48 protein-coding genes, 1 tRNA gene, 5 pseudogenes and 1 CRISPR repeat array (1 of these 55 only partly in view) are annotated in these 45125 nt (G+C 66.0%); of the genes and pseudogenes, 29 read left to right on the top strand and 25 right to left on the bottom strand.

Annotated features, from left to right (window positions below):
- Positions 1-516 (bottom strand): annotated as a pseudogene (locus BQ7388_RS12355) (IS30 family transposase); the annotation flags it as partial.
- A 471-nt stretch (positions 517-987) separates the two neighbouring features.
- On the opposite strand from BQ7388_RS12355, the gene BQ7388_RS13515 reads away from it, so the two are divergent.
- From BQ7388_RS13515 to BQ7388_RS07225, 4 genes and pseudogenes are all read left to right on the top strand, one after another.
- On the top strand, positions 988-2394 hold the full coding sequence (locus BQ7388_RS13515) for a hypothetical protein (protein ID WP_407668494.1): 1407 nt from the start codon (positions 988-990) through the stop codon (positions 2392-2394).
- Between the two features lie 354 nt (positions 2395-2748).
- Positions 2749-2964, top strand: a pseudogene (locus BQ7388_RS13240) (phage minor capsid protein); the annotation flags it as partial.
- 78 nt (positions 2965-3042) lie between these two features.
- The gene (locus BQ7388_RS13235; protein ID WP_072500486.1) at positions 3043-3330 is read left to right on the top strand and encodes a DUF4258 domain-containing protein; all 288 of its coding nucleotides are present in this window, start codon (positions 3043-3045) and stop codon (positions 3328-3330) included.
- Entirely contained in the window at positions 3296-3496 is a 201-nt protein-coding gene (locus tag BQ7388_RS07225) for a hypothetical protein (protein WP_062530542.1), read from the top strand. Before BQ7388_RS13235 ends, BQ7388_RS07225 begins: the two co-directional genes overlap by 35 nt.
- A 24-nt stretch (positions 3497-3520) precedes the next feature.
- Positions 3521-3887: a CRISPR direct-repeat array (repeat unit 36 nt; unit sequence GTTTTGGAGCAGTGTCGTTCTGACTGGTAATCCAAC).
- 64 nt (positions 3888-3951) lie between these two features.
- On the opposite strand, the gene BQ7388_RS12040 is transcribed toward BQ7388_RS07225, so the two are convergent.
- From BQ7388_RS12040 to BQ7388_RS07215, 3 genes are all read right to left on the bottom strand, one after another.
- On the bottom strand, positions 3952-4134 hold the full coding sequence (locus tag BQ7388_RS12040) for a hypothetical protein (RefSeq protein ID WP_129583187.1): 183 nt from the start codon (positions 4132-4134) through the stop codon (positions 3952-3954).
- 263 nt (positions 4135-4397) lie between these two features.
- Complete coding sequence (locus BQ7388_RS07220; protein ID WP_072500136.1) at positions 4398-4733, bottom strand: hypothetical protein; 336 nt, start codon at positions 4731-4733, stop codon at positions 4398-4400.
- 125 nt (positions 4734-4858) lie between these two features.
- Positions 4859-5095: a hypothetical protein gene (locus tag BQ7388_RS07215; RefSeq protein WP_072500135.1), complete on the bottom strand. Its 237-nt coding sequence runs from the start codon at positions 5093-5095 to the stop codon at positions 4859-4861.
- Positions 5096-5322: 227 nt separating this feature from the next.
- Between BQ7388_RS07215 and BQ7388_RS12350 the strand changes: the two genes are divergently transcribed.
- Positions 5323-5499 carry a hypothetical protein gene (locus BQ7388_RS12350; RefSeq protein WP_159430810.1) on the top strand — a complete coding sequence of 59 codons (177 nt, stop codon included), beginning with the start codon at positions 5323-5325 and terminating at the stop codon, positions 5497-5499.
- A gap of 211 nt (positions 5500-5710) precedes the next feature.
- On the opposite strand, the gene BQ7388_RS07205 is transcribed toward BQ7388_RS12350, so the two are convergent.
- Together BQ7388_RS07205 and BQ7388_RS07200 are read right to left on the bottom strand one after the other, a co-directional pair.
- Entirely contained in the window at positions 5711-6586 is an 876-nt protein-coding gene (locus BQ7388_RS07205) for a hypothetical protein (RefSeq protein WP_072500133.1), read from the bottom strand.
- A gap of 74 nt (positions 6587-6660) precedes the next feature.
- On the bottom strand, positions 6661-6909 hold the full coding sequence (locus BQ7388_RS07200; protein ID WP_072500132.1) for a helix-turn-helix domain-containing protein: 249 nt from the start codon (positions 6907-6909) through the stop codon (positions 6661-6663).
- A 137-nt stretch (positions 6910-7046) separates the two neighbouring features.
- Here BQ7388_RS07200 and BQ7388_RS12035 point away from each other — a divergent pair, with 137 nt between their 5' ends.
- From BQ7388_RS12035 to BQ7388_RS07185, 4 genes are all read left to right on the top strand, one after another.
- Positions 7047-7271, top strand: coding sequence for a hypothetical protein (locus BQ7388_RS12035; protein ID WP_129583186.1), 225 nt, complete (start codon positions 7047-7049; stop codon positions 7269-7271).
- Positions 7246-7446: a hypothetical protein gene (locus tag BQ7388_RS07195; RefSeq protein WP_072500131.1), complete on the top strand. Its 201-nt coding sequence runs from the start codon at positions 7246-7248 to the stop codon at positions 7444-7446. The genes BQ7388_RS12035 and BQ7388_RS07195 overlap by 26 nt, the downstream gene beginning before the upstream one ends.
- A gap of 658 nt (positions 7447-8104) precedes the next feature.
- Positions 8105-8190: transfer RNA gene (locus BQ7388_RS07190), tRNA-Leu, on the top strand.
- A 321-nt stretch (positions 8191-8511) separates the two neighbouring features.
- Positions 8512-8904 carry a Lin1244/Lin1753 domain-containing protein gene (locus tag BQ7388_RS07185; RefSeq protein ID WP_062530553.1) on the top strand — a complete coding sequence of 131 codons (393 nt, stop codon included), beginning with the start codon at positions 8512-8514 and terminating at the stop codon, positions 8902-8904.
- A 488-nt stretch (positions 8905-9392) separates the two neighbouring features.
- Here BQ7388_RS07185 and BQ7388_RS07180 read toward each other — a convergent pair whose 3' ends face one another.
- The 4 genes and pseudogenes from BQ7388_RS07180 to BQ7388_RS07165 form a co-directional block, all read right to left on the bottom strand.
- Positions 9393-9575, bottom strand: a complete 183-nt coding sequence (locus tag BQ7388_RS07180) for a hypothetical protein (protein WP_072500130.1) — start codon at positions 9573-9575, stop codon at positions 9393-9395.
- A pseudogene (locus BQ7388_RS07175) lies at positions 9575-10003 on the bottom strand (hypothetical protein); the annotation flags it as partial. The pseudogene BQ7388_RS07175 and the gene BQ7388_RS07180, both read right to left, overlap by 1 nt.
- A gap of 49 nt (positions 10004-10052) precedes the next feature.
- Entirely contained in the window at positions 10053-10550 is a 498-nt protein-coding gene (locus BQ7388_RS07170) for an OPT/YSL family transporter (protein ID WP_072500128.1), read from the bottom strand.
- A gap of 536 nt (positions 10551-11086) precedes the next feature.
- The gene (locus BQ7388_RS07165; RefSeq protein WP_072500127.1) at positions 11087-12790 is read right to left on the bottom strand and encodes an OPT/YSL family transporter; all 1704 of its coding nucleotides are present in this window, start codon (positions 12788-12790) and stop codon (positions 11087-11089) included.
- Positions 12791-12941: 151 nt separating this feature from the next.
- On the opposite strand from BQ7388_RS07165, the gene BQ7388_RS07160 reads away from it, so the two are divergent.
- Positions 12942-13892 carry a type III pantothenate kinase gene (locus BQ7388_RS07160; protein ID WP_072500126.1) on the top strand — a complete coding sequence of 317 codons (951 nt, stop codon included), beginning with the start codon at positions 12942-12944 and terminating at the stop codon, positions 13890-13892.
- 321 nt (positions 13893-14213) lie between these two features.
- On the opposite strand, the gene BQ7388_RS07155 is transcribed toward BQ7388_RS07160, so the two are convergent.
- Both BQ7388_RS07155 and nrdG read right to left on the bottom strand, forming a co-directional pair.
- Entirely contained in the window at positions 14214-14450 is a 237-nt protein-coding gene (locus BQ7388_RS07155; RefSeq protein WP_072500125.1) for a hypothetical protein, read from the bottom strand.
- 3 nt (positions 14451-14453) lie between these two features.
- A complete protein-coding gene (gene nrdG / locus BQ7388_RS07150; protein ID WP_062530561.1) occupies positions 14454-15002 on the bottom strand; it encodes an anaerobic ribonucleoside-triphosphate reductase activating protein in 549 nt (182 codons plus the stop codon).
- A gap of 583 nt (positions 15003-15585) precedes the next feature.
- Here nrdG and BQ7388_RS12030 point away from each other — a divergent pair.
- The 4 genes from BQ7388_RS12030 to BQ7388_RS07130 all read left to right on the top strand — a co-directional run bounded on the left by BQ7388_RS12030 (position 15586) and on the right by BQ7388_RS07130 (position 18874).
- The gene (locus BQ7388_RS12030; protein WP_129583185.1) at positions 15586-15804 is read left to right on the top strand and encodes a hypothetical protein; all 219 of its coding nucleotides are present in this window, start codon (positions 15586-15588) and stop codon (positions 15802-15804) included.
- Positions 15805-16022: 218 nt separating this feature from the next.
- A complete protein-coding gene (locus BQ7388_RS07140) occupies positions 16023-16349 on the top strand; it encodes a C39 family peptidase (RefSeq protein ID WP_072500123.1) in 327 nt (108 codons plus the stop codon).
- A gap of 426 nt (positions 16350-16775) precedes the next feature.
- On the top strand, positions 16776-17501 hold the full coding sequence (locus BQ7388_RS07135) for a response regulator transcription factor (RefSeq protein ID WP_072500122.1): 726 nt from the start codon (positions 16776-16778) through the stop codon (positions 17499-17501).
- Positions 17498-18874 (top strand): sensor histidine kinase, encoded by a 1377-nt coding sequence (locus BQ7388_RS07130; RefSeq protein WP_072500121.1) that lies wholly within the window; start codon positions 17498-17500, stop codon positions 18872-18874. The genes BQ7388_RS07135 and BQ7388_RS07130 overlap by 4 nt, the downstream gene beginning before the upstream one ends.
- Before the next feature lie 178 nt (positions 18875-19052).
- Here BQ7388_RS07130 and BQ7388_RS07125 read toward each other — a convergent pair whose 3' ends face one another.
- The 3 genes from BQ7388_RS07125 to nrdD all read right to left on the bottom strand — a co-directional run bounded on the left by BQ7388_RS07125 (position 19053) and on the right by nrdD (position 22032).
- Positions 19053-19322 (bottom strand): type II toxin-antitoxin system RelE/ParE family toxin, encoded by a 270-nt coding sequence (locus BQ7388_RS07125; protein WP_072500120.1) that lies wholly within the window; start codon positions 19320-19322, stop codon positions 19053-19055.
- The gene (locus tag BQ7388_RS07120) at positions 19315-19605 is read right to left on the bottom strand and encodes a hypothetical protein (protein ID WP_009278703.1); all 291 of its coding nucleotides are present in this window, start codon (positions 19603-19605) and stop codon (positions 19315-19317) included. The genes BQ7388_RS07125 and BQ7388_RS07120 overlap by 8 nt, the downstream gene beginning before the upstream one ends.
- 204 nt (positions 19606-19809) lie before the next feature.
- Positions 19810-22032, bottom strand: a complete 2223-nt coding sequence (nrdD, locus tag BQ7388_RS07115) for an anaerobic ribonucleoside-triphosphate reductase (RefSeq protein ID WP_062530573.1) — start codon at positions 22030-22032, stop codon at positions 19810-19812.
- A 485-nt stretch (positions 22033-22517) separates the two neighbouring features.
- On the opposite strand from nrdD, the gene BQ7388_RS07110 reads away from it, so the two are divergent.
- Together BQ7388_RS07110 and BQ7388_RS07105 are read left to right on the top strand one after the other, a co-directional pair.
- On the top strand, positions 22518-23678 hold the full coding sequence (locus BQ7388_RS07110) for a pyridoxal phosphate-dependent aminotransferase (RefSeq protein WP_072500119.1): 1161 nt from the start codon (positions 22518-22520) through the stop codon (positions 23676-23678).
- Between the two features lie 186 nt (positions 23679-23864).
- Complete coding sequence (locus BQ7388_RS07105; RefSeq protein ID WP_009278706.1) at positions 23865-24665, top strand: Cof-type HAD-IIB family hydrolase; 801 nt, start codon at positions 23865-23867, stop codon at positions 24663-24665.
- A 329-nt stretch (positions 24666-24994) separates the two neighbouring features.
- On the opposite strand, the gene BQ7388_RS07100 is transcribed toward BQ7388_RS07105, so the two are convergent.
- Together BQ7388_RS07100 and deoC are read right to left on the bottom strand one after the other, a co-directional pair.
- Positions 24995-25933 (bottom strand): Abi family protein, encoded by a 939-nt coding sequence (locus BQ7388_RS07100; protein ID WP_072500118.1) that lies wholly within the window; start codon positions 25931-25933, stop codon positions 24995-24997.
- Between the two features lie 277 nt (positions 25934-26210).
- Positions 26211-26921 carry a deoxyribose-phosphate aldolase gene (gene deoC, locus BQ7388_RS07095; protein ID WP_062530578.1) on the bottom strand — a complete coding sequence of 237 codons (711 nt, stop codon included), beginning with the start codon at positions 26919-26921 and terminating at the stop codon, positions 26211-26213.
- 92 nt (positions 26922-27013) lie between these two features.
- Between deoC and BQ7388_RS07090 the strand changes: the two genes are divergently transcribed.
- Positions 27014-27598 (top strand): nitroreductase family protein, encoded by a 585-nt coding sequence (locus tag BQ7388_RS07090; protein WP_009278710.1) that lies wholly within the window; start codon positions 27014-27016, stop codon positions 27596-27598.
- A 91-nt stretch (positions 27599-27689) separates the two neighbouring features.
- Here BQ7388_RS07090 and BQ7388_RS13035 read toward each other — a convergent pair whose 3' ends face one another.
- Positions 27690-29096, bottom strand: a complete 1407-nt coding sequence (locus BQ7388_RS13035) for an insulinase family protein (RefSeq protein WP_234946891.1) — start codon at positions 29094-29096, stop codon at positions 27690-27692.
- Positions 29097-29236: 140 nt separating this feature from the next.
- A pseudogene (locus tag BQ7388_RS13030) lies at positions 29237-29827 on the bottom strand (insulinase family protein); the annotation flags it as partial.
- Between the two features lie 696 nt (positions 29828-30523).
- On the opposite strand from BQ7388_RS13030, the gene BQ7388_RS07080 reads away from it, so the two are divergent.
- The gene (locus BQ7388_RS07080) at positions 30524-31558 is read left to right on the top strand and encodes a DMT family transporter (protein ID WP_083558312.1); all 1035 of its coding nucleotides are present in this window, start codon (positions 30524-30526) and stop codon (positions 31556-31558) included.
- Between the two features lie 160 nt (positions 31559-31718).
- On the opposite strand, the gene BQ7388_RS07075 is transcribed toward BQ7388_RS07080, so the two are convergent.
- Both BQ7388_RS07075 and BQ7388_RS07070 read right to left on the bottom strand, forming a co-directional pair.
- A complete protein-coding gene (locus BQ7388_RS07075) occupies positions 31719-32168 on the bottom strand; it encodes a universal stress protein (protein ID WP_062530582.1) in 450 nt (149 codons plus the stop codon).
- Between the two features lie 139 nt (positions 32169-32307).
- Positions 32308-33108: a MurR/RpiR family transcriptional regulator gene (locus tag BQ7388_RS07070; protein WP_072500117.1), complete on the bottom strand. Its 801-nt coding sequence runs from the start codon at positions 33106-33108 to the stop codon at positions 32308-32310.
- Positions 33109-33330: 222 nt separating this feature from the next.
- Here BQ7388_RS07070 and BQ7388_RS07065 point away from each other — a divergent pair, with 222 nt between their 5' ends.
- From BQ7388_RS07065 to BQ7388_RS07025, 9 genes and pseudogenes are all read left to right on the top strand, one after another.
- Positions 33331-34656 carry a family 4 glycosyl hydrolase gene (locus BQ7388_RS07065; RefSeq protein WP_072500484.1) on the top strand — a complete coding sequence of 442 codons (1326 nt, stop codon included), beginning with the start codon at positions 33331-33333 and terminating at the stop codon, positions 34654-34656.
- Positions 34657-34787: 131 nt separating this feature from the next.
- Positions 34788-36353: a PTS transporter subunit EIIC gene (locus BQ7388_RS07060; protein ID WP_072500116.1), complete on the top strand. Its 1566-nt coding sequence runs from the start codon at positions 34788-34790 to the stop codon at positions 36351-36353.
- Positions 36354-36355: 2 nt separating this feature from the next.
- The gene (locus BQ7388_RS07055) at positions 36356-36835 is read left to right on the top strand and encodes a PTS sugar transporter subunit IIA (protein WP_062530587.1); all 480 of its coding nucleotides are present in this window, start codon (positions 36356-36358) and stop codon (positions 36833-36835) included.
- 168 nt (positions 36836-37003) lie between these two features.
- Positions 37004-37812 (top strand): annotated as a pseudogene (locus tag BQ7388_RS13510) (undecaprenyl-diphosphate phosphatase).
- Between the two features lie 339 nt (positions 37813-38151).
- A complete protein-coding gene (locus BQ7388_RS07045; RefSeq protein ID WP_072500115.1) occupies positions 38152-39144 on the top strand; it encodes a glutamate ABC transporter substrate-binding protein in 993 nt (330 codons plus the stop codon).
- Positions 39145-39254: 110 nt separating this feature from the next.
- Positions 39255-39914: an amino acid ABC transporter permease gene (locus tag BQ7388_RS07040; protein ID WP_062530593.1), complete on the top strand. Its 660-nt coding sequence runs from the start codon at positions 39255-39257 to the stop codon at positions 39912-39914.
- Positions 39911-40762, top strand: coding sequence for an amino acid ABC transporter permease (locus BQ7388_RS07035; RefSeq protein WP_009278750.1), 852 nt, complete (start codon positions 39911-39913; stop codon positions 40760-40762). Before BQ7388_RS07040 ends, BQ7388_RS07035 begins: the two co-directional genes overlap by 4 nt.
- 155 nt (positions 40763-40917) lie before the next feature.
- A complete protein-coding gene (locus BQ7388_RS07030) occupies positions 40918-41679 on the top strand; it encodes an amino acid ABC transporter ATP-binding protein (protein WP_072500114.1) in 762 nt (253 codons plus the stop codon).
- Positions 41680-41893: 214 nt separating this feature from the next.
- Entirely contained in the window at positions 41894-42361 is a 468-nt protein-coding gene (locus BQ7388_RS07025) for a low molecular weight protein-tyrosine-phosphatase (protein ID WP_072500113.1), read from the top strand.
- 219 nt (positions 42362-42580) lie between these two features.
- Here BQ7388_RS07025 and BQ7388_RS12345 read toward each other — a convergent pair whose 3' ends face one another.
- Positions 42581-42766, bottom strand: coding sequence for a hypothetical protein (locus tag BQ7388_RS12345; protein ID WP_234946945.1), 186 nt, complete (start codon positions 42764-42766; stop codon positions 42581-42583).
- On the opposite strand from BQ7388_RS12345, the gene BQ7388_RS13375 reads away from it, so the two are divergent.
- Positions 42713-43081, top strand: coding sequence for a CatB-related O-acetyltransferase (locus BQ7388_RS13375; RefSeq protein ID WP_327196102.1), 369 nt, complete (start codon positions 42713-42715; stop codon positions 43079-43081). The two genes, BQ7388_RS12345 and BQ7388_RS13375, sit on opposite strands and share 54 nt — an antisense overlap.
- A 35-nt stretch (positions 43082-43116) precedes the next feature.
- Here BQ7388_RS13375 and BQ7388_RS07015 read toward each other — a convergent pair whose 3' ends face one another.
- From BQ7388_RS07015 to BQ7388_RS12335, 3 genes are all read right to left on the bottom strand, one after another.
- Positions 43117-43473, bottom strand: coding sequence for a nitrous oxide-stimulated promoter family protein (locus tag BQ7388_RS07015; RefSeq protein WP_009278754.1), 357 nt, complete (start codon positions 43471-43473; stop codon positions 43117-43119).
- A 95-nt stretch (positions 43474-43568) separates the two neighbouring features.
- Positions 43569-44750 (bottom strand): cation diffusion facilitator family transporter, encoded by a 1182-nt coding sequence (locus BQ7388_RS07010; RefSeq protein ID WP_009278755.1) that lies wholly within the window; start codon positions 44748-44750, stop codon positions 43569-43571.
- On the bottom strand, positions 44743-44892 hold the full coding sequence (locus BQ7388_RS12335) for a hypothetical protein (protein ID WP_009278756.1): 150 nt from the start codon (positions 44890-44892) through the stop codon (positions 44743-44745). Before BQ7388_RS12335 ends, BQ7388_RS07010 begins: the two co-directional genes overlap by 8 nt.
- A gap of 173 nt (positions 44893-45065) precedes the next feature.
- On the opposite strand from BQ7388_RS12335, the gene BQ7388_RS07005 reads away from it, so the two are divergent.
- Positions 45066-45125, top strand: partial view of a hypothetical protein gene (locus tag BQ7388_RS07005; protein ID WP_062530603.1) — the 5' end (the start) only. It continues 270 nt past the right edge of the window; 60 of the gene's 330 nt are visible here — the first part of the coding sequence; its start codon is at positions 45066-45068; the stop codon falls past the right edge of the window.

The following is a 45125-nucleotide window of genomic DNA, read 5'->3' as shown; positions in this document are numbered from 1 at the left end:
CCCGCCGTGCCCCCGCTCTATCCGGCGGCACACCGTCGACTGGGGCACCCTGAGCTCGGCGGGGCGGGCGTCGGCTATCTGCGCGGGGGACAGGCCGCGGGCGATGTCCGACCCGATGGCCCCCATCATGCATTCGAGCTGGCCCTCGTCGCGGTCGACGCCCGTCCGGGACTGCGAGAGCAGGGTGTCGGCGGGCGCCCGGGCCCTCGCGGCCGAGTGCTCGCGCCTCCACCTCCTCGAGCAGTGGTAGCGCCGGTACCCGCGCCCGTTGCACGCGTAGGGCCAGGTGAGGAGCTTGGGGCACGCGTCCTCGGGCACGACGCCCACGCGCTCGCCCCTGCCGGGCCCCTTGGCCACCACCCCGTTGCGCCTCGCCTCGTCGCACGGGGACGAGGCCGGCCTCCCGAGGTCGCCGGCGAGGCCCCGGGCCGACTTCCTCGCGTCGAGCCCCCTCTCGGTCGCCGCCCTCTCGGCCCTGTCCAGCCGGCGCCATCCGCTCGGCTTGCCCTTGGTCATGGCAGGCCCCTTTCCCCGGAGGGCCGGACGTGCCCGCCGGCCCCTATGGGAGGGGATTCCCGGGCTCATCCGCACGCGTGCGGATGAGCCCGGGAAAGGCGGGAGGGTGTACGGATGAGCTTAAAAACCAACTCCCTGCACGGGGCGCACCACTTGGCGTGCCATATGGTCACGGTCGGCATTACGCACCTCTGTTTCTGGTATACTCACATTGGAGCGAGGCACGCCCATCCAGTTGCTTGGAAGGAAACGGCCTCGCATCGTTCACCTCTTGAGGAAGATTGACCCGCTTCCGTCCCTTAGCACATAGATGGCTTCAGTCGCAGTTTTGGAGCAGTGTCGTTCTGACTGGTAATCCAACCCCTGCCAGACCGCCGACGCCTTGCCCCTGTTTTGGAGCAGTGTCGTTCTGACTGGTAATCCAACGGGGGCGTCAACTGCCGCCACGGCTTCGCGCCCTGGGTGCCCGGCATGGGCCACGCCTTCAGCGAGGACCCCGACGGGGACGCCGGATGGGACCGCGATGAGGTCTACCGGGACACCCAGCGGCAGAGGGCGCTCGAGGCGGACGTGCGCGCCGCCAAGAGGCAGGCCGCCAACGAGCACGCGAGCGACNTCGATCCCGGGCGCGTCGAGCAGGGCCCGCCCGTCGTCCCCGTAGGCGGAGGGCGGCATCGACGCGGGGGTCAGGTACGCAAGGGAGGGCCTCGGCTCGGAGTTGAGCTGCGACATCACGGCGGAGGGGTCCCGCGCGGTCAGGTCGTCGAAGCCGATCCCCCTGCGCCTTGGCAGGAGCCTGCGCAGCTCCGCGTGGCTCCTCTCGCGCCCGCCCTTCTGCTGGGACTGCCGGGCGTCGCAGTAGCAGGCCCTTGTCCGGGCGGCCTTCCCCGGCAGGGCCGACCGCTCGATCGCCTCGGCGCCCGCGAACTCCGCGCCGTTGTCGGTCAGAATCGTCCCGAACGCCCGCCCGAACGCCCGCTTCCCGACCGCCCCCTCGAGCGAGTCGGGCGCGGCCGCCACCGCGCCCGACGACTTCTCGGGCGGGAGGGTCGCCAGCTGAGGCTTGCGGGGTCGCGGGTAGAGGGTGAGGATGCGCTGCTCGTCCCTCGCCCTGCCTATCACGGTGTCCATCTCGCAGGCGCCGCCCCGCCGCTCGTCGCCGAGCTCCACGAAGGCGGCGAAGCTCCGCTCCGGCCCGTGCGCCGTCCGCCTGGGGCCTGCGGTGTGCTTGCGCTTCTTGTAGCCGCGCTTGCGCCTGAGGTCCAGGTCGCTCATCCCGCCGTGCCCCCGCTCTATCCGGCGGCACACCGTCGACTGGGGCACCCTGAGCTCGGCGGGGCGGGCGTCGGCTATCTGCGCGGGGGACAGGCCGCGGGCGATGTCCGACCCGATGGCCCCCATCATGCATTCGAGCTGGCCCTCGTCGCGGTCGACGCCCGTCCGGGACTGCGAGAGCAGGGTGTCGGCGGGCGCCCGGGCCCTCGCGGCCGAGTGCTCGCGCCTCCACCTCCTCGAGCAGTGGTAGCGCCGGTACCCGCGCCCGTTGCACGCGTAGGGCCAGGTGAGGAGCTTGGGGCACGCGTCCTCGGGCACGACGCCCACGCGCTCGCCCCTGCCGGGCCCCTTGGCCACCACCCCGTTGCGCCTCGCCTCGTCGCACGGGGACGAGGCCGGCCTCCCGAGGTCGCCGGCGAGGCCCCGGGCCGACTTCCTCGCGTCGAGCCCCCTCTCGGTCGCCGCCCTCTCGGCCCTGTCCAGCCGGCGCCATCCGCTCGGCTTGCCCTTGGTCATGGCAGGCCCCTTTCCCCGGAGGGCCGGACGTGCCCGCCGGCCCCTATGGGAGGGGATTCCCGGGCTCATCCGCACGCGTGCGGATGAGCCCGGGAAAGGCGGGAGGGTGTACGGATGAGCTTAAAAACCAACTCCCTGCACGGGGCGCACCACTTGGCGTGCCATATGGTCACGGTCGGCATTACGCACCTCTGTTTCTGGTATACTCACATTGGAGCGAGGCACGCCCATCCAGTTGCTTGGAAGGAAACGGCCTCGCATCGTTCACCTCTTGAGGAAGATTGACCCGCTTCCGTCCCTTAGCACATAGATGGCTTCAGTCGCAGTTTTGGAGCAGTGTCGTTCTGACTGGTAATCCAACCCCTGCCAGACCGCCGACGCCTTGCCCCTGTTTTGGAGCAGTGTCGTTCTGACTGGTAATCCAACGGGGGCGTCAACTGCCGCCACGGCTTCGCGCCCTGGGTGCCCGGCATGGGCCACGCCTTCAGCGAGGACCCCGACGGGGACGCCGGATGGGACCGCGATGAGGTCTACCGGGACACCCAGCGGCAGAGGGCGCTCGAGGCGGACGTGCGCGCCGCCAAGAGGCAGGCCGCCAACGAGCACGCGAGCGACCTCGAGCGCGCGGCCGCGAAGGCGCGCATCTGGAAGGGCCAGCAGGAGATCCGCAAGCTCACCTCAGAGAGGCCGTGGCTCAGGCGCGACGCGAGCCGCGAGAGGGCCCCGGAGCTCTCCGTGCAGCCGAGGGGCGCGAAGAACGCGCCGAGGGCCACCAGGCACGCCGCCGAGCGGATGGCCGAAAGGGGAATCACAGACGGACAGGTTAAAAGGGCAATCGCAAGTCCAATGCATACCTTTCCCGTTACGGTCGACTCGCAAGGCCGTAAGGCCCAGAAAATTGTTGGGAGCGATGTCACAGTAGTTATCAATCCAACGACCAGGGATATAATCACGGCATACCCGACGAACAAGAAGATGAGGAGGCGGTATGGCACTGACGAAGAGGCAGGAGCAGATTCTTGACACTCTCCGTATCCCCCACGACATATCGTCCCTCACAGATTCGCAGTGGCTGGATGCGGATGACAAGGTAACTGAGGAGTTGCAGCTCCGGGGCCTATCGGACGATGGCCTGAACGAGTATGGTCAAGACTGCGACGCAATTCTCTATGCCCTTTCGCAGGTTTAAAGCGAACGCTAGAGCTTTACTACCAGTTTTGGAGCAGTGTCGTTCTGACTGGTAATCCAACCACGAGGGACGCCGTCAGGCGCGCCACGCGGTTTTGGAGCAGTGTCGTTCTGACTGGTAATCCAACGCGGCGCTGGGCGTGCAGCCGCGCACGCTCGTTTTGGAGCAGTGTCGTTCTGACTGGTAATCCAGCGGCCTTGGTTCTCATAAGCCTAACTCTTTAGTTTTGGAGCAGTGTCGTTCTGACTGGTAATCCAACGCAGCCCGAGGTCGTAGCGTTGTCCAGCTGGTTTTGGAGCAGTGTCGTTCTGACTGGTAATCCAACCCCACCGTCGCGCCGTGCGAGAGCCACTCCGTTTTGGAGCAGTGTCGTTCTGACTGGTAATCCAACTGTGAGATTGGGTACAATTCCGTCAGACGGGTCTATGCACCAGCTGTGGAGCAGGGACCCGTCATTATTTTTCTAGATGAAGTCTGCTTATCACTCCCGCGTGGTCGATCACGGCCACTTCGCTGATGCGACGGTTCTTCATCGCCTTCCGCGTGAATGACACGGCTTGCTCGTCATCAAGTGCCTTGTTTTGGCTGAAGTCGAGAACGACGAGGGAAACACCCCTCTTTCCTCTTGCATTTCTCATGTGCCCGTCGACGGTCGAGTAGGAACTTGCCCCATCTAGCGTCTTTATCTCGACGCCTGACGCAAGGTCGGAACGTCCAATGGTAACGGTCCCTTTCCCGTCTGGGTTCGGCTCATGCAGCTCGTCGTCCCAGAACGTGACGGAGTAGCCATGGGCCGCGAGCTTCGTGGCGGTCCTGAACTCCTTGGCATGTGCCTTGTCCTTGGACTTCTTCGCCCTGGTCGCGTCCGAGTCGTACCCGACGGGCGGTACCTTGCCCGTCCTCAGCCACTCGCGGTCGCGAAGCTTGGCCTCCGCGTTTTGGAGCAGTGTCGTTCTGACTGGTAATCCAACGCAGCCTCGTCCCCTGCGGCGGCCTTGCCGTCGTTCAGGGCCTTGAGCTGCTCCCTGAGGCTCGCGATCTCCTTGTCCCGGCGGCGCACGTCGGCGTCGTACTTGCTGCGGTTGACCGTCGCGCCCTCGGGGTCCTTGGGCGTCGCGCCCTCTCCCTCGCCGCCTGCGGTCCCACCTGCGGACTTCGGGTCGTTGGGCTGCGCGCCCTCGCCGCCCTCGGGGTCCTTGGGGACGAGCCCCTCGCCCTCGGTCGCGTCCTTGGCCATAGAGAAACCTCCCTCTCGAGCGCCGGGCCTTTCCCGGCGTACGAGTGGAGTGTCAGCGGTCGCTCACGCGCACGTCACGAACGGTCTATTCAGCCATTGAGTGAGAGAGCAGGACCTAGACGGCCCTAATACCAGAACATCTCTCCAACGTCTCTGTACTCGCCCGACTTCTCGAAGTCGCGCATGAGCAGTACGAGATGCTGGGCATAGTAGGCATGTTCGTCGTTGGATGCCTCGGATATCTCGAAGACGCCGGTTCGCTTGTCGAGCGTGACGGTCCCAACGGGGGACGAGGTGTTCTCGACCGTGTAGTCGTAGGACACCGCTTCGTCGCTCTCTGTCTTCTTCCTGTAGCGGAGCATCACCAAAGGCCGTTTCTCGTCTTGTAGTCGGACAGTGCCTTGGCGTAATTGTACGTCTCCTGTGCATGGTCATGCGCATCCGCCTGCGACATTCCCATCTCCATGTACCGGGACTCGAGTAGCTCGTGGGGGAACAGGAGGCGGTCGTGCTCCTTGATTCCTTTTCCGGAGAGTATCCGCTGCGGTTTTGGAGCAGTGTCGTTCTGACTGGTAATCCAACCGAGCGCGTGAGTGACAGGAGCCACGCCTGGACCTGTGCGGGCCTCACCGAGTCGAGCTGCGCGTCCGCCCACCTCGGGGCCACGTGGTTACGCCACGCTGACTCGAACTGCACGAGCGAGCTTCTCGCCATGCGCCCGTCGGTGACGCGCCTCTCGGCCCACGGCACCCACCACGTCTCGTAGGCCTGCCCGACCGTCGGCGTCGCGTGCTCCGAGTCGTGCTCGACCCTCCTGCGGGCGAGCACTCCCTCCGCGTCGCGCCTGGTGCCGTCCACGGTCTCGCTCATGCGCCGGTACGTGCCCGTGGCGTCGGTGCCCCAGTACCTCAGGCGGTAGCGGCCCTTCGCCACGCGCGTGACGCTGCCCCAGCTGTTGCGGCGACGAGGCATGAAGGCTATATCTTCCAGCGCCTGCCGCAGTCGCGGCAGATGAACTCGACCTTGCTGTTGTGGCCTGACGTCGCGCCAACGACGGCCCCGACGGCCCCGAAGGCGGCCCCGCCGACCACGGCGCGACCTGCCGAAAGCTTCTTTGTTGACGCTATCGGCATGGTGTTGCGCGAGCCGCACTTCGGACATACCGTTCCGTTCTTGCGGTTGGCCTTCTTCGGGCTTACTGACGGAGACCCGTGCCCGGTGCGCAGGGATGCTGGCACGCATGCGTCAAGCCTCTGGCGCAGCGCCTCGGCGTCTTCTGGCTTGGCGTGCTTGTATCTCTCGGCGCGCCCCGCCTCTGCCCTCCTTGCTGCCTCAGCCTCCTCAGCCTTGCGCCTCGCGGCCTCTATCTCGTCACGGTGCTCGATTTGGTATATGTCGTTCCTGATGTGGTCAACGGCGTTCCTCGCTTCGGTGTACGAAGCCCACAAGTCGCGCTCTGCCTCAGACAGGACGTAGCCAGCCTTCGCGTCAACGTCTGCGTCCGGCACGCTTGCGACGTACTCAGGCCTTTCATCCTGCCTCACAACAATGACCGTTGCAGCCACGAACGCGATGACCGACAGTATGCCGACGCCGAGAGAGTCCCTGCCGAACGCGTTGAACACGCTTGCGGCGAACGCCGCGAAGCTTACGAGTCCGACCAGGAAGGACAGCAGTATGGCCGCCGTCCCGTCATGGCGTCTAACGTCTGCCGCGACAAGCGATATCCTGGCCTCGTTCCACCGGCTCGCGCGCCCGAACCACTCGGACGCCCTGGCTTCCTGGACGGCCCTGCTTGCCTCGTTCAGCTTCTCGTTGAGTTCCGCGAGCCTCTCCTCGTCGCCCATCTCCATCTCCCGTCCTTGTGTCCCACCTACGAACTAGTGTTCTGTACCGGCGCCAGCCAGCGTCCGGAGCGCGTCGGTCATTACTTAGGTGGTGATTGCTGTGGCTTGTCCTTTGGGTGTTGATACCGCTCGGCCAAAGACATGACCGTGTTGGCATCGACGCCAAGGGCGACCGAGATTCTGAATAGGGCGCTTGCCGACGGGTTGTACTTCTTGCTGTTCCAAATCTGGCTCATGTGCGCGTCGCTCATGCCAGTCAGGCGGCAAATGTCTGCCTGCTTCATGCCCCTCTCGGTCGCTATCTCACGAATGGCCCTTCCTATATCCATTTGGACCTCCGTTCTTTATTACGTGAATCCTAACAAAAATTAGGAAAAGAGTAAATTCTTACTTGAAACCTAACGTACGTAAGGCTACTATCGGAATCGTCCTAACGAACGTTATGTTTTTGAGAGGAGGAAAGCCCATGAAGTTTTGGAGCAGTGTCGTTCTGACTGGTAATCCAACCGATGCCCTGGCGAGCCTTCTGAAAGTCTTCCCGGTGGCCCCTGGCAAGGATGGCAGGCCCGCACAGAAGATCATCGGCAGCGAAGTGACGGTCGTACGGAACCCGGACACCGGGAATATAATCACGACATACCCGACGGACAGCAGGAGGAGGAAGTATGGCCCTCGAAAAGACGCAGATTGACGTCCTTGGCGAACTCGGGTTCCCCGCTGACCTGTCGGCGTACACGGAGGCGCAGCTCTCGGATGCGGAGGATGCGGTCGAACGAGAGCTTTTCGCGAACATCGAGTGTGATGCGCTCAACGAGCGTGGTGAGGTGTGCCGCTCGATTCTCTTCGAACTGGCCTCGATTGAGTAGGAGGAGCCCATGGCGCATGACGACCTCGACGTGGTCTGCTACAAGGTGATGCGCTACATCGATGCCGCAAGCGTTTTGGAGCAGTGTCGTTCTGACTGGTAATCCAACAGGGGCTGATGGCAGCGGTCGCATACGACCTGCTAAAGGCACTGATAGCGCGGATAAGGGAAAACCTCAGACGCCAGCCGACCAAGCCCAAGCATCCGAGGTAATCCGAAAGCGGGGCGCCCGCACAGGCCCCGCACCCTTGCAAGCATCCTAGCACAAGGAGGGGACATGAACACATTGATAACCTGCGTCGTTGCCGTCCTGGTAACGGCACTCATAGAGCACCTCCGCAGCAAGCGATAGCAACAAAAACGACCCCGCTGCCACGGGGCCGAACTGACGGAACCACCAAGAGAGAGAAGCCATCATGGAGAAGAATACCACGCAGCGCGAGTACCGCCGACCCATCGCCATGGGCATCGCGAGGGACGCCAACAAGATGAACCAGGTTTTGGAGCAGTGTCGTTCTGACTGGTAATCCAACCCGACGACGGGACGTTCGACACGGTAGAGGTCTTAGACCCATAAAAAATGACATCCGTCACCCCGACTCCTAGCCTGGGTTGCAATGTCATCAACGAACTTATACCACACATCGAGCACATTCATACGGAGCGTGGCGGAACCGGCAGGCGCGCGTGCCCCAGGAGCACGTGGCCCATGGCCGTGCGGGTTCGAGTCCCGCAGCTCCGACCATGAGGCAAGCGCGCGCTGCCCGACCCGGGTGAGTCGCTAAACCGCCCTCGCCAGGAGATCGGCCCCCGCCGCACGGCGTGGGCTTCCCATGCCCCCGGCCCGCACGGGGAGGGGGATTGTTGGCCCGCACGAGCCAGATTGGAGCCGAACGTGGCAGACGAGCAGGAAGAGATCGAGCGGGCGGACGAGGGGGAGACCCCGAAGCCCCGCACCGACTGGAAGGCGTAGTCGCGCAAGTGGGAGGGTCCTCCCCGTACGCGTGGGGATGGCCCCGACTTCATGGAGAGTACGAACGCAGCAAAGAATAGGAGGCGGTGCCGCATGTGCTCAGAGGACCCATCCAGCGCCCCGATGGCCTACTTCTCACACGACGCAAACAGCGCCGGCGACATAAAGTGCCGCCGTCTCATAAGGGTTCTCGGCTACGAGGGCTACGAGCGCTGGTGGCGGGTCTGCGAGCTCATGGCGTCTGCGACGGGACACTGCCTTCCGGTGTCCGAGAGGATAGACGCCGAGATACTGTCCGACGAGCTCCGCTTCGATGGCACCAAGGCGCTCATGTCCTACCTGGAAAGCCTGGCGGACTTCGAGCTCATATCCTCCGACGAGCTTTCGCAGGGTCGTGTCGCGTCCGAGAAGATGATGCGCAACGCCGAGAGGTTCGGGCAGAACCGCAGGAACGGACGCCTCGGCGGAAGGCCCAAGAAGGAATGACCTCCGCCATCGCAAAAAACGTGCCCCCGAGCTACGGAAATCCGTGGCCGGGGGCTTTTTTGTGCGCGTAGTGTGTGGAACCGCCGCCGAGAACTTTTCCCAAATCCGTGGCAGGATTGTGGCAGCTTTCGTGGCAGCAAACGAAAAAGGTCAGGGGACAAGCCCCTGACCTGCGAAAACATGGAGCCAGCTATCGGACTCAAACCGATGGCCCCCGCTTTACGAGGACTATCATCTGGGTTTTGCAAATGCGGATATTGCGGCTGCTCCCCGCGCGTGCGGAGATGCTCCTGTAGCACTGCATCTGCTTGTCGTTGGCGAGCGTGTAGGGCGTGTGGGAGAGCGTCGTGCTGCGCTCGGCGGCGAAGCGGCCGCACCGTCAACGTCGCGGTGACCTCCTTCGGAGTTCTGGCTGCGCTCCTCGAAGAGGGCAGGGGGTTCTATGTTTTCATGGCATTAGTCCGCAGAAGTCAGAGTCGGTTGCGGGGCTAGCCTCTCTTACGTTCCATGTCCTCGCGTATGAGCTGCTTTATGTATCCCGCCTTGTTGGGCTGCTCGTTGAGCCACTCCCAGAGGTTGGTCTCGGCAGGGTAGAAGCGGACAGCTGTCTGCTTTACCTTCTCTTTGTGATACTTCTCGCTTGCCCTCTTTTGGGCTTCCGAGACTGCCATCAGTCCCTGTCCTTCCTGAAGAATACAATGACAAGGTTTGAGAGAAGCGATGCGATGAACATCGTAATAAACAACTTTGTAAGAGCCGGGCATAAATAGCCACCAGAGAGCCGAGCGCAAACCGCCAATCCTGGCCAGATTAAAATCGCCGATGCGCCAGCGTGCGATTGGCCGATTTGCGTCGGCACCCGTCCCTGGACCCTTGCCTTTGCCACCGACGGCACGGCCTCGGCCGAGAGCGTGTCGCAGCCGGCGCCGCGGAAGCTCGGCCCGCGCATGACGAAGACGGACGCCTTGTCGAACATGCGGCCCAGCGCGCAGGGCAGCGTGTCGTCACCGGCGAAGAGCTCGTCCCAGTTGTTGGCGGGCGCGTTGCTGGTGGGGACGGGCGTGTCGGGCGCGTCCTTCTCGTAGCGCTTGTCGACTACGTCGAAGAACGGGTCCNACGCCCCGAGCCATGTCCCGTGTCCTTCTCACCTACGCCATGCTGGCGAAGATCGAGGCGAAGGCGATGATCACGCCCATGACGGACTCTCCGCCCAGCAGGCCGGAGGCCACAACGAGGCCGCTCTCCTGTGCCTTCTCGGCCGCCTCCTGGCGTTCCGCCTCGCTGAGGCCCGCGTTCCTGCGTGCGCTGACCTGCTCGTAGACGATGCGCGCCACGGCACCCAGCGCGGCGGTGACGCTCATATAGAAGGGCAGGTAGACGCCCAGTCCAAGCATCATCGCGGGAAGTCGGGCGAAATAGAGCGCAAGCCCTCCCGCAAGTCCCAGCACGAAGGCCGGTACGCTGGGGATGCCCGACACCATCGTGGCTACGACGGAGGCCTGGGCGCTCACGAACTCCTTGTCCGGCCCGAAGGCGTCCGGACCGTAGGCGCTCACCAGGGCGACCATGACGCCCGCCGCGACGAGCGCCCCCAGGACGCCGCCGATGGCCTGGCCCAGCCACTGGGCGCGGGGGTNTGTCGGCAAAAACCAGCGCAGGTCGCTCAACGGCGCAGTGGCCGCTTGCGCTTGGCCGTGGGTGGCTACATTATTTCGGCTCTACGTGGCGATTATCGCCCGGCTCCAACAACTTGATGTAGTGCATGAGTGACCTCGCAGCTTCGTAGTGGCAACGCTTGTGTGAAAGTTGCCTCCATTATGGAGCGTTGCTGCCGGTTGTTGGTCGGAGGTACCTCACTTCGCGACGCGAGCGGGCGGTTGGGTCGGAGCCTCGGCTTCGTTCGACGCGTGCGCGATACGTAATGGGCGAAGTGGGTGGTTTCTCTCCCGAAAAAGAGATCGAAATCACTCACTTCTCGCTTGCGGCGACGGGCGGACCACTCACTTCGCGACTCTCGTGGCTGTGACATGCCGTGGCGGCAGATGAACCGCCCACATCGCGCCTCCCGCGGCGACGCCGCCGCTCTCCACGGCGACGCCCCACTCCCCAGGCGACACCGCCACAAGAAAGGGGCGCCGCCCGCACGAGCGACGCCCCGAGCCATGTCCCGTGTCCTTCTCACCTACGCCATGCTGGCGAAGATCGAGGCGAAGGCGATGATCACGCCCATGACGGACTCTCCGCCCAGCAGGCCGGAGGCCACAACGAGGCCGCTCTCCTGTGCCTTCTCGGCCGCCTCCTGGCGTTCCGCCTCGCTGAGGCCCGCGTTCCTGCGTGCGCTGACCTGCTCGTAGACGATGCGCGCCACGGCACCCAGCGCGGCGGTGACGCTCATATAGAAGGGCAGGTAGACGCCCAGTCCAAGCATCATCGCGGGAAGTCGGGCGAAATAGAGCGCAAGCCCTCCCGCAAGTCCCAGCACGAAGGCCGGTACGCTGGGGATGCCCGACACCATCGTGGCTACGACGGAGGCCTGGGCGCTCACGAACTCCTTGTCCGGCCCGAAGGCGTCCGGACCGTAGGCGCTCACCAGGGCGACCATGACGCCCGCCGCGACGAGCGCCCCCAGGACGCCGCCGATGGCCTGGCCCAGCCACTGGGCGCGGGGGTCGGTGCCCAGGACGTGTCCTGCCTTGAAGTCGTTCATCACGTCGCCCGCCAGGCCGCAGGCCACGGCCACGACGCCGGCGATGAAGAAGAGCTGCACCTCATGCAGGTGGGCGAAGGCAGAGACCAGCAGCAGCACGATGAGTCCGAAGATCTCCATGGGGTCGATGCCCGTCTGCCCGCAGGACTGGGCGCTCATGATGGTGGTGACGAAGGTCAGCAGCACCACCGCGACGGCCGGGATGGGGCCGAGCTGCAGCCCGAAGCAGACGAGCACGGCGATTGCCGCGGTGGCGAGCCCCAGGATGCCCGCGTCGAGGCGGAGGTTGCCGCTCACGAGCGAGGCCGTCGTGGCCACGTCCTCGCCCTGCGCGTCGCTGGAACCCAGGCCGCGGACGACATTGGCCATCTGGGGCAGGATGTCCTTGACCACTACGGCCACGCCCGATCCCATCATGAGGCCCATGCCCAGGCTCTTCACGATGCCCTGGGCGCTGGCGACGTCCCAGAGGCCGGCGGTGCTTCCGGCCACGACGATGCCGAAGTTGGCGACGACTCCGCCCAGGAGCCACCAGCCCACCGCCACGCCGCCGATCAGGAAGCCGACGGAGAGCATCATGGGCGAGTTGTAGATGCCAAAGGCCACGCCGGGAATGGGCAGCTGCAGCAGCATCGCGGGCACGAGGTGCAGCCCGTCGCGCAGCAGGGCGTAGGCCCCGGCAATGCCCATCGAGCCGAAAAGCTGCCTGCCGGTGCGCCCGCCCGCCTCGGTGGCCCTGAGAGTCTGCGCCGCGGCGTTGCCGGTGGGGAACTCGAGGTTCGCGTCCACGATGAAGTGCCGGTGGATGAGGGCCGTGCAGACGAGGCCCAGGCCCGTGCCGGCAAGCGCCACCAGGAAGATCTGGACCCAGCCGATCTGGCTCGCGAGGCCCAGCATCCAGGCGCCGGGTATGGTGAAGGCGAGGCCGCCGGCCACCATCGCGCCCGCGGACATGATGGTGTGGGTGACGTTGGCCTCGTTGAGGCTGGCGTTTCCAAGCAGCTTGAGGAAGAAGAGCGAGATGACGGCCGCGAAGATGATGGGCCAGGGGAGCGCCCCCAGGCGCAGCGCCGTGTAGACGGAGGAGGCGGTGATGATCGCGCAGCCCACGCAGCCGATGATCGCTCCGCGCAGGGTGAGCTGGCCACGCCACGAGGCGCGGCTGGTGCCGTTGTCCATATGCAGTCCCTTCAGGATATCCGCTCCCCCTGTGCCGACACGCCGGTGCGCGGGCGAGGAGTCGGGTTGCTACGGGCGCCTGCGGGGCCGGACGAGCGCCACAGACTTGCTAGAGTGTAGCGCATGGGTCACGAGCTAAGGAGATGGTCTGATGGGTCAGCGCGGGGGAGGCGGGACGGGGGTCGTCTCGCTTGCCGTGGACGTGGGCAACACGACGAGCTCCTTCGGGCTCTTTGCCGCGTCGGCAGGGGAGACGGACGAGCCCTTGGGAACCTGCGAGCTCACCACCCCGCAAAGTCTCACGGTGGACGAAGCCTGCCTGCAGCTCGGCTCCGTGCTGGAGCTTCTGGGCGGGGGAGAGGGGCTTTGCGGGGGCGTTGCCGCCGGAGCGCTCGTGGGGGGTGCGACCGACGGCGGTGGCGTGGGCGGGGCTGTCGCTGTGTCGTGTGCCGGTGAGGCTGCCGCCCGGACGCGCGTCGCGTCGGTCCTCTCCTGCGTGGTTCCCTCTCTGAGCGACGTCTGGGCCCAGGCCTTGGAACGCAGCCTGGGCGTGCGCCCCCTGGTGGTGGGGCCGGGCCTTCGCACGGGGATGCGCATGGCCTATCGTGACCCCGCCGAGGTGGGGCCCGACCGCATCGCCGATGCCCTCGCGGCGCGTCAGAGCCACGGCTCGCCCGTCGTGGTGGTTGACTTTGGCACGACGATGAACGTCGAGGTCGTGGACGCGTCCGGCGCCTTTGCGGGCGGCGTGATCGCCCCTGGTCTGGCCTTGGGCGCGCGTGCCCTGAAGCAGGCGGCGGCGCGTCTTCCCCAGGTGGAGCTGGAGGTTCCGAGCTCCGTCATAGGCCGCTCCACGCGCGAGGCCATGCAGGCGGGAATCGTGCTGGGGGAGGTCGCTCGTGTCGAGGGCCTGGTCGGCCGCGTGATGGGCGAGCTGGGCTGCGAGCCTACGGTGGTGCTCACGGGCACCCGCGCGGAGGACATGGCGCGCCTTTTGGGAGAGGGGCCGCTGTCCGGGCTTCTGAGCTGCGACCAGACGCTCACGCTGCGGGGGCTGCACCAGCTGCTTCTGGGCCAGGCGCAGAGGCGCGCGCGTAGGTAGGGGCTGCCGCGTGGCATGCGGCTCCTCTCGCCCCAGGGCGGCTCGCCCGACCGGATCGTACAAAGAGTTGTATGTGGTTTTTCTCGCCCGACGGGGTGTATTACAAGGTTAGAAAACATATAAGAGCAGGTAGAAGGCTTGCCGAGAAAGACGATTGTAAGCGAAGGCCACACACAAATTTTGAAATCACCCAAAGTGCGACGCCGACCTGGAAACCGACGACAGCGGGCGGGCGTCACGTCATGCGACCTGCGCAATCGCCGCCGTCTGCGTAGCGGATACCCTCGCCCTCGCACTGGGCACGGCGAGGCACCGGCGCGTCTAGCTGCGGCGCTGGTAGCGCTGCATGAGGTAGGTCTCGGCCCAGATGATGGCAAAGAGCGCGACCGCGAGCACCAGGCGCTGCTGGTCCTCGAGCTGCGGCAGGGCCAAGAAGGCGATGACCGCGGCGACGGCCGCCAGGGCCAGGAGGACGATGAGCCAGGTCAGCGGCTCGCGCGGGTCCAGGCTAGTCAGGGTGTTGAGGAAGGTGGGCCTGCCGAGGTCAGAGATTCTCATGCGCTACTCCATGGTGTGCGTTGCGAAGACGGGGTCGTCCTGCCACGGTACGACCTCGCCTGCGGCGAGCGAGGCGGGGACGTCGATGATTCGCTGGTTGGACGACCCGCGGAAGCGCAGGGTGATGTCGTATAGGTCCTGGACGAAGGGACCATCCACCAGCACGTCGAGGCAGGCGAGGATGCGGTCGGTGTGCTCCGTGTGCTGGGATCCGCCGGGGCGCAGCTGCTCCCAGCTGTGGCCGCTGTACATCCAGATGCCCTTGTCAGGGCGCTCGCGGCGCACGCGCTCGAGGAAGTCGACGAGGCCGGCTTGGTTCTCGGGCTCGGTGGGCTCGCCACCCAGGATGGAGAGTCCATCCACGAAGTCGGGCTCGAGGCTGGCGATGATCTTGTCCTCCGTCGCGCGATCGAAGGTCTTTCCTGCGTTGAAGTCCCAGGCCTCCTCGTTGAAGCAGTGGGGGCAGTGCAGGCGGCAGCCCGAGACGAAGAGCGTGGTGCGCACGCCCGTGCCGTTGGCGATGTCGAAGTACTTGATGGTCGCGTAGTTCATGGGGCTCCCTCGGTCGCGGTGCACCCAGTATAGGCGCTGCACGGCTGGGGCTGGCCTGGCGGCGCCGCTTGCGCGCGCAGACCGCGCATGGTTTGCGCGGGATTCGGAGAAGGGGCAAGCCGCGCATGGTTTGTGCAAGATTCGGAGAATGCGCAGTTCACGGGCGAGAGGCGCGCAGGCTACGGCTGCTTTGCGCACCACGCGAGCCGTGGGACTCCCATGTCGGAGGCTCCGGATGCCGCGGGTTGGCTCATGCGCCGCGCGTGTTGCGGGACGTTCGGCACGGGATTCCGCGCAGCTCTCGCCTTGCCTGCCTTAAGAAAGTCTTTCGCGCTTGGACCCTGGCTCCTTAAGCTGCCCTACCCGTATAAACGCAGGTAGTTGGAACGTTGGCCTGCGGGTGGGGGAGGTCTGGATGTACGCGAGGGCAGGGGGCGCTGTCGTGCGCGAAGCTCGGGGCGGCGATTGGCAGCTGGCACGCAGGGGCTCCACGTGCGGGATGTGGCGCCGGTGCCGGCAGGGCTTCGGGCGCGGGGCGTGGTGCGACCTGCGGAGGCGCCCCGCGCGCAGGACGTGGCGGCCCATGCTCAGGGACCTCGTGCTGGGAGACCCCGCGCTTGTGGAGCGGCTCGTCGCACGTGCGCTCCTTGCCGCCTTGGTCCCGTTGGCTCTCCTTGCCCTGGCGGCGTTCTGGCTTGCCTGGCAGGAGGGGGGCTGCTCCCTGGCGCGACCGCCCGAAGGGACCCCGGCAGAGCTCGTCGAGCTCTACGACCGCAACCCCGAGGCGCCGCTTCGTCCTTGACTACGCGGCGAAGCACGAGCTCGTGCAGCCGGTCGACCTCTCGTCCTTGGTGGGGTCGCGGGAGGTGCCGCTGCTGCTCCAGTGGGACGAGCGCTGGGGCTACCAATGGTATGCCGGCCAGTACCTCGCCCTCTCTGGCTGCGGTCCCACCTGCCTGTCGATGGCGTACGTCTACCTGACGGGAGACCCTTCCTTCTTGCCGCGCGAGGCGGCGGAGTTTGCCACGGCGCACGGCTTCGCGTCGGGCGGACGGCAGCGAGTGGAGCCTCATACCCGAGGGAGGGAGCCTCCTGGGACTCGACGTGACGGAGCTCCCGCTGGACGAGGGTCGCGTGCGCGCCAACCTCGAGGCGGGAAACCCCGTCATCTGCGTCATGGGGCCAGGGGATTTCACGACCACGGGGCACTTCGTCGTCCTTGCGGGTATGGACGGGGACTCGATCGTGGTGCGCGACCCCAACAGCAGGTCCCGGTCCAAGATGCTCTGGAGCTACGAGTGGCTTGCAGGGCAGGTGCAGGCGCTGTGGGCCCTTCGGAACGCGTGACGCGGGGGGGTTGGGCGCAGGCCGTGCGTTGGGTGGCGTCCCGGCTCGCAGGTCATGCGTGGTTTGCGCGGGATTCGGAGAATGCGCAGGTCGCAAGCGAGAGGAGCGCAGTCTATGGCTGGATTGCGCGTCACGCGCGCCATGCAGGCCACGTGCGCCATGCAGCCCCACGCGCGTCGCGCATGCTGCGTTCGTCATGCAGGCCATGCAGCCCACGCGTGCCGCAGGATGCCCGGAACGGGATTCCGCGCGCCCTCGCCTCTCTCGCCCCCCTGCCAGCCTTAAGAAAGTCTTCTGCGTTTGCGTCCTAGCCCCTTAACGCCCCGCTCGCGTATAAAGGTTGCGGGGCACAGGGTCTCCCGCCGGACGGAAGGGCTCCGACCGCAGGAGGGCCCCGCCGCCAGCGACGTACGAGGAAGGAACGACATGCAGCGCATCCTCCTGGTGGACGACGACCACGACATCGTCGGCGCTCTCAGGATCTACCTGAACGATCCCGGCTACGAGCTCCACGCTGCCTACGACGGCAGGCAGGCCGTGGCGGCGGTGAGGGCGGGCATCGAGGCGGGGGAGCCCATCGACCTCGTCCTCCTGGACGTGATGATGCCGGTCATGGACGGCTCCGAGGCCCTGGTGCAGATCCGCCGCCTCACCAACGCTCCCGTGATCATGCTCACCGCCAAGGGAGAGGACGCGGACAAGGTCCTGGGCCTCGACCTGGGGGCGGACGACTACGTGACCAAGCCCTTCGTTCCTGCCGAGCTGCTAGCCCGAGTGCGGAGCGCCCTCAGGCGCTATACGAGGCTGGGTGGCAGCTCCGGCATGGCGGACGGCCCGGCAGGCCCCGACACCCTCGTCCTGGGCGGCATCGAGCTGGACGACGCGGGCAAGCGCGTTACCGTGGACGGCGAGCCCGCGGCGCTGACGCCCAAGGAGTACGACATCTGCCGCTTCCTCATGGCCCGCCAGGGGCACGTGTACAGCCCGGCGCAGATCTACGAGGCGGTGTGGGGCGAGCCGGCCTGCGGCAGCGAGGGCACGGTGGCGGTCCACGTGCGCCACCTCAGGGAGAAGATCGAGATCGACCCCGCCAGCCCACGCTACCTCAGGGTGGTCTGGGGACGCGGCTACATGATGGGAGGCCAGAGATGAGACGCAACGGCATCGAGTCGGCGAACGAGAACGCAGGCGCGATTTGGGTTTGGTCGGCGTGCGTGGTGGGGGCACTCTCGCTCGTCCTTCTCATGCCGCTTCTGCACTACGTCTACCTGACGCTCAACGGATCCGGCTTCACGATGAATGGGGAGCTCGTCTTGCTGGTCACGCTCGACGCGGCGCTCGTGGCGGGTCTGCTTGTCTCGCGGCGTCGCTGGCACATGGAGGATGACATCCGCGTGGCATGGCTCCACCTCTGGCGCTGGGCGCTCGCCTTCTGTGGCATCGTGCTGGGGCTCGTCCTCGGCCTGGCCTCGGAGCTGACGCCCCTGGTGATCTTCGCCTACCTCGTCGCGCTCTCGCTCGCGTTCGTGATGCTCGGCGAGCGCCAGGCGCGCCTGGCGGAGCTGGGGGAGGTCGTCTCTCGCCTGGCGCAGGGCGACTTCGAGGCCCAGGTGGACGTGGGCCAGATGAGGGGGGACCTGGTCGAGATGTCCGAGCGGCTCAACCAGGTGGCTGGCGCCGCATCGGCGGCTGCGGAGGAGCGTGCGCGGGCGCTGCGAGAGGCCCTCGAGGCCGAGCAGGTCAAGACTCGTGCCGAGCGCATGCGCACCGAGCTCATCACCAACGTGAGCCACGACCTCAAGACGCCCCTGACCTCGGTGATCAACTATGCGGACCTGCTCGCGTCCGAGCTCGTCCTCGAGCCTGGCGAGCGAGACGAGCAGAAGCTGGCCGAGTGCGCCGACGTGCTGGGCAGGCAGTCCGCACGGCTCAAGAAGCTCATCGAGGACCTCATCGAGGCCTCCAAGGCACAGACGGGCAACGTCCAGGTCGACCTAGTCTCCATGGACGCGGGCGTGCTCCTCTCGCAGGCACTCGGCGAGTGGGGCGAGAGGATTGAGGGTGCGGGGCTGGAGCTCGTGGACAGGCTGCCCGAGCTGCCCCTTGCGGTGAGGGCGGACGGGCGCCTGATGGGGCGCGTGCTGGACAACCTGCTGGGCAACGTGGCGAAGTACGGGCAGCCGGGGACACGCGTCTACGTCAGCCTCGCCCCAGGGGAGGGCGTCGCGCGCATGAGCCTCAAGAACGTGTCCGCCGCCCCGCTCGACGTGAGCGCCGAGGAGCTGCTGGAGCGCTTCGTGCGCGGTGACTCGTCGCGTACGACCGAGGGCTCGGGCCTGGGGCTCTCCATCGCGCAGAGCCTGATGGAACTCCAGGGCGGCAGCCTTTCTCTGGACGTGGACGCGGACCTCTTCAAGGTGGAGCTCACGCTACCGCTGGATGCGGGTGTCGCTGCCAGCATGGACGCGGACACGGATGATTCCAGGCAGTGCCCTTCCGAGGACGAGGTGACCACCGTGCTGTAGGCGCCGAGGTGCCGGATGGACCGGGAGGTGGGGTGGGAGCCCCTTGGCCCCTGCTCCCCCTCCCGTCTTGTTGGTCCGGCCTTGCCGGGTGCGTGTTGATCGGCCCTGTGGGTCGCCGTCAATCCACGTCGACTTACACCCATTTGTACTTGTGATGTGCCCTTGCGCAGGGTCCTCGTCACCACATGCGGCGTTGGGGGATGATGCCCATGAGCGTTACGGCATCGTCCTTCTCGTCGTATTCGTAGATCAGGTCGAAGGGTGGGAGAGAGCACTTTCTGGTCCCGTCTCCAAATTCGCGGCGGATGGAATCAGGAAGGTCGCTGCTGCCGCTCAGCGGGAACGACTCGACCATCCGCAGGATTCGCTCCAGGCGGCTTGCGAGCCTTGGCGTGTAGATGGTCTCTGCATCATCAATGAACTGTTTCGCGAACAGAAGCCTAGCCATGCCGTGCGAGCCTCTTGTCGAGGGCATCAGAGAATGCCTCCATGCCTTCCACGTAGCGGCCTTCCTCTATGTCTGCCCTCCCGTTCCTCAGGCATGCACGAAGCCTCTCCTCGTATGCGGCTCCTTCCGCCGCCTCCTGCAGCCGCCGCTCGAAGATCTCCTCGCTCATGAGCACGAACGCTCCGTTGCCGTTCTCCGTGATGTGGACCACGTCATGAAGCGCGGCATCCTTGACCTCTCGCTGTCGGGTCTTGAGGGCGGCGGAGGAATAGATGGTTGTCATGCCCTCGCTCCTTTCCTTGGAATAGATACCATATACAGTACTATTTTAGATATCAAAAGAAAGCATCTTGTCTCTGCGCTGCAAAGGGCATCTGACTTGCGAAGTCCACGGTGAAGAAACTCGCGCCGTACCTGGAAGCTTCCAGGCACGGCGCGGGTTGCGAGCGCGCGATGTCATGCGGACTAAAACGTCCGCCCCGGCTGCCTACAGGTGCAGCACGCGGTCCTTGATCTCTTCCGTGCGACCCTGGTTCCAGAACTGCGTGCCGATGTAGCCGCAGGTGCGGCGGGCGACGTTCATCTTGGACTGGTCGCGGTTGTGGCAGTGGGGGCACTCCCACACCAGCTTGCCGTCGTCCTCGACGATCTGGATCTCTCCGTCGTAGCCACAGACCTGGCAGTAATCGCTCTTGGTGTTGAGCTCCGCGTACATGATGTTGTCGTAGATGAACTGCATCACGCGGATGACGGCCTCGAGGTTGTCCTGCATGTTGGGCACCTCGACGTAGCTGATGGCGCCGCCGGGCGAGAGGCGCTGAAACTGGCTCTCGAACTGCAGCTTGGTGAAGGCGTCGATGTCCTCGCGCACGTTCACGTGGTAGGAGTTCGTGATGTAGCCGTGGTCCGTGATGCCCTTCACCTTGCCGAAGCGCTTCTGGAGGCACTTCGAGAACTTGTAGGTGGTGGACTCCAGGGGCGTGCCATAGAGGGAGTAGTCGATGTCCTCGGCTGCCTTCCACTCGGCGCACTTGTCGTTCATCCTCTGCATGACGGCCAGGCCGAAGTCGGTGCCCTCGGGGTCGGTGTGGCTGTGGCCGGTCATGGCCTTGACGCATTCGTAGAGGCCCGCGTAGCCCAGGCTGATGGTGGAGTAGCCGCCGTAGAGCAGCTTGTCGATGCTCTCGCCCTTGTCCAGGCGGGCCAGCGCGCCGTACTGCCAGAGGATGGGCGCGGCGTCAGAGAGCGTGCCGGCGAGGCGGTCGTGACGGCAGCGCAGAGCGGTGTGGCAGAGCTCGAGCCTCTCGTCGAAGATCTGCCAGAAGCATCCCTCGTCGCCCTGGGCCGAGAGAGCCACGTCGGGCAGGTTGATGGTCACGACGCCCTGGTTGAAACGGCCGTAGTACTTGGGTTTGCCAGGCTCCCAGTTCTTGGCGTGGGCGACGTTGTCGTAGCCGTTGCCCGTGCGGTCGGGGGTCAGGAAGCTGCGGCAGCCCATGCAGGTGTAGCAGTCGCCGTTGCCCTCGGTCTCTCCCTTGCTGAGCTTGTACTCGCGCATCTTCTTCTCGGAGATGTAGTCGGGCACCATGCGCTTGGCGGTGCACTTGGCGGCCAGCTTGGTGAGGTAGAAGTACTCACTGCCCTCGCGGACGTTGTCCTCCTCGAGCACGTAGATGAGCTTGGGGAAGGCAGGGGTGATCCACACGCCGGCCTCGTTGCGCACGCCCTGGTAGCGCTGGCGCAGCATCTCCTCGATGCAAAGCGCGAGGTCGTGCTTCTCCTGCTCGTCCCTGGCCTCGTTGAGGTACATGAATACGGTGATGAAGGGCGCCTGGCCGTTGGTGGTCATGAGGGTCACGACCTGGTACTGGATAGTCTGGACGCCGCGCGCGACCTCCTCGCGCAGGCGCCTCTCGACCAGCTGGTCGATCTGCTCGGGCGTGGGGTGGGCGCCGATGGCCTCCATCTCGGCGAAGACCTGGCGGCGGATCTTCTTGCGGCTCACGTCCACGAAAGGCGCGAGGTGGGCGAGCGAGATGGACTGGCCGCCGTACTGGCAGGAGGCCACCTGGGCGATGATCTGCGTGGCGATGTTGCAGGCGGTCGAGAAGCTGTGGGGCTTCTCGATCATGGTGCCACTGATCACGGTGCCGTTCTGGAGCATGTCCTCGAGGTTCACGAGGTCGCAGTTGTGCATGTGCTGTGCGTAGTAGTCCGCGTCGTGGAAGTGGATGATGCCCTCGTTGTGGGCGTCCACGACCTCGCGGGGGAGCAGCTCGCGCATGGCGAGGTCCTTCGACACCTCGCCGGCCATGTAGTCGCGCTGGACGCTGACGACGGAGGGGTTCTTGTTGGAGTTCTCCTGCTTGACCTCCTCGTTGTTGCTCTCGATGAGCGAGAGGATCTTGTCGTCCGTCGTGTTCTTGTGGCGCTTCTGGTTCTGCACGTAGCGGTAGATGATGTACTTGCGGGCCACGGAGAACCTGTCGAGCGCCATGAGCTGGTCCTCGACGAGGTCCTGGACCTCCTCGACGGTCACGGTGTGGCCGGCCTGGCGGCAGGCGTCCTCGACGTTGAGGGAGGCGAAGCGCACCTCGCGGTCGGTGAGGCGCTCGTTGGCGGGCACCTCCGCATTGGCTGCCTTGATGGCGTTCTCGATTTTGCTGAGGTCGAACTGGACCTCGGAGCCGTTGCGCTTGATGATCTTCATTGCTTCCGCCTTCGTCATCGCTGGTTCGCAGCTGGTTGGGCACACCGCCGAGTTATTGGATGCGAGGACAAGACTACCACAACAACTTGGGGCATTTGGTTTACTTTGCCACTAGATATTGTTGATAGTTGGTCGATAAGTCTGTTGATAACTGCCGAGCCCCAGCTCCCGCAATTGGTTCTGATAAAAACATTTAACTAAGGCGAGAGGGGCGTCTGATGAGTTTGTGTACGCCCCCCACCGCTCGTCGACGGCGGGCGGAAGCGCCATCCTTGGGGGAGAGGGGCGGGGTGCCAACACGGCTGGGGCCCAAACGGATTGCGTACCGTGCGTCCTGGGGGCCCAAACGGATTGCGCGTCGTGCATTTGCGCACATCCGCGCATTGTTCGGGCGCCGTCCGTCACACGTCGGCAAAGTTCGCGTGCAAGAATGCTGGCGCCGGGACGTCTCCGGCACCGTGACGGCAATGCGAGGGGAGAGGCGCATGCAGTTCTCTAAGAGGCTCGACCTGTTTGGCAGCGAGGTCTTTGCCACGCTCAACGCGCGTCGTCGCGCCCTCGAGGCGGAGGGCCGGGAGGTCTTCGACCTCTCCGTGGGGACGCCCGACTTCAGGCCGCCCCAGCACGTGGTCGACGCCCTCGTGAGGAGCGCCCAAGACCCGGACAGCTGGAAGTACAGTCTGCACGACAAGCCCGAGCTGACGCGGGCCGTCTGCGACTACTACCGCGACCGCTTCGGCGTGGCGGGCATCGAGCCCGACATGGTGATGAGCTGTCGCGGCACCCAGGAGGGCATGGGCCACGTCTGCGCCGCGCTCGCCGACCCTGGCGACCTGGCGCTCATCCCCGACCCCTGCTACCCCGTCTTCCAGGCGGGCACGCTCCTGGCCGGGGCCGAGCCCTGGTACTACCCGCTCACGGCCGAGCACGACTTTCTGCCCCACGTGGCGGACATCCCCGACGAGGTCGCCGACCGTGCCAAGTACATGGTGGTCTCGCTCCCCGCCAACCCCGTCGGCTCGGTGGGCACGCCCGAGGTCTACCGCGAGGTCATCGACTTCGCCCGCGCCCATGACATCGTCGTGATCCATGACAACGCCTACTCCGACATCGTCTTCGACGGCCCGGCGGGCGGCTGCTTCCTGCAGTACGAGGGCGCGCTCGACGTGGGCGTGGAGTTCCTCTCGCTCTCGAAGTCCTTCAACGTCACCGGGGCACGCCTGAGCTTCCTGGTGGGACGGCCCGACGTCGTGGCGGCGGCGCGCAAGCTCCGCAGCCAGGTCGACTTCGGCATGTTCTTCCCCGAGCAGGACGCGGCGATCGCCGCCCTCAGGGGACCCCGTGACCAGGTGGAGGAACAGCGCCTGCTTTACCAGCAGCGCAGGGACGCGCTCTGCGACGGTCTCGAGGCCATAGGCTGGGAGCGTCCCAACGCGCACGGCACGATGTTCGTCTGGGCGCGCCTGCCCCACGGCCGCGGCGACTCCGTGGCCTTCACCCTGGAGCTCATGGAGCGCTCCGGCGTCATCGTCTGCCCGGGTGCGAGCTTCGGCCCGGCGGGGGAGGGCTACGTGCGCTTCGCGCTGGTCATGCCCCCCGAGCGCATACGCCGGACGGTTGGAGCCATCGCCTCCTCGGGGCTCTAGGCAGGGGAGAGGGGCTGGCGGCGCGCTTTGGTGCCCCTCTCCGTCATGTTTGCATAAAAGGGCGGAAAATTGCTCATATCGTGTCGTTCGTCGAGCGGTCTGGGCCGTTCGTGGCTTGCCCCCTACAATTTTTTGGCCGACTAACATACATGACCGGTCGGCCAAAGACGCTAGGAGCAACGCAAGATGCCACTTTGGAACACACCCGGCAGGGTCAAGGCCGCCTTCTTCGACGCAGACGGCACCCTGCTCTCGTTCAAGACCCACCAGGTTCCCGACTCCGCGCAGATCGCCCTCTCGGAGCTCCGGAAGGCCGGCGTGAAGTGCTTCCTCGCCACGGGTCGTCCCCCCTACCAGGTGGACGAGATCCCCATCGACAACCTGGAGGCCTTCATCCTCCTCAACGGCCAGATGATCGTCACTCGCGATGACGTCCTGCATGCCGAGGCCTTGGACCCCGCCGACGTCGCGACGGTGGTGCAGCAGGTCAGGGACGGCCTCTACGAATGCCTCTTCATGGAGCGCGGCCGCTGCTACGTGAGCGGGCACGATGACAAGGTGCGCGCCGTGGAGGAGGCCGCCGGGCTCAGCTTCGAGGAGGGGGACATCGAGCAGGCCCTCCACAATGAGATCTTCCAGCTCAACATCTTCCTGGCACCCGGTCAGACCGACGTGGTGACCAACGCCACCAGCAACATGCGCCTCACCCGCTGGTCGCCGCACTTCGTGGACGCCTTCCCCCGCCACGGCGGCAAGGCGCGCGCGGTGCGCCGCCTGCTCGACGAGTACGGCATCGCTCCCGACGAGGCGATCTGCTTCGGCGACGGCGGCAACGACCTCGAGATGTTTGGCGTGGTGGGCACCTCGATCGCCATGGGCAACGCCAACGACGATGTTCGCGAGCAGGCCGACTATGTCACCGACGACGTGGACGAGGGCGGCATCTACAATGCCTGCTTCAGGCTGGGACTCGTGACCGAGGCGTAAGGGCACGGTTTCGGCTCCCCTCCGGGAGTGCGCCCGATACTTCTGAGGCGATTGCCCTAGAGCGTTTCTCGCATCGCGGTTCTTCGCGCGGGCGTTGGTGGTCGTGCGCGCGAGAACCTGCAACTCCCTCCGTCGTTGAGCGACGGGAAGCCCATGGAGGGCCTCCCTCGGGCCATCTGAGCCTGTAGTGCCTCGGGTCCAGCACGGACGGCTGCTGCGCAGTCGTGCCATAGGGGCGTCGACTTCCTGCCCTGGTGGTTATCCCCCCGTACGAGCCCGTCAAGGTCGCGTGCGGGGGGGTCTAGCTTCTCCACTTGGTTCGCTTTCATCTAGTTGACGCCCCAACGGCGTGCCAGCTGGTTGCTGAGCTCCGTGAACCCTAGTGGTTCGAGGACGGCTGCAACCTTTTCGTTTCCGTCTATTCCATCCTTAAGACGGTGGACGAGACTCGCGATGTACTCATTGAACTCGGCATCCGTGAGAAACCACTCAAGGTGCCAGACCATGCGCCCGTAGTTGATCTGCTTTCGGCCGCCTACCACGGCGCAGTACAACCGCTCATCATGGGCACATATGTTGCGGAACTTGACGAGGGCCTCGAGTGCCACTCTGACCTTATCGACACTGAGGTACCCGAGGTTACTGCCGACCCTGTTCGTCGACTGGACGATCATCTTGCAGACCGACGCCTTCTCATCAGGTTTCATCAGGTTGAAGAAGCGCTCGATGTTTCCGAAGGTGAGGCCATTGCTCAGGACCCATAGGGGCATGTCGCCATATTCGTCGCGGTAGTGCTTGATGAACTCGGCGTTGCTATTCCGTCGCGTCTTTGACAGGATGCTCACGAGGCCCGATATCTCGTCCGCGTAGCGGGCTGCGTTCATCCCGGCCCGTGCGTATTCGTCGCGCGTGCAGTAACAGTCCTGGAGGAGATAGGCATCTCGGTCCCGGTGGACGTCGGAGAAGCAGTATGCCACAGCCGTCTTGGCGGTCGACTCGGCCCGGATGAGGTAGTGGGACGTCAGCTCCCTCAGGGACCTGTCGAACTCGAACAGGGCATACATGTCGGAGAACTTTGCGTCGCGGACGTACCTGTCGTCGCTTGCGCGTGCTGTCGCGCCGCGATCGATGAACGGGTCCTTGTAGCCGTTCACGACCGAGTAGTACCCTTCCCTCCGCAAAATCGTTGGGGTCTCGGAGTCCGTCTCCATGCCTCGCTTCTCCAGAAGCTCGACCTGCTGCCGTATCGTCAGGAACGGTTTTCCCATTGCTCCTCCAACAAGAGAAAGGCGGCCACCCGTATGGGCAGCCGCCTTCTCGGACGTGGACCCCGTGGGGTCACCACATCAATACCGCTGTCATTACTATACCCGTGCAAAGTTCCGGCAGTGCAAAAATCCACTTTAATTTTTCCGAGTGAGCAAACCCTTGAGCTCGAACGTCGCCTCCTTGCAAGCCATGCCCTAGACCTTCCGTCTGGGATGAGGCCATCCCATGCCACTCTTGTCGCAGCTGGGAACCAGCGCCCCCATGCGCTTGACGTCCCTATAGCTCGAGACACGCTGCGCCGCTGGCATCGAGCCGGCGGTGCAGCTCCTCCATGATGGGGATCCCCGCCGAGCAGCCGATCCTGCGGGCACCGGCTGCCACCAGCGCGAGGAAGGAGTCGGCGTCGCGGATGCCACCCGCCGCCTTGACCTTGACCCTCTCGCCCACGTTGGCCACCATCAGTCGCACGTCCTCCACGGTGGCGCCGCCGCTGCCGAAGCCGGTCGAGGTCTTCACGAAGTCGGGCCCCACCTCTCGCGCGATTTGGCAGAGCGCGAGCTTCTCCTCCAGGCCCAGGTAGCAGTTCTCGAAGATGACCTTGCAGAGGACGCCCGCCTCGTGGCAGGTGGTGACCATCTGCCGCATCTCGTCGGCGACGTAGTCCCACCTGCCCTCTTTGACCTGGGTGAGGTTGACCACGTAGTCTATCTCGCTCGCCCCGGAGGCCAGGGCGTCCTTGGTCTCGAAGACCTTCGCCGCGACGGAGACCTGGCCCAGGGGGAACCCGATCGCCGCTCCTACCCGCACGTCGGTGCCCGCGAGGGCTGAGGCGCAGAGGGCGGACTGCACGGGGTTCACGGCGACCATAGCGAAGTGGTACCTCCTCGCCTCGTCGCAGAGGCGCAGGATGTCCGCTTCGCGGGCGTCTGCGTGGAGGTTGGTGTGGTCCACGAGGCGGCAGAGCTCGTCCAGGGTGTAGCGTGTCATGCGTCTCTCCCTTGTTTCGTCTTGCCGCGCCCGCGGGTGCGGCCCACTTCCACGAGTATGCTCGCAGCAGGGCCAAGGCGAGAGGGGAAGAGATGCGAGCGGACGAGTTCGAGGGGCTGCTGAGGCAGGCGAGGAGCATCCGGAGGTTCGACGGGTCGAGGCCCGTGGGCAGGGAGGGGCTCCTGGGGCTGGTTGCCGCGGCGCGGCTGGCTCCCACCGCAAACAACTCCCAGACGCTGCGCTTCCGCCTGGTGTTCGAGCCGGAGGAGGTCGCGGCGACCTTTGCGACCCATCGCTGGGCGGCCGCCATCAAGGACTGGGACGGTCCTGAGCCGGGCGAGAGGCCCACGGCATACCTCGCCGTCTGTGCGCCGTCAGAGATGGCGGAGCTCCCCATCCGCAACGTCGACGCAGGCATAGCCGCCGAGGCGATCGCGCTCGCCGCGAGCGCCCGCGGCCTGGGAGCCTGCATGATAAAGAGCTATGGTCCCGAGCTCGACCAGGTCCTGGGCCTGGGAGAGAGGGGCCTGGCGTGCCTGCTGCTCGTCGCGGTGGGCTGGCCTGCCGAGGAGGTGCGCCTCGAGGATGCCGATGGGGTCGGCGGACTTGCCTATTGGCATGACGAGGAACGAGTCAACCACGTGCCCAAGCTCTCCGTGGAGGAGCTCTTGGCCTAGGGGTGACCACCGTCGCCGGCGCGTAGCCAAAGGGGCGGGGGCGACCGCTCGCGTGGCCGTCCCCGCCTGCGCCTTGCTTGGTGGCCCGCTCCTAGCCTTCTGCGGCTTCGTTCTCCACCGCCGCGTCCCTTAGGTCGATGACCTGGTCAAATGTGAGGCCCGAGCCTTCGACCTGCTCCTGGGGGCCAAAGACGCAGAGGCTGCGCCTCTCCTCAAGCCCATCCAGGCACGTTGCCATGGAGCGCAGGGTCTCCTGCGTGGTTCCCAGGACCTGCCCGCGCAGCTCCGCGCGCCAGCCCTCGGGGCGGCCCGAGAGGTCCAGGCCGTCCTGCCTGCGGGCGAGCTGGCGGGGCTTCACCGGGTTGTCGTGCGCGGCGACGCAGGACACGACGTAGCCTTCGAGCTCGGTCCGGCTGGCGTCCCAGGAGCGCAGCCAGTCGGCGCTGCTCTCGTAGCGGGCGATGCTGGGGGTGACGGCGGGGTCGCGGTAGGACCAGAACTGCGGGAGCCCGCTGGTGGTGCGGCGGAAGCCGACGCCGTAGGCGCCACCCTTCACGCGCACCTCGTTCCAGAGGTAGTCGAAGCTCAGCGCGCGCGAGGCGACGGCCCAGTTGCCGGGGCCGAAGGCGTCGGCAGCCGAGGGGGCGGCCCCCTCTCCCACGTAGCTCACGTTGGAGGCGATGAGGAAGGCCTCGTCCTGGGCCTTGGGCGCGGGGAGCTCGAGCCTGTGTGCCGCCGCGTCCCCTGCGGGGGAGAGACCCAGGCTGCCGCCCGCCGCCCAGAACGCGTCCAGGTCCGCGCGAGGTCCGGTGAAGCTCACCAGCACCTCGTCGGAGCTGAAGACGCGCCGCGCGACGTCTGCGAGCCGCGCGCAGAGCTCGTCCTTGCGCTCGTCCCAGCTGGCGAGGAGCTCCCTCAGGAAGAGGTAGAGGCCCACGCCACCCAGCGCGTCAGCCGCCGTGGCGGAGCGCGAGTAGTGGGTGGAGAGACGCGCCATCGCGGCGGCGTGCCCGTTGTTCTGGAAGTACTGGGAGAGCGCGATGCGCCTCTGCTGGAGGATGGCCAGGATGCGCTCCTGGTCGTCGAAGAGGGTGGAGCCCCACACCTCGGCGGGGATGGTCGCGGCGTCGGCGACGCGCTCCGAGAGCGAGCTCACCCCCACGACCAGGTAGGGCCTGGCCTCGTCGAGGCTGCCCTGCCACGCGTAGGAGTCGCAGAAGAAGTCCAGGCTGCCCAGCCTGCCCTCCACCAGCGTGTCGAGCTCGGCGGCACTGTGCTCGCGGGTGCCCAGGCGCCCCAGGAGCTCGGCCAGGACGCTCGCGTAGGGAAGTTCGTCCGCCGTCAGGCGGCGCAGGTCGAAGTAGTGGTAGACGTAGTCGATCCGATGCGTGGGGATGCCGTGCCAGACGCAGGGGAGAGGTGCCTCGACGCGCTCCTCGCGTGGCTCGGCGGGGGCCTCGGCGATGTCCGCGACGCCCAGGCGCGGGAGGCGCGCCACGTCGNCATCGCCTGCATGGAGAGGGCCACTCCGTCGGCGTAGTAGCCCCAGTCGCCCTCGCGCAGGTTGAACTCCGCCTGGGCGAGCGACGCCTCGAGGCGCTCCCTGCCGATGCCGTCCCGCACGAGCCTGGCGCAGGTCCCCTCCACGAGCTCGCGGAGCGCCGGCCCGGAGTCGGGCCTGGTTCCCTTGGCGTGGAAGGCGACCTGAGGCTGGAGCTCTCCGTCCACCAGGATGCCCTGGAACTCGTCCGCGAGCCCGCTCTGGAGCACCGCGCGCTTGAGCGGTGCCTCGTTGGAGCCACAGAGGGCGTCGAGCAGGACGTCCGCCGCGAGCACGCGCTCGCGCTGGCCTGCCGTGCCGATGACGTACGAGAGGCCCACGGCGGCGTTGCCGGGGGCGGTGGCCATGCGCACCTTGGCCAGGGCGGGGCGCACGGGCTCCTGCGGCTCGAGCGGGTTGGGGGCGCCGGCGTGGCGGTCCTCGGCGCCGTCGAAGCGCTCGGCGATGAAGGCCAGCTCACGCTCGATGTCCAGGTCGCCGTAGAGCACGGTGTAGCTGTTGGGCAGGGCGTAGTGGCGGGCGTGGGAGTCCAGGAACCCCTCGTAGCTCAGGTCGGGGATGGAGGAGGGGTCGCCGCCGGAGTCGAAGCGGTAGGCGTTGGTGGGGAAGAGCTGGCGGTCGAGGGCCTGGAAGAGGACGTCGTCGGGGTCCGAGGTGGCGCCCCTCATCTCGTTGTAGACGACGCCGTTGTAGGCGAGGCCGCCGTCCTCCGTGGGCTCGAGGTGCCAGCCCTCCTGCTCGAAGATGCGCCTGCGCCTCCAGATGGAGGGGTGCAGGACGGCGTCGAGGTAGACGCCCATGAGGTTCTCGAGGTCGGCCACGTTGGTGGAGGCCACCGGGTACATGGTCTTGTCGGGGAAGGTGATGGCGTTGAGGAAGGTCTGCATGGAGCTCTTGATCAGGTTGACGAAGGGCTCCTTGACGGGGTAGCGGTCGCTGCCGCAGAGCACGGAGTGCTCGAGGATGTGGAAGACGCCCGTGTCGTCCTTGGGTGGGGTCTTGAAGGCGATGGAGAAGGACTTGTTGTCGTCCGGGACGGCGAGCCACATCAGGCGCGCGCCGCTCGCGTCGTGGCGCATGACGTAGGCGGTGCCCCCCAGCTCCTCCAGGGGCTCGACCGAACGGACGGTGAACCCGGCGTGCCGCGTGCCGGGCGCGCGGCTGGGGTCGGGCGTGGGGAAGGGAACTCCGCTCTTGCTTGCTGGCATCTTCTCTCCCTCGTTGCCGCGGTCTCGGCCGCGGGCGTCTGTGGACCGCATAGACTTCCGATGTGCTTAACTTACCCCGCCCGCCGCGTTGTAAGCTCAGCAGGCAAAAGCTTGGGACGATTCTGCGCGTCACGTGGCGTGCGACGGAGGTCTGCGGTGGGGAAAGAGGCAAAGGGGAGCGTGACGGCCGTCGACGGGGGAGCCGCCGCGGACGGCGCCTGCGGGCGAGAGGGCCTCGCATCCGGTGCCGCACGGGCATCCGTCGGTGCCGTGGCGGCGGGCGTTCGCAGCCGTGCCGGCGCTGCCGACGAGGACGCGAGGCGCAAGGTCAGAGGGACGCTCCTCACCCTGGCGGGCGGCACGCTCTGGGGGCTCAACGGCACGCTCTCGAAGCTCCTCATGGGCAGCTACGCCGTGGACCCGCTCTGGATGGTCTGCGTGAGGGAGCTCACCGCCTGCTGGCTCTTCCTGGCCATGGCGGTCCTGGGCTCGCCCGGGCGCCTGGGAGGGCTCCTGCGCGACCGTCGCTCGCTGCGCGGCGTGGTGGGCGTGGCCTTCGGCTCCATCCTGCTCTCACAGGTCGCCTACCTCGAGGCCATCGACTGGACGAACTCCGCCACCGCGACGGTGCTCCAGAGCCTGAACGTCGTCATCGTCATGCTGGTGGTGTGCGTGCACGGGCGCAGGAGGCCTCGCAGGAGGGAGCTCGCGGGAGTGGTGCTTGCCTTCGGGGGCACCTATCTGGTCGCCACGGGGGGCAACCCAGCCACGCTCTCGCTGCCGCCGGAGGGCCTCGCCTGGGGCCTCGCCTGTGCCGTCGCCGCGACGATCCTGGACATCCAGCCGCTCGAGCTCATCCGCCGCTGGGGGAACTTCGCCGTGAACGGCATCGCATTCCTCGTGTCTGGCGTGGCCCTCTCGCTGGCGTACCGACCCTGGGAGCACATGCCCTCCCTCGACGGCATGGGCTGGCTCATGGTCGCCGCCTCGGTGGTGCTGGGGACCTTTGGCGCCTATGCCCTCTACCTGCAGGGAATGAAGGAGGTGGGCTCCGTTCGCGGCTCGATGCTGGGCACGGTCGAACCCGTGGTTGCCACGCTGAGCTCGGTGCTCTGGCTCGGGGTGGTGTTCGGGCCGGCTGAGCTCGCCGGCTTCGCCATGATCATCGCCATGGTCTTCCTTACGGCGTAGGGGGGAGGGGATTCTCTCCTGGAAGAGGTGGGGGGCGGTCCGTCTCCGCCGGTGGCATGGCATGCAGAACTCGCCCGAGACGGCGACTTTCTGCCAACTCGGGCGAGTTCTGAACGATTCCGTGTCGGGACCCTTGCGACCGGCCGAGCCTCCTGCCGGCCTACTTGATGACCAGCGTGTCGCAGCTGGCGCTCCTGGTGAGGAAGGTCGAGATCGAGCCCAGGAGGGCGTACTTGATCGATGAGAGCCCGCGTGCGCCGCAGATGATGAGGTCGGGATGGATGACGTCGATCATCTCTTCCTTCAGGGTCTCGCGGATGCGTCCGGCGCGCACGATGACCTCGACGCGCTTGATCTGGCCCTCCGCCTCGGCCTCGGCCACCTGGTCGGCGATGGACGCGCGGAAGTCCTCCTCCAGCGTGGCCACGAGCCCCGTGGGGAAACTCCCCGCCGCCTCGAGCGCCGTGGCGTCGATGACGTGGCCTATGTAGAGCTCGGCGTTGTTGTTTGCCGCGACGATGATCGCCCGTCGCAGCACCTCCCCCTGCTGCTCGGTTCCGTCCAGGGTGACGAGGATCTTGTCGTAGCCCAGGTCCTGGTAGCTTGCCATGGGAACACCTCCAGAGGACGAATGGCACGTTTCCTGGAGTGTACCCGCGGGCGCGGATGGCACCCGCGGCCACGCTGCCGTCGGCCCCTCTGGTGGCGTGGGCGGCGTCCCGGCCTCTGTAGGCGAGAGGGACGCGCCCCTAGGACAGCAGCCCCTCCGACATGGGGTCCGTGCGGCCCTCGTCCGAGGCGGGCCCCTCGCCTCGCGAGGTCACGCGCGCGAAGAGCCGCTCGAAGATGACCTCCATCACGTAGTAGAAGGCCAGGCGGCTGTTGAGGTCCATGTCGTCGTAGGTGATCTGGCGGTCGACCGCATAGAGGGCGTGGTCGGCCAGGGAAGCCAGGCGGTTCTTCGAGAGGCCCGTGAGCGTCACGACCCTCACGCCGCGCGCCTTGGCTATGAGCGTCGAGTCGATCGAGACGCCGGTCTCGCCGCTCACGCTGACGGCGAAGAGCAGGTCGTTGCTGCCCAGGAGCTTGGCGGTGTGGGTCATAACGTGACGCTCCCTGAGCACCTCCGCATGCTTTCCCAGGATCTTGAGCTTGCTGCAGAGGTCCTCGCAGGGCAGGACCGAGAGGCCCGAGGCGAAGAAGACGACCTGGTCGGCGGACTCGATGGCATCGACGACCTCCTCCACGAGGCGGTCGTTCAGGAGCTCGCGAGTGCGGACGATGGACTCGTCCAGGCTGGTCCGCTCGATGGTGAAGTTGCGCTCCTCGAGCGAGACGAGATATGAGGATTTCATCTCGTTGAAGCCGGAGAAGCCCAGCTTGTGAGCAAGCCGGGTGATCGCGTTGGGCGCCACGTAGAAGTGCCCCGCGAGCTCCTTGGCGCTGAGCTGCCGCACGCGGTCCTTGGAGGCGACCACGTAGCGCAGGATGTCGGTCTCCATGCGATTGAGCTTGAGCGAGTTCTCCCTCACCGCGTCGTAGAACCTCATGTCGTCTCCCGTCGACGAGCGCGCTCGTGTATTCCTACACACGATTGTGTACGTATACCAGATGCGTGGCACGCGTCCAAACGTCGTGGTCAAGGGCGCTTCCGGCAGATGCCTCCTGTACAACGTTGCCGACGGGAAGGACGGTCGCCAAATCCCGGGAGGCGACGGCCCGGCCCCTTGGAAGAGAAGGCGCAACTGAGCACAGAGAGGCCAGTGATCCTCATGAAGGACAAGCTCAACATCGTCATCGTCGGCGGCGGCTCCACCTGGTGCCCCGGCATCCTCAAGTCCCTTACCAAGCACCAGGACATCTTCCCGCTCAGGCGCGTTGTCATGTTCGACACCGACGCCGAGCGCCAGGCCGTGATCGGCGACTTCGGCAAGATCCTCTTCCGCGAGGAGGCCCCCGGCGTCGAGTTCGACTACACGACCGACAAGGACGTCGCCTACGAGGACGTCGACTTCGTGCTCTGCCAGATTCGCACCGGCGGCTACGACATGCGCTCCAAGGACGAGAAGATCCCCCTGTCCATGGGCCTGATCGGCCAAGAGACCGTCGGCGCGGGTGGCATGGCCTACGGCATCCGCTCCATGAGCGACATGATCCAGATCGTCGAGGACGTGCGTGCCCGCAGCCCCAAGGCGTGGATCATCAACTACACCAACCCCGCGGCCCTCGTCGCCTACGGCCTGGCACGCGTCTTCCCGGACGAGAGGCGCATCCTCAACATCTGCGACCAGCCCGTCAACCTGCTGCGCTCCTATGGCAGGCTCCTGGGCAAGGACCCCAGCAACTGGGAGCCTACCTACTTCGGCCTCAACCACTTCGGATGGTTCACGCACCTCTATGACGAGTCCGGCCACGACCTGGTGCCCGACATCAAGGAGTACACCAAGAAGTTTGGCTTCAAGCCCGTCGACGCCGAGCAGCGCGACCAGTCCTGGCTCGACACCTACGCCATGGTGGCTGACATGCTCGACGACTTCCCCGAGTACCTGCCCAACACCTACCTGCAGTACTACCTGTACCCCAAGTACAAGGTCGCGCACCTCGACCCCAACTACACCCGCAGCGACGAGGTCATAAACGGGCGAGAGAAGCGCGTCTTCGAGGAGTGCCGCCGCGTGGCGAAGGTGGGCACCGCCCAGGGCTCGTCGGTCGTCCAGAACGACGCCCACGGCGACATGATTGTCGAGGTCTCCTCCGCGATCTACCGCAACACCCGCAAGACCTTCATCGTCATGGTGCGCAACGACGGCATCATCAAGGACTTCCCTGACGACGCCCAGGTCGAGGTCGCCGCGAGCGTGGGCGTCAACGGCCCCGTGCCGTACGCGGTGGGCAAGATCGACACCTTCTACCACGGTCTCATGGTGAACCAGTACTCCTACGAGCGCCTGGCCATCGAGGCCTACCTCGAGCACTCCTACGGCAAGGCGCTTCAGGCGCTCACCCTCAACAGGCTCGTCAACGACGGCAAGGAGGCCCGCAAGGTCCTCGACAAGCTCGTCGAGGCCAACGAGGGCTACTGGCCCGAGCTCCACTAGGGGCCTTGGGCAACGGTGGGGCGCGCCGTCAGGGTCGCGTCCCGCACCATCAGGGGAGCTGCGAGCGGCGACGCGCGCGACAGGGGCCCTGCCCGGGCGCGCCGCCCCCGCACAAGGAAAGGCAGTTGGCTATGAACAAGGAAGAGGCACTCGCCAAGTTCCAGCGGCTCGGCAAGGTGCTCATGACGCCGGTCCTGATCCTGCCCATCGCGGGCATCTTGGTCGGCCTGGGCAGCGCCTTCACCAGCAAGTCCCTGCTCAACGTGGCGCCTTGGCTGGGCGCTGCGGTGCCGGGCATGCTCTTCTCGCTCTGCAAGGTGGCGGGCAACGTGGTCATGGGCAACATCCCCATGCTCTTCGCCATCTGCGTGGCCTACGGCTTCGCCAAGTCCGAGAAGGCCACCGCGGCCCTCTGCGGCTTCATCGGATACATGACGATGAACGCCGTCATGGGGACCTTCCTCACCAAGCTGGGGACCATAGACCCCAAGAATCTGGCGACCGGCCAGGCGGCCATCCTTGGCACCGTCACGCTCGACACCGGCGTCATCGGCGGCCTCGTCGTGGGCGCGCTCGTGGCCTGGGTCCACAACCGCTGGTACAAGATCGAGCTCCCACCCGTGCTCTCGATCTTCAACGGCACGCGCTTCATCCCCGCCGCCACCATCGCCTTCTGCAGCCTCCTGGGCATCGTGATGTCCTTCGTGTTCCCGCCCATCCAGGCCTCGCTCGGCGCCCTCAGCGCCTTCATCCGTAGCGCGGGTGCCCTGGGCAGCTTCGTCTATGGCTCCTGCGAGAGGCTGCTGCTGCCCTTTGGCCTCCACCACTTCGTGTACCTGCCCTTCATGTTCACCAACCTGGGCGGCAGCCAGACCATCGACGGCAACGCGGTGAGCGGTGCGGTCAACATCTACAACGCGATCGTCAGCTCCAACGACAGGAGCTTCGACATCGAGGTCTCGCGCTTCGTCATGAACGGCAAGGTCGTCTTCGCCATGTTCGGCCTGCCCGGTGCCGCGCTCGCCTTCTGGCGCACCGCGCTTCCCCAGAACAGGCGCAAGGTCGGCGCCCTCATGGTGGCCTCGCTGATCCCCTGCGTCTTCATGGGAATCACCGAACCCGTCGAGTACGCCTTCCTCTTCGTCGCTCCCGTGCTCTTCGTCGTGCATGCCATCATGGCGGGCCTCGCCTACGCCCTCACCTACCTGCTCAACTTCAACGTGGCGGGGTCGACCGCCTTCGGAGGCCCGTTCCTCTCGCTCGTGTTCAACGGCATCCTGGGCAGCGCCAAGGGCTCCAACTGGTGGGTGATCCTGGTCCTCGGCCCCATCTACTTCGCCGTGTACTACCTCTCGTTCCGCTTCCTCATCCTCAAGCAGGACCTCAAGACCCCTGGCCGCGAGGACGACGGCCAGGACGTCAAGGAGGTGGCCAGCGCCGGCGCGCCGAGCTCCGAGCTCGTGGAGAGGATCGTCGAGGCCGTGGGCGGGCCCCAGAACATCGGCAACGCCGACGCCTGCTTCAGCCGACTCCGCCTCATGCTGGTCGACCCCTCCGCGGTCGAGCCTGACGAGTACTTCACCAAGGAGCTGGGCGCCCACGGCATAGTCCACGTGAGCGGTGGCGTCCAGATCGTCTATGGCAACAAGGCGTCGCTCTATGCCACGCAGATGCGCGAGATTCTGGAGATGGAGTAGGGATGGGGCTCTTCGACCTTTTTTCGGGCAGGGGCGGGGTGCGCGTCCTGAGCCCTGCGGCTGGCGAGGCGCTCCCGCTCTCGAGCTGCTCCGACCCGGTGTTCGCCCAGGGGATGATGGGTCGGGGCGTGGTGCTCCTGCCCAGCGAGGGACGGCTCTGCTCGCCCGTGGACGGTAGCGTCGAGGTGGTCTTCGACACCCTGCACGCCATTGGCATCAGGTCCGACTCGGGCCTTGACGTGATGCTCCATGTGGGCATCGACACCGTCGAGCTCAATGCGGCGCCCTTCGTGGCGCACGTCAGGGTGGGCGACCGCGTGAGGGCGGGACAGCCCCTGCTCGATGCCGACCTCGATGCCATCCGGAAGGCGGGCAAGAGCACCGAGACCGTGGTCACGGTGACGGACGCCGACGACCGGCAGGTCAGCGACTTCGCCTCCGGCAGCCTGCGCCGCGGGGACGTGCTCTTCTCCGTACGCTAGCCCTGGCTACCGCAGCAGACATGAACGGCTCCGGCATGCACGTGGTGTCGGGGCCGTTCGCGTTTCTCGTGGTGAGAGGCCGTCCCGGCGCCCGGCATGTGCCGGCGCTGTCATAGTTAGCCCGAACGCTCGGGGTCCGTCCCGGGAACCGCGTCGTGGGGAGGGCCCATGGATCTGGTCGAGTATCTGAAGGCCGCGCTCTTCGGTCTGGTCGAGGGGGTCACGGAGTGGCTTCCCGTCTCGTCCACAGGACACATGCTGCTGCTCCAGCAGTTCGTGAGCCTCGACGTGTCCGTCGACTTCTGGAACATGTTCCTGGTCGTGATCCAGCTGGGCGCCATCCTCGCCGTCTGCGTGCTCTACTTCGGCGAGCTCAACCCCTTCTCGCGCGAGAAGGACGCCGCGCGACGCAGGGCCACCTGGTCGCTGTGGGCCAAGATCGTCGTCGCCTGCCTTCCCGCCGCGGTCATCGGCATCCCCCTCAACGACTGGATGGAGGAGCACCTGGGCGGTCCCTTCGTGATCGCCGGTGCCCTCATCGTCTATGGCATCGCCTTCATCGTCATCGAGTCCGGGCGAGAGAGGCGTGCCTCCGCGCTTGCCGCCGCGGGTGGGGCCGGGGCTGTCATGTCGGCTGCGCGCCGCGCTNAGGCACGTCTCGCTCCGGCTCCACCATCATCGGCGGCCTGATCTTGGGCTGCTCCCGCAAGGTCGCGGCGGAGTTCACCTTCTACCTGGCCATCCCCGTGATGTTTGGCGCGAGCGCCCTCCGACTCGTCAAGTTCTTCCTCAAGGGCAACGGATTCGCGCCCAACGAGGCCATGGTCCTCGCCGTGGGGTGCGTGGTGGCGTTCGTGGTCTCCCTCGCCGTCATCCGCTTCCTCATGGGATACATCCGAAGGCACGACTTCCGGCCCTTCGGCTGGTACCGCATCGCGCTGGGCGCGGCGGTCATCGCTTACTTCCTCCTGACCTAGGGCCAGGGGAGGGGGCGCTCGCCCCTCTCGCCTTGCCTGCCCGTCGCGAGTCTCTGCCCCGGCCTTGGTCCCATCAGACCTGCCCGGGGCACATTTTTTGCCGCATCGTCGCGGATGGCGGCGTGAGATGGCGGCTCGACTTTTCAGGGGACGCGTCCGCGACCCTGAGCATTTTGATGAACAGGGGGTAACGGCTGTATAGGACGGCACCCCTTGGGGGTATCGTAGCTGAAGCTTATTCCTACCCGTCAAGTATGATTAGCTTTGCTACCTTGCCCGTGAGGGCAGGAGTGCGGGAGGGCATCATGCCCGCGCCCGCCCAAGGAGAAAGGCACCACCATGAAGAACGATGCTACCAAGCGCACGCCCTTCGCGACCCGTCGCCAGGCCCTCGGCCTGGGCGTCGGTGGGTTCGCGGCCCTCGCGCTCGCCGCCTGCAGCCCCGACGACGCCAGCTCCAGCAATGGCGCCAGCTCCTCCGACGCCTCGGCTGACGCCACCCCCGTCGCCATCGACGCCACCGCCTACGACAGCCTGATCGCCTCCGGTGCCGTCGCCGACGACGCCACCGTCCAGGCCAGCAGCTGGGCCAAGGCCATCAAGGACGCCGGCAGCTTCCGTGTGGGCACCACGCGCACCTCGACCCTCTTCAGTCTCCTCAACGAGACGGACGGCAAGCTCCGCGGCTTCGACGCGGGCCTCTCGCAGCTCCTCGCCCGCTACATCCTGGGCGACGAGTCCAAGATCGAGGTCACCCAGGTGACCTCGGACACCCGCGAATCCGTGCTGACCAACGGCCAGGTCGACGCCGTCTTCGCCACCTACTCCATCACCGACGCGCGCAAGAAGCTCATCTCGTTCGCCGGCCCCTACTACACCTCGCAGCAGGGCATCCTCGTCAAGGCTGACAACACCGACATCAACGGCGTGGACGACCTGAAGGGCAAGAACGTCGCCGCGCAGTCCGGCTCCACCGGCCCCGGCGTCGTCGCCGAATTCGCGCCCGAGGCGAAGGTCCAGGAGTTCAGCACCGACGAGGAGGCCCGCGCCGCCCTCGAGCAGGGTCGCGTCGACGCCTACGTCATCGACATCACCTTGCACTACGGCAGCGTCGCCAAGAACCCGGGCAAGTACCGCATCGCCGGCGACCCCTTCGGCCCCGACGACCCCTACGGCATCGGCCTGCCCCTCGACTCCGACGGCGTCGCCTTCGTGAACGCCTTCCTCAAGAAGGTCGAGGACGAGGGCACCTGGGCCAAGCTCTGGCAGATCGCCATCGGTGACCGCACCGGTGTCGCCTCCGCTCCCGAGGCCCCTGCCATCCAGGCCTAGCCCGAAGCGGACGGGACGGCCGCGGCGAGTCGCCCACGACATGAACCTTGGCAACGGGGCCTTCGTGCGTTCCCTGCGCGCGATGGCCCCGCTGCGGTAAGGAGAGGCACATGGGGCTCTCTGAGCTTCTTACCACATATGGCGACGTCTACCTGACGGCGTTGCTCACCACCTGGAAGATGACTGCCGTCTCGTACGTGGGCGCGATGGTGCTCGCGCTGGTGGTCACCGTCATGCGCGTGTCCCCCATCAGGCCCCTGCGCGTCGTGGGCGACCTCTACGTCCAGGTGTTCCGCAACATCCCGGGCGTCTCGCTGGTGATCATTATCGTCTACGCGCTGCCCGTCCTCAAGGTCGTGCTGGACTATGGGCCAAGCGTGGTCATCGCCTGCGTGCTCCTGGGATCCGCCTTCGGCTCCGAGAACTTCATGAGCGGCATCAACACCATCGGCGTGGGGCAGATCGAGGCGGCACGCTCGTTGGGCATGGGCTTCGTCCAGATCCAGCGACAGGTCGTGATTCCCCAGGCGCTGCGCTCGGCGGTCCTCCCCATGACCAACCTGCTCATCGCGGTGATGCTCACCACGGCCCTGGGATCCCAGGTGCCGCTGAGCCCCAATGAGCTCACGGGGGCAGTGTCGTACATCAACACGAGGTCCACTGGCGGCATCCTTGCCTTCGCCATCTCGGCCTTGGGCTACGTGCTGACCGCCGTGGTCATCGGCTTTGTCGGAAACCGCATCGACAAGAGGGTGAGGATCGTCCGATGAGCTCCCATACCGATACCATGTCCATGAGGGACGCCCTCTTCGAGGCGCCCGGCCCGAGGATGCGCCGCAACATCCGTGTGGGCACCGCCATCTCCCTTGTCCTCGTCGCCGTCGCGCTGGGGCTCGTCGTCCAGCGCTTCTACCTGACAGGCCAGCTCGCCGCCAAGTACTGGACCTTCTTCGGCCAGGCGTCCACCTGGGCCTTCCTGGGTCGCGGCTTTTTGGGCACCATCCAGGTCGCCCTGGTGGCGGGCGTCATCGCCCTGGTGCTGGGTCTCGTGCTCATGCTGGGAAGGACCAGCGCCCTGAGGCCGGTCGCGCTCGTCTCGCGCGTGGTCATCGACTTCTTCCGCGGCGTGCCCAGCCTGCTTCTGATCTACTTCTTCTTCCTGGTCGTTCCCCAGTACGGCATCAAGCTCTCGTCCTTCTGGATGATCACGCTGCCGGTGGGGCTTGCCGCCTCGGGCGTGCTCGCCGAGGTCTTCCGCGCGGGCGTCAACGCCGTGCCGCGCGGCCAGGTCGAGGCGGCCATGTCGTTGGGCATGAGCAAGCACAAGATCACCTTCAAGATCGTGCTGCCCCAGGCCATCCGCTTCGTGATTCCCACGCTCATCTCGCAGCTGGTGGTCGTGGTCAAGGACACGACGGTCGCCTACGTGGTGAGCTACCCCGACATGCTGCAGAACGCGCGCGTGCTCATCACCAACTACGACGCGCTCGTGAGCACCTACTTCGTGATCGCGATCATCTACATCCTGCTCAACTACCTCATCAACAAGGCGTCTGTTGCGGTGGCGCGCAAGACGGGGACCAAGATCATCTCGCGCACGAGCACGGCCGCCGTGTAGGGAAGTCGCCGGTCGCGCGGACGTCGTGGCAGCTCGTCTGTCCAAGTCCGTCGGAGCGAAGCGAGCGGACGCATCCCATGCAGGCGAGAGCCACGAACCATTCCCTGCCGCGATGCAGGGCAAAGAACCAAACGCAACGTCGATCGGAGACACAGATGGCCACGGAAGAGACCAGCATCCAGCTGCCCGTCATCGAGCTGGACCACGTCAACAAGCACTATGGAGACCTCCACGTCCTGCGCGACGTGAGCCTCAGCGTAGAGAAGGGCGAGGTCGTCGTGGTCATCGGGCCCTCGGGCTCCGGCAAGTCGACCCTCTGCCGCACCATCAACCGGCTCGAGACCATCGACGACGGCCGGATCCTCATCGAGGGTCGGCCGCTTCCCGAGGAGGGCCGCGATCTTGCCGCCGTGCGCGCCGAGATCGGCATGGTGTTCCAGTCCTTCAACCTTTTCGCGCACAAGAGCATCCTGGACAACGTGACCATGGGGCCGGTCGAGGTGCTGGGGAGGCCCCGCAAGGAGGCCGAGGCCGAGGCGATGGAGCTCCTGAGGCGCGTGGGCGTGGCCGAGCAGGCGCAGAAGGTGCCGGCCCAGCTCTCGGGCGGGCAGCGGCAGCGCGTGGCCATCGCGCGCTCGCTGGCCATGCACCCCAAGGCCATGCTCTTCGACGAACCCACGAGTGCCCTTGACCCCGAGATGATCAACGAGGTCCTGGACGTCATGGTCGAGCTCGCCCGCCAGGGCATGACCATGGTGGTGGTCACGCACGAGATGAACTTCGCTCGCCGCGTGAGCGACCGCGTGGTCTTCATGGCCGACGGCCAGATCGTGGAGGAGGGGAGCCCGGCGGAGTTCTTCGACCACCCGCAGTCCCAGCGTGCGAGGGACTTCCTGGACTCCATCAAGGGACACTAGGGGAGAGCTGCGGAGGTTCGGGCCGAGGGGGTGGTCCTCTTGGCTGTCGGCCCTGACCAGAGGGGGCGCCTCTCTCGCCCGCTTCTCCTTGTGTGCTTGAGCCAGCTGCGGACTTTGCCAAAAGGGAGGTCCGCAGCTGGCTGCGGTGCTTGCTACCATCCAAGGGTGCTTTGTGGGACTACATCCGGGCAAGGCAAGACTGACGAGGAGACCCATGACCAGCATCCTGTTCATCTGCCACGGCAACATCTGCCGCTCGACCATGGCGCAGTACGTGATGGAGCAGCTCGTGCGCGACGCGGGGCGCGAGAGAGACTTCCTGGTCGACTCCGCGGCAACCAGCCGCGAGGAGATAGGCAACGACGTCCACCCCGGCACCCGCAGGAAGCTCGCGCACGAGGGTGTGCCCTGCGGCCACCATCGCGCGCGCCAGGTCACGCGCGCCGACTACGCCACCTTCGACCGGCTGGTCATCATGGATGAGGAGAACCGCCGCGGCCTCTCGCGCATCATCGGAGCGGACTCGGAGGGCAAGGTCACGAAGCTCCTGGACTGGACAGGCGAGAGTCGCGACGTCGCCGACCCCTGGTACACAGGCGACTTCGACACCACCTACCGCGACGTGACCACAGGTTGCGAGGCGCTTCTCGCTCAGCTCTCCCGCGATGGCCAGACACGCTGACGAGAGGCATCAGGGCGGCAGACACTTCCATCTTGCCGGCACGGCAGAGGGTGCTGGAAGAGCAGAGAGGACGGAATCCTGCATGGACGTCAGAAACAAGAACATGCTGATACTGAGCGAGCAAAGGCTGGCCGATAACATCTCGGTCGGGAAGTACTCCTACTACTCGCTGGACGACGACCCGGACACGGTCTTTGACCGGGACGTCGTCCATTACAACTATCCCGGCCATGGGAGCCTGAAGATAGGAAGCTTCGTCTCGATTGCGGTGGGCGTGGAGATAATCATGGGTGCGGCGAACCATGCGATTGATTGCTTCTCGTCCTTTCCCTTCAACCAGGTGAGCCTGGATTGGGCGCGCAGGACGACGATCGAGAAGAAGGACATGCCCGACAGGGGCGACACGATCATAGGCAACGACGTCTGGATCGCTGGATCGGGCGTCAGGCGACCATCATGCCGGGCGTGCGCATCGGGGATGGGGCGATCATCGGCGCGCGTGCCGTGGTGGCCAAGGACGTTCCCGCATATGCGGTTGTCGTGGGCAACCCCGCCAAGGTCGTCAAGTTTCGCTTCGAGGACGAGACCATCGAGTTCCTCGAGGCCCTAAGGTGGTGGGACTTCAGCGACGGGCAGCTGGACCGTGCGATCCCCTATCTGACGAGCCTGGATTTGGATTCGAGTCGAGATGCCTTGCTTGCGATAAAGGTCGGCTCGTAGTCAGGGCGATCGGAGGAGAAGGGAGCGCCTCTTGCTCAGCTCGCCTGAGCGCGCCTGGCGCGCCACGCCGCAGCCATGGTCTCGAGTGCGTGATGGATGGCCATGACGGGGTGGTGCAGGAGCATGCGGGGCCCCGCCCAGCGCATCACCTCGCGGATCTGTTCCGCACGCGCCGGGGCGTAGCAGTGCGTGGGGCACTGCGAGCAGAAGGTCTTCGTCGCCATGTGGGGGCAGCGAGCTATGCGGGCGAGCGCGTAGTCGAGCAGGTCGGCGCATTCGTCGCACAGGCCGTCACGCGAGCCATGGAGCGCATGGCAGCGCAGGGCGATCATCTGCGAGACGACCTCGGCCTCGCGTCGGCGCTTTCTCTCGACCTTTTCGTCCTTGCCCAATTCGGCCCGCCCGTTCCGTCGCCCGACGAAGTCATTCGTTGAGTCCATTAGTCAAGACTAACTTCGGGGTCGCGAGAGCGCAAGCCGAGGGGGCGCTACTCCTCTGAGGCGGGGGAGACGTAGCCCGTGTCGATGGTGAGCTCCACGTCCGCGCCAGGCACGCGCCTGCGCACGATGGCCTCGACCGCCTGGCGCAGCTCGTCGTCCGAGATGTCCACGCCGTCCGGCTTCCTGCAGTCCAGTCGCACGCGCATGAGTCCCCGGTCCCGCCAGAAGTCCACGTCGTGGACGCTCAGGCGCCGGTCGAGCCCAGCGAGCTCGCCCGAGACCCAGTTGCGCAGGTCATCGCTGCCGACCTCGGTCTCGATGGGGTCGCAGTGCAGGATGATGCGCAGGTGCTCGTCCTGAAGCAGCTCCCGTTCGATCCGGTCCAGGACCAGGTGGCTCTGCCGCACGGTGGCGTCCGCAGCCATCTCGACGTGGGCACTGGCAAACTGCCTTCCGGGACCGTAGTCGTGAATCAGCAGGTCATGCGTGCCCAACACCCCCGGATATGACATGATCCTCTCGTACACCCGCTGCACCAGCTCGGCGGAGGGCGTCTGGCCCATGAGGGGGTCCACGGTGTCGCGCAACAGGCCGATGCCGCTCGCCACGATGAAGGCGGCGACGGCAAGTCCCGCCCAGCCGTCCAGGTCGCGTCCGCTTGCCGCGGAGGCGAGCGAGGCGAGAAGGACGGCCGAGGTGGCGATGACGTCATTCCTGGAGTCGACGGCCGTGGCCTCGAGCACGCCCGAGCCGATGCGTCGGGCGAGCGACCTGTTGAAGCGTGCCATCCACAGCTTTACCACGATGGAAAGGAGCAGGATTCCCACGGTCACCAGGTCGAGGCCGGGGGCCTGGGGGGCGAGGATCCTCTCCACCGAGGAGCGGGCGAGTTGCACGCCGACGGCCACGACCAGGACCGCCACCACCATGCCAGCGAGATACTCGTAGCGGCCGTGCCCGTAGGGATGGCCCTCGTCGGCAGGGCGGCTGGCGAGCTTGAAGCCGATGAGGCTCACCACGTTGCTCGAGGCGTCGGAGAGGTTGTTGATGGCATCGGCGACGATCGAGACGGAGCCCACCACGACGCCGACCATGCCCTTGGAGAGGCAGAGCAATACGTTGAGCACGATGCAGGTGACGCTCGAGAGCCTGCCGTAGCCCGAGCGCACCGCTGCCGACGAGGTGTTGTCCGCGTCCCTGACGAAGGTCCGCACCAGCCACTCAGTCATGGCCCTCCTTGTAGTGGGATGTGGCGGCCACGACATGGGCCAACGTTCGTCCCTCGACGAGAAGCTCGCAGGTTGCGCCTATGGCCATGCGCATGACCTCCTCGTCGTCTACGACGGTGTGGAGAAGAATCTTGTGAGACACCCGCTACCTCCTGACTCGACCGCCGCTCTGGAGTCCGTGGGCTTGCGATGCCCGGTAACGTGGAATGGTACCCCGAACCCGTCTTGGCGAACGGCATGCCGCCAATCATGTCTTTCTGGCTTTCTCACCATGCTAGTATGGATGCGTGACGCATGCAAAACGAAGGAGATAAGATGCCAGCCGTACAGGTGAGGGAGATGCCCCAGGACCTCTACGAGAAAGTGGCGGAGGAG

The sequence above is a fragment of the Olsenella phocaeensis genome (assembly GCF_900120385.1).
In the GTDB taxonomy this organism is placed as follows: Bacteria; Actinomycetota; Coriobacteriia; order Coriobacteriales; family Atopobiaceae; genus Olsenella_I; species Olsenella_I phocaeensis.
The sequence above is the reverse complement of the archived record's forward strand: the minus strand, read 5'-3'. Positions and strand labels throughout refer to the sequence as shown.

Coding starts and splice junctions, on each gene's coding strand:
- BQ7388_RS07225 (WP_062530542.1), top strand. CDS start 3,296: ATGGCACTGACGAAGAGGCAGGAGCAGATTCTTGACACTCTCCGTATC.
- BQ7388_RS12040 (WP_129583187.1), bottom strand. CDS start 4,134: ATGAGAAATGCAAGAGGAAAGAGGGGTGTTTCCCTCGTCGTTCTCGAC.
- BQ7388_RS07220 (WP_072500136.1), bottom strand. CDS start 4,733: ATGGCCAAGGACGCGACCGAGGGCGAGGGGCTCGTCCCCAAGGACCCC.
- BQ7388_RS07215 (WP_072500135.1), bottom strand. CDS start 5,095: ATGCTCCGCTACAGGAAGAAGACAGAGAGCGACGAAGCGGTGTCCTAC.
- BQ7388_RS07205 (WP_072500133.1), bottom strand. CDS start 6,586: ATGGAGATGGGCGACGAGGAGAGGCTCGCGGAACTCAACGAGAAGCTG.
- BQ7388_RS07200 (WP_072500132.1), bottom strand. CDS start 6,909: ATGGATATAGGAAGGGCCATTCGTGAGATAGCGACCGAGAGGGGCATG.
- BQ7388_RS12035 (WP_129583186.1), top strand. CDS start 7,047: ATGAAGTTTTGGAGCAGTGTCGTTCTGACTGGTAATCCAACCGATGCC.
- BQ7388_RS07195 (WP_072500131.1), top strand. CDS start 7,246: ATGGCCCTCGAAAAGACGCAGATTGACGTCCTTGGCGAACTCGGGTTC.
- BQ7388_RS07185 (WP_062530553.1), top strand. CDS start 8,512: ATGTGCTCAGAGGACCCATCCAGCGCCCCGATGGCCTACTTCTCACAC.
- BQ7388_RS07180 (WP_072500130.1), bottom strand. CDS start 9,575: ATGGCAGTCTCGGAAGCCCAAAAGAGGGCAAGCGAGAAGTATCACAAA.
- BQ7388_RS07165 (WP_072500127.1), bottom strand. CDS start 12,790: ATGGACAACGGCACCAGCCGCGCCTCGTGGCGTGGCCAGCTCACCCTG.
- BQ7388_RS07160 (WP_072500126.1), top strand. CDS start 12,942: ATGGGTCAGCGCGGGGGAGGCGGGACGGGGGTCGTCTCGCTTGCCGTG.
- BQ7388_RS07155 (WP_072500125.1), bottom strand. CDS start 14,450: ATGAGAATCTCTGACCTCGGCAGGCCCACCTTCCTCAACACCCTGACT.
- nrdG (WP_062530561.1), bottom strand. CDS start 15,002: ATGAACTACGCGACCATCAAGTACTTCGACATCGCCAACGGCACGGGC.
- BQ7388_RS12030 (WP_129583185.1), top strand. CDS start 15,586: ATGCTCAGGGACCTCGTGCTGGGAGACCCCGCGCTTGTGGAGCGGCTC.
- BQ7388_RS07135 (WP_072500122.1), top strand. CDS start 16,776: ATGCAGCGCATCCTCCTGGTGGACGACGACCACGACATCGTCGGCGCT.
- BQ7388_RS07130 (WP_072500121.1), top strand. CDS start 17,498: ATGAGACGCAACGGCATCGAGTCGGCGAACGAGAACGCAGGCGCGATT.
- BQ7388_RS07125 (WP_072500120.1), bottom strand. CDS start 19,322: ATGGCTAGGCTTCTGTTCGCGAAACAGTTCATTGATGATGCAGAGACC.
- BQ7388_RS07120 (WP_009278703.1), bottom strand. CDS start 19,605: ATGACAACCATCTATTCCTCCGCCGCCCTCAAGACCCGACAGCGAGAG.
- nrdD (WP_062530573.1), bottom strand. CDS start 22,032: ATGAAGATCATCAAGCGCAACGGCTCCGAGGTCCAGTTCGACCTCAGC.
- BQ7388_RS07110 (WP_072500119.1), top strand. CDS start 22,518: ATGCAGTTCTCTAAGAGGCTCGACCTGTTTGGCAGCGAGGTCTTTGCC.
- BQ7388_RS07105 (WP_009278706.1), top strand. CDS start 23,865: ATGCCACTTTGGAACACACCCGGCAGGGTCAAGGCCGCCTTCTTCGAC.
- BQ7388_RS07100 (WP_072500118.1), bottom strand. CDS start 25,933: ATGGGAAAACCGTTCCTGACGATACGGCAGCAGGTCGAGCTTCTGGAG.
- deoC (WP_062530578.1), bottom strand. CDS start 26,921: ATGACACGCTACACCCTGGACGAGCTCTGCCGCCTCGTGGACCACACC.
- BQ7388_RS07090 (WP_009278710.1), top strand. CDS start 27,014: ATGCGAGCGGACGAGTTCGAGGGGCTGCTGAGGCAGGCGAGGAGCATC.
- BQ7388_RS07075 (WP_062530582.1), bottom strand. CDS start 32,168: ATGGCAAGCTACCAGGACCTGGGCTACGACAAGATCCTCGTCACCCTG.
- BQ7388_RS07070 (WP_072500117.1), bottom strand. CDS start 33,108: ATGAGGTTCTACGACGCGGTGAGGGAGAACTCGCTCAAGCTCAATCGC.
- BQ7388_RS07065 (WP_072500484.1), top strand. CDS start 33,331: ATGAAGGACAAGCTCAACATCGTCATCGTCGGCGGCGGCTCCACCTGG.
- BQ7388_RS07060 (WP_072500116.1), top strand. CDS start 34,788: ATGAACAAGGAAGAGGCACTCGCCAAGTTCCAGCGGCTCGGCAAGGTG.
- BQ7388_RS07055 (WP_062530587.1), top strand. CDS start 36,356: ATGGGGCTCTTCGACCTTTTTTCGGGCAGGGGCGGGGTGCGCGTCCTG.
- BQ7388_RS07045 (WP_072500115.1), top strand. CDS start 38,152: ATGAAGAACGATGCTACCAAGCGCACGCCCTTCGCGACCCGTCGCCAG.
- BQ7388_RS07040 (WP_062530593.1), top strand. CDS start 39,255: ATGGGGCTCTCTGAGCTTCTTACCACATATGGCGACGTCTACCTGACG.
- BQ7388_RS07035 (WP_009278750.1), top strand. CDS start 39,911: ATGAGCTCCCATACCGATACCATGTCCATGAGGGACGCCCTCTTCGAG.
- BQ7388_RS07030 (WP_072500114.1), top strand. CDS start 40,918: ATGGCCACGGAAGAGACCAGCATCCAGCTGCCCGTCATCGAGCTGGAC.
- BQ7388_RS07025 (WP_072500113.1), top strand. CDS start 41,894: ATGACCAGCATCCTGTTCATCTGCCACGGCAACATCTGCCGCTCGACC.
- BQ7388_RS07010 (WP_009278755.1), bottom strand. CDS start 44,750: ATGACTGAGTGGCTGGTGCGGACCTTCGTCAGGGACGCGGACAACACC.